Annotated in this window: 54 protein-coding genes (1 of these 54 running past the window's edge); 26 read left to right on the top strand and 28 right to left on the bottom strand. The window is 38.5% G+C overall.

Features of this window, described 5'->3' with window-relative positions; translation table 11 throughout:
- From F564_RS0108490 to mraZ, 10 genes are all read right to left on the bottom strand, one after another.
- Positions 1-225, bottom strand: partial view of a hypothetical protein gene (locus F564_RS0108490; protein WP_154656831.1) — the start only. It extends 246 nt beyond the left edge of the window; only the first 225 of its 471 coding nucleotides appear in the window; the start codon lies at positions 223-225; its stop codon lies off the left edge, out of view.
- A 9-nt stretch (positions 226-234) separates the two neighbouring features.
- Complete coding sequence (gene murG, locus F564_RS0108485) at positions 235-1,344, bottom strand: undecaprenyldiphospho-muramoylpentapeptide beta-N-acetylglucosaminyltransferase (protein ID WP_028122263.1); 1,110 nt, start codon at positions 1,342-1,344, stop codon at positions 235-237.
- A complete protein-coding gene (locus F564_RS0108480) occupies positions 1,345-2,577 on the bottom strand; it encodes an FtsW/RodA/SpoVE family cell cycle protein (protein ID WP_028122262.1) in 1,233 nt (410 codons plus the stop codon).
- Between the two features lie 10 nt (positions 2,578-2,587).
- The gene (gene murD, locus F564_RS0108475; protein WP_028122261.1) at positions 2,588-3,937 is read right to left on the bottom strand and encodes a UDP-N-acetylmuramoyl-L-alanine--D-glutamate ligase; all 1,350 of its coding nucleotides are present in this window, start codon (positions 3,935-3,937) and stop codon (positions 2,588-2,590) included.
- 81 nt (positions 3,938-4,018) lie between these two features.
- A complete protein-coding gene (gene mraY / locus F564_RS0108470; RefSeq protein ID WP_028122260.1) occupies positions 4,019-5,260 on the bottom strand; it encodes a phospho-N-acetylmuramoyl-pentapeptide-transferase in 1,242 nt (413 codons plus the stop codon).
- A 6-nt stretch (positions 5,261-5,266) separates the two neighbouring features.
- On the bottom strand, positions 5,267-6,727 hold the full coding sequence (locus F564_RS0108465; RefSeq protein ID WP_028122259.1) for a UDP-N-acetylmuramoyl-L-alanyl-D-glutamate--2,6-diaminopimelate ligase: 1,461 nt from the start codon (positions 6,725-6,727) through the stop codon (positions 5,267-5,269).
- 27 nt (positions 6,728-6,754) lie between these two features.
- Positions 6,755-8,749 carry a penicillin-binding transpeptidase domain-containing protein gene (locus F564_RS0108460; protein WP_028122258.1) on the bottom strand — a complete coding sequence of 665 codons (1,995 nt, stop codon included), beginning with the start codon at positions 8,747-8,749 and terminating at the stop codon, positions 6,755-6,757.
- Positions 8,733-9,095 carry an FtsL-like putative cell division protein gene (locus tag F564_RS0108455; RefSeq protein WP_028122257.1) on the bottom strand — a complete coding sequence of 121 codons (363 nt, stop codon included), beginning with the start codon at positions 9,093-9,095 and terminating at the stop codon, positions 8,733-8,735. Before F564_RS0108455 ends, F564_RS0108460 begins: the two co-directional genes overlap by 17 nt.
- A gap of 78 nt (positions 9,096-9,173) precedes the next feature.
- A complete protein-coding gene (gene rsmH / locus F564_RS0108450; protein WP_028122256.1) occupies positions 9,174-10,067 on the bottom strand; it encodes a 16S rRNA (cytosine(1402)-N(4))-methyltransferase RsmH in 894 nt (297 codons plus the stop codon).
- A 65-nt stretch (positions 10,068-10,132) separates the two neighbouring features.
- Positions 10,133-10,609, bottom strand: a complete 477-nt coding sequence (gene mraZ, locus F564_RS0108445) for a division/cell wall cluster transcriptional repressor MraZ (RefSeq protein WP_028122255.1) — start codon at positions 10,607-10,609, stop codon at positions 10,133-10,135.
- 331 nt (positions 10,610-10,940) lie between these two features.
- Here mraZ and F564_RS0108440 point away from each other — a divergent pair, with 331 nt between their 5' ends.
- From F564_RS0108440 to F564_RS0108405, 8 genes are all read left to right on the top strand, one after another.
- Positions 10,941-11,567, top strand: coding sequence for an NAD(P)H-dependent oxidoreductase (locus F564_RS0108440; RefSeq protein WP_028122254.1), 627 nt, complete (start codon positions 10,941-10,943; stop codon positions 11,565-11,567).
- Positions 11,568-11,619: 52 nt separating this feature from the next.
- Positions 11,620-13,215: an L-aspartate oxidase gene (nadB, locus tag F564_RS0108435; RefSeq protein WP_028122253.1), complete on the top strand. Its 1,596-nt coding sequence runs from the start codon at positions 11,620-11,622 to the stop codon at positions 13,213-13,215.
- Between the two features lie 7 nt (positions 13,216-13,222).
- Entirely contained in the window at positions 13,223-14,275 is a 1,053-nt protein-coding gene (locus F564_RS18955; RefSeq protein ID WP_228373883.1) for a PDDEXK nuclease domain-containing protein, read from the top strand.
- Positions 14,276-14,364: 89 nt separating this feature from the next.
- Entirely contained in the window at positions 14,365-15,228 is an 864-nt protein-coding gene (gene nadC, locus F564_RS0108425) for a carboxylating nicotinate-nucleotide diphosphorylase (RefSeq protein ID WP_028122252.1), read from the top strand.
- Positions 15,229-15,288: 60 nt separating this feature from the next.
- Positions 15,289-18,015, top strand: a complete 2,727-nt coding sequence (locus F564_RS0108420) for a TonB-dependent receptor (protein ID WP_028122251.1) — start codon at positions 15,289-15,291, stop codon at positions 18,013-18,015.
- Between the two features lie 79 nt (positions 18,016-18,094).
- Positions 18,095-18,526: a hypothetical protein gene (locus tag F564_RS0108415; RefSeq protein WP_028122250.1), complete on the top strand. Its 432-nt coding sequence runs from the start codon at positions 18,095-18,097 to the stop codon at positions 18,524-18,526.
- Positions 18,527-18,604: 78 nt separating this feature from the next.
- A complete protein-coding gene (locus tag F564_RS0108410; protein ID WP_028122249.1) occupies positions 18,605-19,594 on the top strand; it encodes an aspartate-semialdehyde dehydrogenase in 990 nt (329 codons plus the stop codon).
- Positions 19,595-19,646: 52 nt separating this feature from the next.
- Positions 19,647-20,648, top strand: coding sequence for a cation diffusion facilitator family transporter (locus F564_RS0108405; RefSeq protein ID WP_028122248.1), 1,002 nt, complete (start codon positions 19,647-19,649; stop codon positions 20,646-20,648).
- Positions 20,649-20,940: 292 nt separating this feature from the next.
- On the opposite strand, the gene F564_RS0108400 is transcribed toward F564_RS0108405, so the two are convergent.
- Entirely contained in the window at positions 20,941-21,369 is a 429-nt protein-coding gene (locus tag F564_RS0108400; protein ID WP_028122247.1) for an exosortase F system-associated membrane protein, read from the bottom strand.
- 546 nt (positions 21,370-21,915) lie between these two features.
- Positions 21,916-22,455, bottom strand: coding sequence for an exosortase family protein XrtF (gene xrtF / locus F564_RS0108395; protein WP_028122246.1), 540 nt, complete (start codon positions 22,453-22,455; stop codon positions 21,916-21,918).
- Between the two features lie 57 nt (positions 22,456-22,512).
- Here xrtF and F564_RS0108390 point away from each other — a divergent pair, with 57 nt between their 5' ends.
- Positions 22,513-23,529, top strand: coding sequence for an aminoglycoside phosphotransferase family protein (locus F564_RS0108390; RefSeq protein WP_028122245.1), 1,017 nt, complete (start codon positions 22,513-22,515; stop codon positions 23,527-23,529).
- 109 nt (positions 23,530-23,638) lie between these two features.
- Positions 23,639-23,800, top strand: coding sequence for a hypothetical protein (locus F564_RS20945; protein ID WP_154656830.1), 162 nt, complete (start codon positions 23,639-23,641; stop codon positions 23,798-23,800).
- A gap of 61 nt (positions 23,801-23,861) precedes the next feature.
- On the opposite strand, the gene F564_RS0108380 is transcribed toward F564_RS20945, so the two are convergent.
- The 4 genes from F564_RS0108380 to F564_RS0108365 all read right to left on the bottom strand — a co-directional run bounded on the left by F564_RS0108380 (position 23,862) and on the right by F564_RS0108365 (position 29,708).
- Entirely contained in the window at positions 23,862-24,518 is a 657-nt protein-coding gene (locus F564_RS0108380; protein WP_028122243.1) for a C40 family peptidase, read from the bottom strand.
- Between the two features lie 221 nt (positions 24,519-24,739).
- Positions 24,740-26,938, bottom strand: coding sequence for a glutamine synthetase III family protein (locus F564_RS0108375; protein WP_028122242.1), 2,199 nt, complete (start codon positions 26,936-26,938; stop codon positions 24,740-24,742).
- 154 nt (positions 26,939-27,092) lie between these two features.
- Positions 27,093-28,199 (bottom strand): outer membrane beta-barrel protein, encoded by a 1,107-nt coding sequence (locus F564_RS18950; RefSeq protein ID WP_084406796.1) that lies wholly within the window; start codon positions 28,197-28,199, stop codon positions 27,093-27,095.
- 192 nt (positions 28,200-28,391) lie between these two features.
- Positions 28,392-29,708, bottom strand: a complete 1,317-nt coding sequence (locus F564_RS0108365) for an ammonium transporter (protein WP_028122241.1) — start codon at positions 29,706-29,708, stop codon at positions 28,392-28,394.
- 372 nt (positions 29,709-30,080) lie between these two features.
- On the opposite strand from F564_RS0108365, the gene F564_RS0108360 reads away from it, so the two are divergent.
- Entirely contained in the window at positions 30,081-31,748 is a 1,668-nt protein-coding gene (locus F564_RS0108360) for a DUF6909 family protein (protein WP_028122240.1), read from the top strand.
- 93 nt (positions 31,749-31,841) lie between these two features.
- On the opposite strand, the gene F564_RS0108355 is transcribed toward F564_RS0108360, so the two are convergent.
- The gene (locus tag F564_RS0108355) at positions 31,842-33,962 is read right to left on the bottom strand and encodes a carboxy terminal-processing peptidase (protein ID WP_028122239.1); all 2,121 of its coding nucleotides are present in this window, start codon (positions 33,960-33,962) and stop codon (positions 31,842-31,844) included.
- A gap of 327 nt (positions 33,963-34,289) precedes the next feature.
- Here F564_RS0108355 and surE point away from each other — a divergent pair, with 327 nt between their 5' ends.
- The 3 genes from surE to F564_RS0108340 all read left to right on the top strand — a co-directional run bounded on the left by surE (position 34,290) and on the right by F564_RS0108340 (position 36,468).
- Positions 34,290-35,054, top strand: coding sequence for a 5'/3'-nucleotidase SurE (gene surE / locus F564_RS0108350; protein WP_028122238.1), 765 nt, complete (start codon positions 34,290-34,292; stop codon positions 35,052-35,054).
- Positions 35,055-35,063: 9 nt separating this feature from the next.
- Positions 35,064-35,633: a Crp/Fnr family transcriptional regulator gene (locus F564_RS0108345; RefSeq protein WP_028122237.1), complete on the top strand. Its 570-nt coding sequence runs from the start codon at positions 35,064-35,066 to the stop codon at positions 35,631-35,633.
- A 145-nt stretch (positions 35,634-35,778) separates the two neighbouring features.
- Positions 35,779-36,468, top strand: coding sequence for a class I SAM-dependent methyltransferase (locus F564_RS0108340; RefSeq protein WP_034981117.1), 690 nt, complete (start codon positions 35,779-35,781; stop codon positions 36,466-36,468).
- Positions 36,469-36,513: 45 nt separating this feature from the next.
- Here the strand turns inward: F564_RS0108340 and F564_RS0108335 are convergent, their stop codons facing one another.
- The 5 genes from F564_RS0108335 to F564_RS0108310 form a co-directional block, all read right to left on the bottom strand.
- On the bottom strand, positions 36,514-37,020 hold the full coding sequence (locus F564_RS0108335; protein WP_154656829.1) for a hypothetical protein: 507 nt from the start codon (positions 37,018-37,020) through the stop codon (positions 36,514-36,516).
- Positions 37,021-37,080: 60 nt separating this feature from the next.
- Positions 37,081-38,280, bottom strand: a complete 1,200-nt coding sequence (gene lysA / locus F564_RS0108330) for a diaminopimelate decarboxylase (protein ID WP_185094331.1) — start codon at positions 38,278-38,280, stop codon at positions 37,081-37,083.
- A 379-nt stretch (positions 38,281-38,659) separates the two neighbouring features.
- Positions 38,660-39,166: a hypothetical protein gene (locus F564_RS0108320; RefSeq protein ID WP_028122232.1), complete on the bottom strand. Its 507-nt coding sequence runs from the start codon at positions 39,164-39,166 to the stop codon at positions 38,660-38,662.
- Between the two features lie 44 nt (positions 39,167-39,210).
- Positions 39,211-40,440, bottom strand: a complete 1,230-nt coding sequence (locus F564_RS0108315) for a 3'-5' exonuclease (protein ID WP_028122231.1) — start codon at positions 40,438-40,440, stop codon at positions 39,211-39,213.
- Between the two features lie 29 nt (positions 40,441-40,469).
- On the bottom strand, positions 40,470-41,996 hold the full coding sequence (locus F564_RS0108310; protein WP_028122230.1) for a helicase HerA-like domain-containing protein: 1,527 nt from the start codon (positions 41,994-41,996) through the stop codon (positions 40,470-40,472).
- A 126-nt stretch (positions 41,997-42,122) separates the two neighbouring features.
- Between F564_RS0108310 and F564_RS0108305 the strand changes: the two genes are divergently transcribed.
- The 7 genes from F564_RS0108305 to F564_RS0108275 all read left to right on the top strand — a co-directional run bounded on the left by F564_RS0108305 (position 42,123) and on the right by F564_RS0108275 (position 47,932).
- On the top strand, positions 42,123-43,004 hold the full coding sequence (locus F564_RS0108305) for a bestrophin family protein (RefSeq protein ID WP_028122229.1): 882 nt from the start codon (positions 42,123-42,125) through the stop codon (positions 43,002-43,004).
- A gap of 2 nt (positions 43,005-43,006) precedes the next feature.
- Positions 43,007-43,546, top strand: a complete 540-nt coding sequence (locus F564_RS0108300) for an RNA methyltransferase (protein WP_028122228.1) — start codon at positions 43,007-43,009, stop codon at positions 43,544-43,546.
- A gap of 171 nt (positions 43,547-43,717) precedes the next feature.
- Positions 43,718-44,371 carry a CBS domain-containing protein gene (locus tag F564_RS0108295; protein ID WP_028122227.1) on the top strand — a complete coding sequence of 218 codons (654 nt, stop codon included), beginning with the start codon at positions 43,718-43,720 and terminating at the stop codon, positions 44,369-44,371.
- 3 nt (positions 44,372-44,374) lie between these two features.
- On the top strand, positions 44,375-45,247 hold the full coding sequence (locus tag F564_RS0108290; RefSeq protein ID WP_028122226.1) for an NAD kinase: 873 nt from the start codon (positions 44,375-44,377) through the stop codon (positions 45,245-45,247).
- A 105-nt stretch (positions 45,248-45,352) separates the two neighbouring features.
- The gene (gene fbaA / locus F564_RS0108285) at positions 45,353-46,420 is read left to right on the top strand and encodes a class II fructose-bisphosphate aldolase (RefSeq protein WP_028122225.1); all 1,068 of its coding nucleotides are present in this window, start codon (positions 45,353-45,355) and stop codon (positions 46,418-46,420) included.
- Between the two features lie 90 nt (positions 46,421-46,510).
- Positions 46,511-47,368: an acetyl-CoA carboxylase, carboxyltransferase subunit beta gene (gene accD, locus F564_RS0108280; RefSeq protein WP_028122224.1), complete on the top strand. Its 858-nt coding sequence runs from the start codon at positions 46,511-46,513 to the stop codon at positions 47,366-47,368.
- 111 nt (positions 47,369-47,479) lie between these two features.
- A complete protein-coding gene (locus tag F564_RS0108275; protein WP_316928794.1) occupies positions 47,480-47,932 on the top strand; it encodes a DUF6973 domain-containing protein in 453 nt (150 codons plus the stop codon).
- Positions 47,933-48,120: 188 nt separating this feature from the next.
- Here the strand turns inward: F564_RS0108275 and metQ are convergent, their stop codons facing one another.
- Genes metQ through F564_RS0108260 form a run of 3 tightly spaced genes read right to left on the bottom strand, consistent with a single transcriptional unit; the run spans position 48,121 to position 50,602 of the window.
- On the bottom strand, positions 48,121-48,921 hold the full coding sequence (gene metQ / locus F564_RS0108270) for a methionine ABC transporter substrate-binding lipoprotein MetQ (RefSeq protein WP_028122222.1): 801 nt from the start codon (positions 48,919-48,921) through the stop codon (positions 48,121-48,123).
- Between the two features lie 9 nt (positions 48,922-48,930).
- Complete coding sequence (gene metI, locus F564_RS0108265) at positions 48,931-49,584, bottom strand: methionine ABC transporter permease MetI (RefSeq protein WP_028122221.1); 654 nt, start codon at positions 49,582-49,584, stop codon at positions 48,931-48,933.
- Positions 49,574-50,602, bottom strand: a complete 1,029-nt coding sequence (locus F564_RS0108260) for a methionine ABC transporter ATP-binding protein (RefSeq protein WP_028122220.1) — start codon at positions 50,600-50,602, stop codon at positions 49,574-49,576. The genes metI and F564_RS0108260 overlap by 11 nt, the downstream gene beginning before the upstream one ends.
- 459 nt (positions 50,603-51,061) lie before the next feature.
- On the opposite strand from F564_RS0108260, the gene F564_RS0108255 reads away from it, so the two are divergent.
- The 5 genes from F564_RS0108255 to F564_RS0108235 all read left to right on the top strand — a co-directional run bounded on the left by F564_RS0108255 (position 51,062) and on the right by F564_RS0108235 (position 54,858).
- Complete coding sequence (locus F564_RS0108255) at positions 51,062-52,462, top strand: nucleoside recognition domain-containing protein (protein WP_028122219.1); 1,401 nt, start codon at positions 51,062-51,064, stop codon at positions 52,460-52,462.
- A gap of 5 nt (positions 52,463-52,467) precedes the next feature.
- Positions 52,468-52,860, top strand: a complete 393-nt coding sequence (locus tag F564_RS0108250; RefSeq protein WP_028122218.1) for a hypothetical protein — start codon at positions 52,468-52,470, stop codon at positions 52,858-52,860.
- 82 nt (positions 52,861-52,942) lie between these two features.
- Positions 52,943-53,704 (top strand): alpha/beta fold hydrolase, encoded by a 762-nt coding sequence (locus F564_RS0108245; RefSeq protein ID WP_028122217.1) that lies wholly within the window; start codon positions 52,943-52,945, stop codon positions 53,702-53,704.
- A gap of 88 nt (positions 53,705-53,792) precedes the next feature.
- Positions 53,793-54,416, top strand: a complete 624-nt coding sequence (yihA, locus tag F564_RS0108240; protein ID WP_028122216.1) for a ribosome biogenesis GTP-binding protein YihA/YsxC — start codon at positions 53,793-53,795, stop codon at positions 54,414-54,416.
- Entirely contained in the window at positions 54,409-54,858 is a 450-nt protein-coding gene (locus F564_RS0108235; RefSeq protein ID WP_028122215.1) for a GNAT family N-acetyltransferase, read from the top strand. Before yihA ends, F564_RS0108235 begins: the two co-directional genes overlap by 8 nt.
- A gap of 152 nt (positions 54,859-55,010) precedes the next feature.
- Here F564_RS0108235 and F564_RS0108230 read toward each other — a convergent pair whose 3' ends face one another.
- The 3 genes from F564_RS0108230 to F564_RS0108220 form a co-directional block, all read right to left on the bottom strand.
- Positions 55,011-55,673 (bottom strand): response regulator, encoded by a 663-nt coding sequence (locus F564_RS0108230; protein WP_028122214.1) that lies wholly within the window; start codon positions 55,671-55,673, stop codon positions 55,011-55,013.
- Positions 55,663-57,324: a tetratricopeptide repeat-containing sensor histidine kinase gene (locus tag F564_RS18945; RefSeq protein WP_051259612.1), complete on the bottom strand. Its 1,662-nt coding sequence runs from the start codon at positions 57,322-57,324 to the stop codon at positions 55,663-55,665. The genes F564_RS0108230 and F564_RS18945 overlap by 11 nt, the downstream gene beginning before the upstream one ends.
- Positions 57,325-57,417: 93 nt before the next feature.
- Positions 57,418-57,671: transposase (locus F564_RS0108220; protein WP_154656815.1), on the bottom strand; the 254-nt coding region annotated here is incomplete at its 5' end.

Genomic DNA, 57,671 nt, shown 5'->3' with positions numbered 1-57,671 from the left:
CTTCTCTGGCGAAAAATAAAACTTCTTCGTGTTTACATCCATCACAAATCCATTAATTTCAGAATAGTCTTTCTTATTACACTTATCAAAAAAAGAATCGGCAAAAGATTTAGCTTTATCAATTCTTTCTTTTGATGCATTCTTCTTTGGAAGTGGCACAAAATATTTTGGCGCACAACTCCAAAAAAACATTAAAGACATTAACCAGAATAGTTTTTTCATCATCAGTTTGTATTATTTCTTGATCACTTTAAAAATCTCATCTACAATTCCTTCCGCTGCTTTTGGCTTTGCAAAAAACTCAAGATTTGTTGACATTTCTTTTCTTAAATTTTCACTTTCACAGATTTCTGAAAGCGTGTTCCAAAATTTATCTTTCATTTCAGAATCTTTGACCATTCTTGCTGCATTTTTCTCAACCAAGGTCAAAGCATTTTTGGTCTGATGGTCTTCTGCGGCAAACGGAAACGGAACCAGCAACACCGGTTTCTTAGCAACTGCCAATTCTGAAATCGCAATCGCGCCCGCTCGGGAAACAATGACATCCGCGGCCGAATAAACCAAAGCCATATCGGAGATGAATTCCTTCAACATAATTGATGATTGATCATTGATAATTGATTCATTATCCTTCAAATCATTATAATCCAACTTTCCAGTTTGCCAGATTAACTGATAACCTTTTTCTTTTAATTGATCTAAATTATCTTTCCAGCCGTTGTTCAAAGTTCTGGAACCGAGTGAACCACCGACGGAGAGAATCGTTAATTTATTTTTATCTAAGCCTAATTTTTCCTTAGCCAAATCTTTATCAATCAAATCTGTGATGATATTCTGACGGATTGGATTCCCTAAGAAATAAGTTTTTGTTCCTGGGAAAAACTGCTCCATATCAGGATAAGCCGTAAAAACTGCTTTTGCCTTTTTCGCATTGAAGACGTTGGTCTTCCCCGGCAAAGAGTTCTGTTCCTGAATAAAAGTTGGGATTCCCATTTTCGCAGCGATGTACAATGCTGGTCCACTTGCAAAACCACCCGTTCCAACAGCAAAATCCGGTTTGAAATTTTTGATGATTCTTTTAGCTTTTATCAAACTGGAAATGATTTTGAAAGGAAGTCCAATATTCTTCAGAAGACTACCTCTGTCAAATCCGGCGATGTTCAATCCTTCGATTTTGAAGCCGGCTTGAGGTACTTTTTCCATTTCCATTTTTCCGTTGGCACCAATGAACAAAAACGCTGCGTCAGGACATCTTTTTTGGATCTCCTGAGCAATCGCAACTGCCGGAAAGATGTGTCCACCTGTTCCGCCGCCGCTCAATAATATTTTCAGTTTTTGGCTCATTTACGCGATATCATTTATTTCTTCTAAACTTTGTCTTTTTCCTAAACCTTCTTCGTCATATACCTGAATTCTGGAACTGACATTCAAAATAATTCCCAACTGAATGTAGGTCACCAACATCGATGTTCCTCCATAACTAATCAGTGGTAAAGGCTGACCAGTAACCGGAATCAGGTTGACTGCCACTGCAATATTGACCGTTAACTGAATAAATATCATCAATCCAATCGCCAACACGAGCAGCGATCCGAAGAACGCCGGCATTTTACTGGCAATCATGACGATACGTATGATCATTATCATATAAAGGCTAATCAAAACAAAAGCACCCATCCAGCCATATTCTTCAACAATAATGGCGAAAATAAAATCCGAAACCGACTGTGGTAAAGTCTGCTTCAAAGCACTTTTACCAGGGCCAATCCCGTTAAACCCACCGTGAACAATAGCCGCTTTGGCTTGCATCACCTGATAATTTTTGGCCTTGATGCTCTCGTCCTCCACATCTGCATTTTTCTTGGAACTGGTAAAGGTTTCGATACGGCTCATCCAAGTGTGAACACGGTTCCCACCAATCATATTGGTGTTGAGCGCGACCAACAAAAACATCACCACAAAAACTACTGACAAGGAGATAAATCCGGCTACATACTGCCAAGCCAACTGGCCAACAATCAAGATGGCGATGGAAACCATCAGAATCATCAAAGCTGTAGATCCGTTATCCTTTGCTACCAATCCGAAGACAATCAAAATAGGTCCGAAGATGTACAGGATGTTCTCAATAGGTAATCTTTCTCTTTTGATCTTCTTGGTCAAATATCTGCAGAGATAAATCATCAGCATCAAATAAGCGAATGACGAAGGCTGAAAAGAGATCGGTGTTCCAGGGATCTTGAGCCAACGTGATGCACTGGCGCCTTCTATCTTTTGTCCCGTGAACATCGTGATCAGCAATAGACCTATCGTGATCAAAAGCAAAATAGAACTCAGTTTTCCGATGTATTCGTACTTCACTGTGCCTACAAATCGCATAATTCCCAAACCAATAAATACGAAAATAATATGCTTTAAAACGTGGCCTGTTGTAGTCCCGTTGTTCACAATATATTCCAGATTCGAACTTGCGGAATAAACCGGAAATACCGAAAGCAGGGAGATCAAAATGATCACCGACCAAAGGACTTTGTCACCTTTCAGCAGTTCGAATTTGTTATCTGTAGTTTGTTCCATTTTATTTCAATTAGCTAATTGCCATTGGCTGTTCGCTTTTTAATACTTCATTTTTGAATTGATTTCCACGGTCTTCATAACCATTGAAGAGATCAAAACTTGCGCAACAAGGCGACAACAAAACGACATCTCCTTTTTCTGCAACCGATTTGGAAATTTCTACTGCCTGTTGCATACTGGAAGTGTCATAAATCTGGGTTTTTTTTCCTTTGAAAAAATCAATAATTTTCTGGTTATCAATACCCAGGCAAACAATTGCTTTTACTTTTTTCTTGACAAGATCCTCGATCTCGGTGTAATCATTTCCTTTGTCTTTTCCGCCAACAATCCAAACGACAGGTTGTTTCATACTTTCCAAAGCGAAATAAGTGGCGTTCACGTTGGTTGCTTTGCTGTCATTAATAAATTTTACCCCATTGATTTCAGCAACTGATTCCAATCTGTGTTCTACAGCCTGGAAGGTCATCAATGAATTCCTAATGCTTTGATTGCTGATTTCCAATAATTTACCTGCGATACTTGCGGCTAAGCTGTTGGCTACATTATGTTTTCCAAGCAAAGACAGTTCATCCATATTCATGGTGAAGCCACCATTGATGTTTACGACAAAATTCTCATCGATGGAATAAGCCCCTATTTCCACTTTTTCTGATAAAGAGAAAGGTACTTTGGTGACTTTCAGGTCCAATTTTCCTAGTAGCGACTTGCTCATCTCATCGTCTTTATTATAGATGAAAAAGTTGTTTGCTTCCTGATTCTCAGCAATTCTGAATTTCGCCAAAGCATATTCTTTATAATTATAATTGTACTGATCCAGATGATCTTTAGACAAATTCAGCAACAAAGAAATATGTGGTCTGAAATTCTGAATATCATCCAATTGGAAACTGCTGACTTCCAAAACATAGTAGTCAAATTTCTCTTCAGCCACCTGCTTAGCAAAGCTCTTTCCGATGTTCCCTCCCAATCCGACATTGAAACCGTCTTCTTTAAGAATATAATAAATCAAAGACGTGGTAGTGGTTTTACCGTTGCTACCAGTGATGGCAATGATTTTTGCATCTGTAAACTCAGAAGCAAATTCGATCTCAGAAGACAATCTGATTCCTTTTTCCTGAATCTTCAAAATCATTTCGGCTTTTTTCGGAATTCCGGGGCTTTTGATGATCCAGTCGGCATTCAGGATTTTTTCTTCAGAATGTCGTCCGTCCTCATAATCGATTCCAAGTTCGTCCAGCTCTTTTTTGTAATTCTCACGGATCGTTCCCATATCAGAAAGGAACACGTCAAAACCTTTGGCCTTTGCCAAATATGCTGCGCCTACACCGCTTTCTCCGCCACCAAGTATTACTACTCTCATTTGTAATTGATTAAGAGATTTAAAGATTAAAAGATTTTGTAATTTCTTAATTCCTTAATTTCTCAATTGTTTAATTTATAGTTATCTAGTTTTTAAAGTGATTAAGCAAATAATGGCCAGCATAACACCTAAAATGATCATTCGGTTTACGATTTTACTTTCGTGGAAACCTTCTTTCTGATAATGGTGATGTAGCGGTGACATCTTGAATAATCTATTGTTCTGGGCGTATTCCAACCCATATTTTTTCTTTCTGTATTTGAAGACCCAAACCTGTAGAATGACAGATAAAAGTTCTATCAGAAAAACGCCGCACAAAACGGGGATCAATAATTCTTTTCTCAGGATAATTGCCAAAACCGCAATCACACCTCCCAACATCAGACTTCCTGTATCGCCCATAAAAACCTGCGCCGGATAAGTGTTGTACCAGAAAAACCCAATCACAGCACCCACCAAAGCGAGGGCAAAAATAGTCGTCTCGCCCATATGGGGTAGGAACATAATGTTGAGATAATCAGCGAAAATAATATTCCCAGAGACGTAGGCAAAAAATGCCAAAGTCAATAATATCACAACACTGGTTCCGGCTGCCAGACCATCGATGCCGTCAGCGATATTGGCGCCGTTTGAAACTGCTGTCACAATGAAAATGACTATCGGAATGAAAACAACCCAAGCCCACTCGTGCGCTTTTGCATCGTCCATCCAAAAAAGAATTCCGCTGTAATCGAACTCGTTATTTTTGGTGAAAGGCACTGTAGAAACTGGTATTTTTTCTTCATTCATAAAGTTCTGCTCCACATTGTTTCTGTTCACAACGGTTGAGTCTGCATACTTTCGCTTCACCTCAATATCCGGGTGAAAATACATTGTAACGCCGACAATTAAGCCTAAACCAACTTGCCCAATGACTTTGAATTTTCCACTAAGTCCGTCTTTATTTTTTTTAACTTTCTTCAAATAATCATCAAGAAAACCAATCGCGCCCATCCATAAAACCGAAATAATCAAAAGAACGATGTAAACGTTGGTGATCCTTGTAAACAGCAAAACCGGAATGATGGTCGCCAGAATGATAATCAAACCTCCCATTGTTGGCGTTCCTTCTTTCTGCTTTTGTCCTTCCAGACCAAGGTCTCTCACCAATTCTCCCATTTGTTTTTTTCTGAGGTAATTGATGATCTTTTTCCCGTAAGCCATCGCAATGATCAGCGAAAACAAAACTGCCATCGCCGCGCGGAACGAAATGTACTTGAACAAGTTCATCCCTGGAACGTGGATCCCGTGAGCGGTTAAATATTCGTATAGATAATATAGCATATTTTTCTATTTTCCCATTAATTGTAATAGTTCTCTAATCGTCTCTTTGTCATCAAAATGATGTTTCACCCCACCTATTTCTTGATACGTTTCGTGCCCTTTTCCAGCAACCACGACGATATCTTTTGGCTCAGCAAACTTGATGGCCATTTTTATCGCTTCTCTTCTGTCGGGAATTGAAGTGTATTTGCTGAAATTCTGAGGCTGGATTCCCGCTTCTATTTCTTTAATAATCTGAGCCGGATCTTCCGTTCTTGGATTGTCCGAAGTGATGATTGCCAAAGTCGATTTCTTAGTCGCAATGTCACCCATTTCCGGACGTTTGGTTTTGTCTCTGTCGCCGCCACAACCGAAAACACAGATCAGTCTTTCGTTTTTGGTTCTGATTTCATTGATGCTGTCCAGCACATTTTCCAAAGCATCTGGCGTGTGAGAATAATCAACAACGAAGAAAATTCCACCACTTGATTTTATCGTTTCGAAACGTCCATTCACGCGTTGAAGAACAGAAATCGCCTGCAAAACCTCATCTTCCTTCATTCCTAATTCCAGAGCGATTCCGTACGCTAAAAGTAGATTCGAAGCGTTGAATTTCCCTGTCAAAGTTGTCCAGAATTCTTTATTATTAAAATTCAACAACATGCCGTTGAAGTCCACTTCCAGCACTTTCCCGTGGAAATCTGCCATTGTTTTCAAAGCAAAAGTTTTCTTTTTAGCTTTGGTATTTTGGAGCATTACCGAGCCGTTTTTGTCATCAGCATTGGTGATGGCAATCGCAGAATCTTCCAGCTCATCGAAGAATCTTTTCTTTGCGTAGATATAATTCTGGAAAGTCTTGTGATAATCCAAATGGTCGTGCGTGATATTCGTAAAACCAGCCACTTTGAAGTGCAATCCTTCAATTCTATCCTGATAAATCCCGTGAGAACTGACTTCCATAAAAGCGTATTCACAACCGATTTGTACCGCTTTTGCCAACATTTGATTAAGACGAATGACATCCGGCGTTGTATGCGTTGAAGGGATAATTTCGTCTCCAATTCTGTATTCAACAGTCGAAATCAAAGCCGATTGATAGCCCAACGTTTTGAAAATATCAAACAGCAAAGTCGTTACCGTTGTTTTTCCGTTGGTTCCTGTAACGCCGATCAGTTTCAATTTCTTTGAAGGATTTCCGTAAAAATTAGAAGCCAAATGCCCTAATGCTTTTGAAGAATTCTCCACTTTAATATAAGTCACCTCATCATTAATGTCTGATGGCCAATCTTCACAAACAATCACTTTCGCACCTTTTTCGATGGAGGAAGTGATGTAAGAATGTCCGTCTGAAACAGTTCCTTTCAACGCCACATACAAAGAATCTTCAACAACTTTTCTGCTGTCAAAAACCAATTCGGACACTTCGACTTCAAGAGTTCCGACTGTTTCCAAAACTTGGATTCTTTGTAATAATTCTTTTAAAATCATATCTCAATAAGCTTTCGCTCTCATTATTTAATTCTGAAGTTCCAGATATATTCTCTGATTCTTGCCAATGTAAGCACCTTGCGCAGGAAACTGCCCTTTGATTTTACCCACACCTTTGTAATCTACTCTGTAACCCATATTTTCCAATTGCGGAATAATATTTTTACCAATCATCCCTACCACATTTGGCATCGAGTCTTTCCTGACATTCAGCTTCACATTCGGTTCCACCATTTTGTTGAGGTTGACTTTGTGCTCCACCAGCATTTCTTTTTCGACATTCAACGGTGTTTTCAGGAACGTTTTTCCCGCAATCTCTTTGAAAACCGGTGCTGAAACCGAACCTCCATAAAATCCCTTTGACGTGTCTGGCTGATTTACCACAACGAAGCACGTGTATTTCGGATTATCTGCAGGATAGAATCCTGCGAAAGAAGCCTGATAGCGCATTGGTCCTGGCAGCCAGTATAAAATTCTTGCTGTTCCTGTTTTTCCTGCTATTTTCAGATTCGGTGTATAGATACTTTTTGCTGTTCCTTTCTCAACCGCTTTGGTCAAGGCGCTGGTCATCATTTGTATCGCTTTGTCAGACGCCATTTTTTTCACCATTACGTCCGGTTTTGCCTCATACAAGACGTTCCCGTCTTTCATTATTTTATCAATGAAAAGAGGTTTTACCATTTTACCTTTGTTGGCAATGCCGTTATAAAAAGTCACCAGCTGCAACAATGGAAAACTAGAAGAATAGCCATAAGACAGCGATGCCAAGGTAGCTTTGTTCCATCTTTTACTTTGTGGTGTCTGGATGGATGGTTTTGCAATGCCTGGTAATTCTATCTGCATCTTATCAAACATTTTCCACCTTTTCAAATGATCGATAAAAACTTCCGGTTTGTCGGCGTAATGTGTTGTTACTAATTTAGCCGCACCTACGTTACTTGATTTTGCCAAAACATCACTTACATCATAAGTTCCGCCGCCGTGACCATCTGTGATCCTTTGTCCTGCGTAATTCCAGACGCCGTTGCCAATGTTGACTTTTGTATTTTCATCAATAAAGCCATCATCCATTGCCGCTAAAAGCGAAACCGTTTTGAAGGTTGATCCTGGTTCCTGGGCATCTTTTACGGTGTAGTTGTAAGCATCTGCATAAATTCCTGGTTCTGTTCTTCTGAGGTTGACCATCGCTTTTACCTTTCCGGTAGCAACTTCCATCACTACGACACTTCCGTGGTCTGCATCAAATTTGATCAGCTGATTTTCCAAAGCGGTGTGTGCGATATCCTGAATTCTAAGATCCAAAGTCGTGTAAACATCCTGACCATCAACAGGTTCTTGAACTTTCCAGTAATCAATGGGTTTCCATTGAGATGAATTGATTCTTTGCTCCAATCTTTTCCCATCAATTCCTGTTAAGAATTTGCTGAAAGCGCCTTCCAGTCCGGATTTTGACTCGCCGTTATCTGCGCCGATGGTTCCCGCACCAATCTGTACTGTTGCAAGTTCTCTGTGGAAATTTCTTTCTACGATGAAACCGCCCTTATTCTTACCTTTAATAAAAATCGGAAAGTTTCTGATCCTGTCATATTCATCAAAGTCGAGCCCTTTTGCCAAAAGGTAATATTGATTATTTTTTTTATTCTGAGCGTCCAACTTTGCGCGGAAATAGCTTCTCGGCTTGTCAAACATTTTACTGAGAGAATCCGTTAATGCTGTGACATTATTAGAATAAATGGTGTCTCTCATTGATTTGAAATCCAGATAAACGTCATAACGCATCACCGTCGTCGCCAAGATAGAGCCGTCTGACGCATACAGATTTCCGCGGGCAGCTTTCAAAGTCGCTTCACGGTAGTTCTTACTGATATAATTGTCCTCAAACTCCTGAACATTGGTGTTTTGAAGAATTAAAATTCTCGTTAAAAAGATCACAAACAAAACAAAGGCACCCAACACAAAAAGGTAGCCCCACTTGAGTGCGTTGGACCGTTTCTTTTCGTAATCGTTATTCTGACTTCTCATTTGTACTGTCTAGTTTTATCAATAATTTGAGTGGATGACTGTCCAAACTGACCAGAGAATCCTGAACCATTTCTTTCCCCAACTCGGACTCCATTCTTATTTTTATCAGTCTGCTTTGTGCGTAAGCATTTCTGGATTTGTACTCTTCTGTTTCTTCTTTCAGCTTGTTGACCGTTTCTATCTTGGTATTTACGTGGTGATTGGTATAAATCATTACCAACAGCAATCCGAAGATGAAGAGGAAATATTTGTAATGTGCTCTTACCTCATCACGGTTAAGAAAATTCCCCTTTATGATGTCCATAAAAGTGAGTCTCTTCTGCTTGTTTTGAGTTAATTTTGCCACAATATTATAATTGATAAATGATGATTGACAAATGATAATGGGATGACTTTTAATCGCTCATCAATTATCATTTATCATTTATATCTTCGTTCCTATTCTCATTTTTGCGCTTCTGGCGCGTGAGTTTTCTTCTATTTCTTTGTCATCCGGGATGATCGCTTTCGTCTTTAATAATTCAAAGGTTTTTTTGTAATTCCCGTAAATATCTCTCGGCGGTTCACCTTCAAACATTCCGTTTTTCAAAAATCTTTTTACCAATCTGTCTTCCAGAGAATGGTAAGAAATCACTACCAATCTGCCTTCGGGTTTCAAAACTTTGTAAGACTGCACTAATAATTCTTTCAAAACCTCCAATTCCTGATTCACCTCAATTCTGATTGCCTGAAAAATCTGCGCAAAGAATTTATTCTGTTTGAAAGCCGGGATATAACTGAAAAGCGCTTTCAGCTCATCTGTTGTATTGATCTTTTTGATCTTTCTGTGATGAACAATCTCTCTAGCCAACTTTCTGGACTCTCTCAGCTCTCCGTAATTGTACAATACATTGGCGAGATCTTCCTCCTCATATTCATTGATGACTTTCTTGGCATCAAGACCTTGCATCACATTCATTCTCATATCAAGCGGTGCATTGCTTCTGATAGAAAAACCACGTTCTGCCTCATCAAACTGATGAGAAGAAACGCCTAAATCTGCCAAAACCCCATCTACTCCAGTCACGCCGTAAGCAAGCAATGAATTCTCTAAAAACCTAAAATTCTGGTTGATCAAAGTAAATCTTGGATCGTCAATCGTATTCTTCAAGGCATCAAGATCCTGATCGAAAGCATACAACTTTCCTTTCTCAGAAAGTCTGCTCAGGATTTCTTTGGAATGTCCTCCACCCCCGAAAGTGCAGTCCACATAGATTCCGTCCGGATCGGTTACCAGACCATCTACACTTTGTTTCAGCAAGACAGGATTATGATACATATTTTTTTTTAAATTGATAAATAATGAGTGATAAATGATATTTTGACGGCTCTTATTTTGGTTCTTTATTCTTGGTTTTTAGAACCCTCAGATTCCAAATTCCCCATGACGTCTTCTGCAAGGTTTGCAAAATCAATTTCACTTACCGCAATGACCTGTTCATAAGATTCTTTGTCCCAAATCTCAAACAATTCGCCAGCACTTGTGATAACGATTTCTTTGTTGAGATTAGCAAATTGCGTTAGATCTTTGCTGATCTGCAAACGGCCGACACTATCCATCTCCACGGTTTTCACTCCCGCAGTAAACATCCTGATGAAATCCGCATTTTTCTTCACAAAACGGTTGAGTGCATTGATTTTTGCCATCAATCTGTCCCACGGTGCCATTGGATAAACCTCCAGACACTTTTGGAACACCGAACGCTTGATGATAAATGGCTGATCTGCAAAATGTTCCATCTGCTTCGTAAGCGAAGCAGGCAGTTTGATGCGCCCTTTGTCATCTATTCTGCACTCGTATGTTCCAATGAAGTTTTTCATTTGGAGCAAATTTATATAAATTTCTACCACATTTTACCACTTTCTCCCACAATTGTACTTAATGTTTATAACTTTTTGGTTTCAAAGCATTCTTGGCTAATGATTTGATTTGAAATCAATTAAATAGAATTATTAAAAAATCCTTTACCATAAGGGCTTTTCTTTGAGAGGTTTAAAAAAATACGTTTCAAAACCTTGATTATTTAAAATCATTCTAAAGCAAAATTCAATTTCTTATATTTGTTATAGGAAATCATGGTACTTTAAAAACGAAAATACCGTTGGATATAAAGTCATCGCGTATGACTATTAAAAACATTAATTTCTACCTATGACTTATTTGAAAGCTCTTAACTGGCGGTATTCTGTAAAAAAATTTGATGGGAAAAAAATCCCTTCAGAAAAACTCCACCCTATACTGGAAGCTGGACGGCTATCTGTAAGCGCTTTGGGACTACAGCCTTATCATCTTTTGGTGGTCGAAAATCCGGAAACGATTCAGAAACTAGTCCCAGGATTCTATAATTCTTCGCAAATATCCACTTGTTCGCATCTGATTGCGTTGGTTTCTAAGACTCATATAAATAAGGAATATGTTGATAATTATTTCAGTCATATCATTAATGAACGCGGCGTCACTCTGGAACAGCTTTCTTCTTTTCGGAATAATATCAATTCGCTTCTGGAAACTCAAACCCAGAAAGAGCTGGAAAGTTGGTCAGAAAAACAGAGCTACATTGTTCTTGGTTCCTTAATAATGGCTGCCGCCCAGGAAAATATTGACACTTGCCCAATGGAAGGCTTTAGACCAGAAATCATTGAAGACGTTTTGCAAATAGATAAAGCCAGTGAAAAAATTGCCGTAGTTTTGGCCTTGGGCTACAGAGCGGAAGATGATCGTTTTCAGAATTTCAAAAAAGTGAGAAAACCTGCGGATAAGTTCATCAAATTCTTTTAACTTTATTCTTTTGAATTTCCTCAATTACACCGAGGATTATTAATTCTTATTTATGATAAAAACAGACGTTCTCGTCATCGGTTCCGGAATCTCAGGGCTTTCCTATGCCATCAAAATCTCTGAACAGTTGCCAGAAACAAAGATCATTATCGTCACCAAAGGAAACGAGGACGAAAGCAATACCAAATATGCGCAAGGCGGATTGGCCGTTGTCACGGATTTTTCCAAAGATAATTTTCAAAAACATATAGACGACACTTTGAGGGCCGGCGATTACATCAATGACCCAGAAATCGTGAGAACGGTTGTGGAAGAAGCGCCACTTAGATTCAATGAAATTGTGGAATGGGGTGCAAAATTCGATCAGGAAAAAGGCCAGTATTCACTTGGCAGAGAAGGTGGACACACAGAAAACCGAATCGTGCATCACAAAGACATCACTGGTTTCGAAATTGAAAGAGCACTACTGGAAACCGTCAACAACTCCCCGAATATCGAAATGTTGGCGCATCATTACGTCATCGATTTGATTACGCAACACCACGTGCCAGAGAAAAAATTCGATAAAGAAAACCTGGACTGTTACGGCGCTTACGTTCTTGACGAAAAAAATAAAAAAATAAAAAAAATCACTGCAAAAATCACTTTGGTTGCAACCGGAGGCGCGGGCCACGTTTATAAAAACACGACCAATCCAATCATTGCAACCGGCGACGGAATTGCCTTTGTTCACAGAGCACACGGCAAGGTTTCCAATATGCAGTATTATCAATTTCATCCAACAGCGATGTACTCCAAACGTGACGGAATGTTGTTTTTGATTTCCGAAGCCGTTCGTGGCGACGGTGCAAAATTGAGAACGAAATCCGGAAAACCTTTTATGCAAAAATATGATGAACGAGAGGAATTGGCTTCCCGCGACATCGTTGCAAGAGGAATTGACAATGAATTGAAAATATCTGGAGACGATTACGTTGGTTTGGATTGCCGAGCGATGGATAAAGAAAAATTCATTCACCATTTTCCAAATATCTACCAAAAATGTTTGGATGAAGGCATTGATCCAATGAAAGAATTGATTCCCGTGGTTCCGGCTTGTCATTACCTAATGGGCGGAATTGATACTGATAAAGAAGGACAATCATCTATCAAAAATCTTTTTGCGGTGGGAGAATGCACCAATTCCGGACTTCATGGCGCGAATCGTTTGGCATCCAATTCCTTATTAGAAGGTTTGGTTTTCGGTCACAACGCGGCGATGAAAACGGTGGAACTTTTGAAAGAAAATGATTTCAATTTTGATGATTTGAAAGCAGTTCCGGAATGGAATGAAGAGGGAATGAAAATGATGGACGAAATGGTTCTCGTAACATACCTCAGAAAGCAACTTCAGGAGATGATGAGCGATTTGGTTGCCATCGTAAGAAGCAATGCAAGATTAGAATTGGCCAAGAAAAAACAGCGCGAAATCTACGAAGCTGTGACAGAACTTTACAATTACTCCATCCTTTCGCCACAACTTTCGGAATTAAGGAATCTTGTGAATGTGTCTTATTTGATTATCAAGCAATCTTTGGAAATGAAAGAGAATAAAGGTGCGTTTTATAATAAGGACTTGGCTACGAAACCGCTTTTGATTAATGAGTAATTGAAATATGCTTAGAGAGAACAATGAACAATACTTCCGTTGGATTTCAGATTTGAAACAGAAAATCCAGCAGAGTCAAATCAAAGCGGCCATTCAGGTGAATTCTGCTTTGATAGAGATGTATTGGGATTTGGGAAAGGAAATCTCTGAAAGGAGTTTTGAGAATACTTACGGTTCGGGATTCCTGAAACAATTAAGTAATGACCTGCTGACTGAATTCCCTGAGATAAAAGGCTTTTCATTATCCAATATAAAATATATAAAATCATTCTATTTATTTTATAATCAAAACATTACAAAAAGCCAACAACTTGTTGGCGAATTCAAAATTGATGATAACTCAAATCTCCACCAAGTTGGTGGAGGATTAGAAAAAATCGAAAATAACACAAATCGACACCAAGTTGGTAACGAATTCCCTCAGAAACTTTTTTTAATTCCTCGGGGTCATCATATTCAGATTTTCACAAAATGTAAAAATGTCTCAGAAGCGTTATTTTACATTAATAAAACCATAGAAAACGGTTGGAGCAGAGCGGTTCTTTTGAATATGATTTCTAGAAACCTCTACCAATCCCAAGGAAAAGCAATTACCAATTTTTCTAAAACCCTTCCTGACTACGATAGCGAACTCGTAAAACAAACTTTGAAAGACCCTTATATTTTTGATTTTCTTAATATAAGTGAAAACTTCAAAGAGCGGGAACTGGAAAATGCTTTGATTGATCATATTCAGAAATTCTTAATTGAGCTGGGAAATGGTTTTGTATTCGTTGGAAAACAGGTAGAAATGAAAGTCGGGAACCAAAGTTTTTTCTTAGATTTACTTTTCTATCATATTAAATTAAAAAGATACGTTGTCATCGAACTGAAATCGGGAGAGTTCGAACCAGAACACGCAGGAAAACTCAATTTTTACGTAACCTCTGTTGATAAGCAATTGCGTGACGAAAATGACAATGCTACAGTTGGATTGATTATTTGTAAAACGAAAGATGACATCATTGCAGAATATTCTTTGACAGATTTGCACAAACCTTTGGGAATCTCTTCCTATTAATTAAGAAAAATTTTACCCGATAACTATAAATTTTCCCTGCCAAGCATCGAAGAAATTGAAAATGAACTTAATAAAAATAGCAACACAAAATGAAAAGACCAAAATACGCAAGCGATAAAATCCTGAAAGAATTCATACAAACTGCTTTGGAAGAAGATATCCAAGGTGGCGACCATTCTACACTTTCCACAATCCCGAAAGATCTGGAGCAGAAAGCACATTTATTAGTTAAAGAAAATTGCATCCTTGCGGGAGTGGAATTGGCGGAAATCATCTTCAAAACTTTTGATAAGAATCTTACGGTTGAAACTTTCATTAAAGATGGAGAATCTGCAAAAAAAGGAGACATCGCCTTTATCGTTACCGGAAAAGCAAGATCTATTTTATCAACAGAAAGATTAGTTCTTAATTGCATGCAGCGAATGAGCGGCATTGCCACGATGACTCACGATTGGGACTCGCGATTACTAGGAACCAAAACAAAACTTCTCGACACCCGAAAAACCACGCCTAATTTCCGGGTTTGCGAAAAATGGGCTGTTGCAATTGGCGGCGGAACCAATCACAGATACGGACTTTATGATATGATCATGCTAAAGGACAACCATGTAGATTATAATGGAAGCATCACTACTGCCGTAAAAATGGCAAAAGATTATGTCAAAAAAAACAAACTGAAACTTAAGATAGAAGTCGAAACCAGAAATCTGGAAGAAGTAAAGGAAGCCGTAAAATCCGGTGCTGACAGAATCATGTTTGATAATATGCCAGTGGAAATGATGACCGAAGCCGTAAAACTCGTCAATGGAACATCAGAAACAGAAGCTTCTGGCGGAATCACCCGTGATATGTTAAATTCGGTGGCAAAAACCGGTGTAGATTTTATCTCAGCAGGCGCATTAACCCACTCTTCGAGCAATATCGACCTGAGTCTCAAGGCTTTAAAAATTTAACACTATATTAACAGAACCTATTGATTTTTTTAAGACTTTTGCGGCATAAATCTTAAAGAAATGAAAATGTTATCGAAAAAACCGGCATTAGTCCTTATGCTGACGATGAGTACAGCAAGTTTTTACTTCGCACAATCTACTCAAGATACACTTAGCAAAGACACAAATATCGATGAAGTCGTTTTGACCGGCGTTGCTGACATCGCAAAAGACAGAAAAACGCCTGTTGCAGTTTCTACGATCAAAGAAGCACAGATTCAAGAAAGACTTGGGAATCAAGAATTCCCTGAGATCCTTAATACAACACCTTCAGTTTATGCCACAAAAGCAGGTGGTGGTTTTGGAGATTCAAAAATGAAAATCCGTGGTTTTGAACAGGAAAACATCGCTGTAATGGTGAATGGTATGCCTGTAAACGATATGGAGAACGGTGCTGTTTATTGGAGTAACTGGCTTGGACTTTCTGACGTCACTTCTTCTATGCAGGTACAAAGAGGTTTGGGTTCTTCCAAGCTTGCCATTGCATCTGTAGGAGGCACGGTTAATATTCTGACAAGAGCTGCCGACAAAAAACAAGGCGCTGTAGTATCTGTGGGTGTTGGTAATGATGACTACCACAAATCTCTTTTTGCTTACAATAGTGGCAAATCTGAAAAAGGATGGGCATCTTCATTCTTACTCAGCAGAACTGCCGGATCTATGTATGCGAATGGAACTGAATTCGAAGGATACAACTACTATTTTGCATTAGGTTATCAAAAACCAGGCGGTAAGCACGATTTCCAATTTACCATTACTGGGGCACCACAATGGCACAACCAGAGATCAAGTTATATTTCAATTGCAAATTCTGTTTTAAACAATACTGATAAAGACGGAACACCTAACATCAAATATAATTCTGATTGGGGTTATAGAAATGGAGAGGAATTTTCGAACAGGGTTAACTATTACCACAAGCCAGTAATGTCCTTAAACTGGGATTGGAAAATGAGTGAAAAATCTAAGTTGAACTCTGTGTTCTATGCATCTTTTGGTAGAGGTGGTGGTACAGGAGACCTAGGCACTGTAAAAGTGGGTAATACGACTTATAGCAATCTTAATGCTTTCCCAAGAACAGCAGATGGCCTCATCAATTTTGACGGTCTGTTTGCAGCTAATGCAGGAATAAACGCAAACACGGCTGGAGCAAGAAACACATTGGTAAGAAGATCTTCCATCAACTCACACAACTGGTTTGGAACAATCATTAGTTTTAATCATAAGATTAATGATCATTTGAACTTTACCATTGGTACAGATGACCGTTACTATTACGGCTATCACTATCAGGTTGTTTCTGATTTCTATGGTGCAAATGGCTACAAAGATATAACCAACCAAAATTTTAACACGACTTCTGCAACAAACGTTTTCACACCTTCGCCAAGGGTGATCACCAATTCGTTTGATCCAAAACCAAACTGGAACCCTTTCGGTGGAAAATTAAATAACGAAAGTGACATGGTTGCTTATAACAACGATGGCGAAGTATTGTGGTATGGCGGTTTTGGACAATTAGAATATTCTAATGACAAACTATCCGCTTATGTACAGGGTGCCATTTCGAACCAAAGTTTCCAGAGAATAGATCATTTTATCTTAGATGGCAGAACATTATTAAATGGGCAAATTGCAGGAACCAACTATACTGTAAACAATACAGTGATTACGGCTCAGCCTACAGCGTCCAACCCAGCACTTAATACCAAAACAGGATTCAAAGATATTTTCGGATACAATGTTAAAGGTGGGATCAATTACAACATCGATGATCAGCACAACGTATTTGTAAACAGTGGATACTACTCCAAACAACCATTCTTAAATGCAGTTTATCCTAATAACAAAAACTACTTAAATCCAAATCTAACCAACGAGAAAATATTTGGTCTGGAAGCTGGATACGGTTTTAGAGCTTCTTTCTTGACAGCCAATGTTAACATTTACAGAACATCTTGGAAAGATCGATTTATCAGAAGAGGTGGTTTACAGATTGATTTAGATGGTAACCCAGCAACGACAAATGACATCATCACCAATGCATATGCTAACATCCAAGGTGTAGAAGAAATCCACCAAGGTATCGAATTAGAAGCAATGGCAACTGTCAATAAGTATTTGTCATTTACAGCAATGGCTTCTTTAGGAGACTATTTCTACAAAGGAAATGCTACAAGTAATACATTTGACGAGAGCAACCAGCCTATTAATACACCAGGTGCGGCAAGCGCCAACACAACATTGTACCTGGACAAAGTAAAAGTAGGAGGATCAGCACACAGAACATTGGCCGGAGGTATTGTTATCAAACCTACAGATTGGATCTCTTTTGATGGAACATACAGAGCTGTGAGCAGATTGTACGCAAACATCAATCCTATTAACTTCCAAACGGAAGCGGCCCAGAAATTAGGTTCATTGGAACTGCCTACTTTCGGATTAGTAGATCTTGGTTTAACTTTTAAAATCAAATTGAATAACCCTAAACAGTTCTTTACGCTAAGAGGTAACGTTTACAACATTTTGAACAAAGTGTATATTGCGGAATCTAATACCAATAACCACGTAAAACAATTGACTGATTTTACAACTACAACGGCAGGAGGTGTTACCACAACAGCGCAGCAAAAATATGATGCGTACATCAATAATTCTTCTAATTTTTATAAAGGATTGGATACTTCCAACCAAGTCTACTTCGGATACGGTAGAACATGGGCGGCCACATTATCTTTCAACTTCTAAAAACATTTAGATTTTATAAACCACAAAATCCCGGCTATCTGTCGGGATTTTTTTATCTTTGTCATTCAAAAATCTGAATATGGAAGTTTACAACATTCTTTTGAACGCTCACAAAGGTTTCGCTTATCTGGAACTAGCTTTGGTAGCTGCATTTTTAATCCTTTTGCTGGTAACAATGTTTACCTACAGCGGTAACATTACAAAGGCTTTACGTAAAGTCACATTGTTTACAATGATCTTCTTTCACGTTCAGTTTTTGATAGGCATCACAATGTTGATCACCAACATTACAAAAGGTCTGGATATGGCCTCAGTGATGAAAAATGCAGATCTTAGGTTTACCTATGTAGAGCACCCTTTCTCTATGCTGATCGCAGCAGTGCTCATGACCATCGTCAACAAGAAGTTAAAAACCGATGACAAATTAACAATACGCCTAATGTCTTTAGGATTGGTAGCAATCGCTCTTTTCGTGTTCGCTTTCCCTTGGGCAAGAGTTTTCGGCGCTTAAGTCATTAAAATCGAAAATATTTGATTTAATAAAACACAAACTTATCGATTATCATTAATCATTAATCAATTATAAAAAATGAAAGTAGCTGTAGTAGGCGCAACCGGAATGGTTGGACAAGTTATGCTGAGAGTTCTGGAAGAGAGAAATCTTCCGATTACCGAATTAATTCCCGTGGCATCAGAGAGATCTGTTGGCAACAAGGTCAAGTTTAAGGACAAGGAATTCACTATCGTTAGCATGGACGACGCTATTGCAGCCAAACCCGAGATCGCCATCTTTTCTGCTGGTGGCGATACTTCATTGGAATTTGCCCCTAAATTTGCTGAGGTCGGAACAGTTGTTATCGACAATTCTTCAGCCTGGAGAATGGATCCTACTAAGAAATTAGTCGTTCCAGAAATCAATGCCAATATTTTGACTAAGGAAGACAAAATCATCGCCAATCCCAATTGTTCAACAATTCAATTGGTAATGGTTCTTCACCCTTTGAATATTAAATACGACATCAAAAGAGTGGTCGTTTCTACTTATCAATCCGTAACCGGAACCGGTAAAGCAGCTGTAGATCAATTAAATTCTGAAATCAAAGGCGAAAGTCCTGAGAAAGTTTATCCTTATCAAATCTTCAAAAATGCTTTGCCGCATTGTGATGTTTTCTCGGATGATGATTACACAAAGGAGGAAATCAAATTGATGAAAGAGCCTAAGAAAATTATGGGCGATGACACTTTCAATCTGACAGCAACAGCTGTAAGAGTTCCCGTACAAGGTGGACATAGTGAAAGCGTGAATATCGAATTCGAAAATGAATTTGATCTGGATGAAGTCAGAAAAATTCTTTCCGAAACACCTGGCGTAACACTTCAGGACGATGTAAAAAACAACCACTACCCAATGCCTTTGCACTCCGAAGGGAAAGACGACGTGTTTGTAGGAAGAATCAGACGAGATCTCTCCCAACCGAAAACGCTCAACCTCTGGATCGTGGCAGACAATCTGCGAAAGGGCGCTGCTACCAATGCAGTTCAGATCGCAGAATATCTGGTAGCAAACAACTTAGTATAAACTAACAAAAATCAAAGAATCTTCGAAAACCTCGAAGATTCTTTTTTTAGCAATGGAAAAAAGCAAAGAACAAAACGCCAATATTACCTTTCAAAAATGGATCGCCGCGGTAGGCATCGTCCTTTTTGTCGGAAAAATCGTAGCGTGGAAATTGACCAATTCAGATTCGGTTTTTTCAGATGCGATGGAAAGCATCGTGAATGTCATCAGCGCATTTATGGGACTTTACGCCTTATATCTAGCTGCGAAACCGCGAGACGAAAATCATCCTTACGGTCACGGAAAAGTAGAATTTGTAACCTCGGCCATAGAAGGCTCTTTGATCTGCATCGCCGGGATTATGATCATCTATGAAGGCTGCAACAGTTTGATCACCGGAAAGGTCATCAGCAAAGTGGATTGGGGAATTTGGATCGTGGCAGCAACAGCCATTGCGAATTATGTTTTGGGATACATTTCCATTCAGAAAGGGAAAAGGCAGAATTCTGTGGTTTTGATTTCTTCAGGAAAACATTTGCAGTCGGATACATTTACGACTTTGGGTGTTGTCATCAGTTTAATATTGGTTTATTTCACAAAGATCGTTTGGATAGATTCTGTAGTGGCTTTGATCTTTGGCGTTTACATCATCACGGTTGGTTACAAGATCGTCCGCCATTCTCTCAGTGGGATTATGGATGAGGCAGATCCGAAAATGCTGGGAAATCTTGCCACATTTCTTAACAGCAACAGAAAACCAGAATGGATAGACATCCACAACATGAAGATCCAGCAATTTGGAAGCCGCCTTCACATCGACGCGCACATCACTTTACCTTGGTATTTCGAGTTGAGAACCGCTCACGAAGAGATGGAGCAAGTGATCAAATTGATCGCTGGCAACACCGATAGATCTGTAGAATTCAATTTCCATATGGATGACTGCAAACCGATATCCTGCGCTATTTGTCAGATCAAGAACTGCCCTGTCCGCCAATACCAATTTGTTAAAAAAGTAGAATGGATCGGCAACAATATTGCCCAGCCGGACAAACACACCGTGGAAAATACTTAAGCGTTTCTGATTGTCCGCAAAATGTGTCATCCTCGAAAACGCTTTGCATTATTTGCTAAGAGTTGTAATCTTCTCCAAAAACTGAAACATTTAAAAATATAGTTTTTAAATTTGGAATACAATGAAAAACACAAAATTTTCAGAAGTTCAGATCATTAAGATCTTATCTTAACAAAATCAAGGAAAAACAATCGCTGAAAAGCCGCCCAGCAAGGTGCGACTTAAAAAAAATAAATAGTTAGGTTCTTCTACACCTTTAAAGGTAGAATAGATTAATAGGTGCCTAAAATATTCAAAGCTCCATCTTTTTTCTATAATAAAAAACAGGAATGATCAACAACAACGGCAAAGGTTGTATCACAAATCTTCTGATATAAAAAGAGAACAGATACCCAAACTCAAGCTTGTCATAGATACAGAACAGGTAGATCGGAAAAACGATGACAAAGATCAAAGCCATCAGTACAAACGCCTGCTTACTCCAGTTGCTATTCTGGAACAAAAAATGAATAATCCAAACTGAAAAAAAAGTATTGAGCCCAAACCTGAAAACATACGAAACCACCAGCTTGCCCCACTGAAAATTGGGAAATACAGCACTGTGATCTGCAGACTTGAAGAACATTATAAAAGGATCGTAAAAAACCGTATCTTCTACTACACGGATCCCTACTAATCCTAAAATGCCTAACAAAACAAAAAAATACCTAAGCATTTTCAGAATTATTTGTGCATTGCAAAATTGATATAAAAACCACCATTTTTACAGAAATTAAAGTAATTGATGATAAAAACTACGCTATGCCGATTTAACTGTTATAAGGTTAAAAACACAGGGTCAAATTTTATCCGAAAAGGGTGATTTTTTTTACGAAAGGAATTGTGAAATTCTCGATTGTGAATGGTTCATAAAGAATATATGGAAAAGAACCAATAAGTGCTTAAATTTGTTTTTCATTGTGTGCGTGTGTGTTCGGGATAAAATTACAAAATAAAAAACAACTGGTAATCTATTTTTTTCTAAAAAAATTATTTTTTTCACAAAACAACAAAAGACAGAACCAAGTGATTCTGTCTTTCGTTGTTTTACGGTCAGTTAAAGTTATATCAAAATGATTTGTATGACCCTACAGGGCGCAATTTTGACAAAATTTTCAAAGCATTTTTCTGCCTTTTTAGGGTTAGGGAAAAGAAAAATGTCTTGAAAAATTTATCTTTTAACCAATTTTAAACGAACTCTTATTTTAAAATTTAAAGCTAATCCAACCTATAATCGGCTACATATTTCAACTTTTCGTAAAGCAAAAAACCGAATCCACACCAGCCAAAGACCAATGACGCCCCCATAGATGATTGCCGGAAAAAGATAATCATGACCGATTCTTTCGTATTGCGGATATTTGAGGAAAATAATATTCAGAAGGGCAATTCTGGAAACGTTCAGGATGTGAAGGATCAACAAGCCTGCGAAAATATACAGAAAGGTTTTGGTGCCTTTATAAAAAGCAAGTATAAAAGCAACAAAAAGAATGGCAACCGATATGACATTGCAACCTTCTACCATCCTCGTCGTGAATTTGCCATCCGTCTTGAAAAGCACACTGTGAACTTTCAGATGATCTACCAAAACCGTTGGAAAACCCACAAAATTCTGAAGAATAGCAACCTGCCCAGCAACCCATCTTGTGAAAGGGTCTACCACATCATTCTCATAATTATTGAGGTAAAACTGGTAAAGCAGTACAAAAACAATGTAGACGATTACAAACCGTAATAAAATCTTCAGAACCGGTAGAAAATCTTTCATCGTGTAAAATTACGCTTTTTCGTGGTTTCAAATTCTATTATTAATTAACTTTGTCTTATGCAGAATCATCAGGAATTTTTCGAAGATTTTTTAGGTAAAAGAGCCAGTTCATTTGTCGCACTTCCGCAAAGTGGATCAGCAAGGATCAATTATATAGCCTCTTCTGAAACCCAGAAATATGTGGTTACCTACAACGAGAACACCCTTGAGAATGAGGCGTTTTTTTACTTTTCGGAGGTATTTGCTGGTTTGAATCTTAACACACCGAAGGTGTTGCTAATCGATCAAGAAAGAGATCTGTATGTTCAGGAATTCTTAGGCGATCGGACGTTATCAGAAGTTATTTCGCAAGAAGGCGAATCTGAACGCGTCAAAGATTTGGTCAAGAAAAGTCTGAAAGCTCTTTTTGAACTTCAAAACAAGACGTTGGGAAAAGTGGATTACAGCAATAGTTTTGAATACGAGAGCTACGATGATCTGCCCATCACGCACGATTTGTACTATTTTAAAAACTTTATGCTTGATGTGTTGGAAATCGAATACCATAAGTCCACTTTATTAAAAGAATTCAAACAAATATCGGAGGTGATCCAGAAGCTGGAGCCAAAAACCTTGATGATCCGGGATTTCCAGTCCAGGAATATTTTGGTAAACGAAGAGGACAAGGTCTATTTTATTGATTACCAGTCAGCCATGGAAGGTCCGGCTGGTTATGACGTGATCTCTTTTCTGTATCAGGCGAAAGCAAAATTTTCAAAGAATTTCAAAGAAGAAATGTTGGAATATTATTTGGCTTTCTGGGAAAATGCATCTAAAAGAGAAGCTTTGAAAACATCTTTCGAATGGCTGCAAATGATGCGTTTTCTGCAGGTTCTAGGCGCGTACGGATTCCGAGGTCTGATCCAGAGGAAGTCGCACTTTTTAGCCAGTCTTTTCCAGGGAATTGATAACATCTATGAATTGAATCAAAGCTGGAATGTGATCTCTCAAAATTTTCCGGAGTTGTATTTTGTCATTTTAAGATTGAAGAGTCCAGAAGTACAATCCAAAATTGAGGATTTGATCATTGGCTAGATGTTGGATTCAGCCGGAAGTATGCTGCATTTTAGGAATACCGACCGTTAGCTGGACGTTGTCACACCACTACATGGGGCTTCCTACGGCATGACAAAACTGACTTTTTATGGATTTGGGTGGATTGATCTTGAAAGGCCTAGCCCCGATTGCAGCGGCATCCTTTTTTGGTATTGCTTTCCCAACGGCAATCTATGTCCTAAGGTCGTCCGCAATGGCAAAAAAGATAGAGCGGAAAGCGGGATTAAGCTCCTCAAAAATGGAGCTTTGACTAACGCCCAAAAAAAAACTCAGAAATGAATTCTGAGGTTTTTCTGAATATATTCAGTTATCTAATTATTTAATATACTTAATTGATTTTGTTTTATCACTCTTTTTGCAAACCTGAACTTCGGCCCCCAATAGTTATCGTCCAGTGAGGAAACCATGACCCCTTTGGAAGTGGCTGCGTGGATAAATTTGATTTGTCCTTCGGCGGTCACTTCTTCTACGATACCGACGTGTGAGATTCTTCTTCCGCCGTGTGAAAAGAAAACCAAGTCACCTTTCTGTAATTCGGTTCTTTCTACAGAATCCCCTTCCTGAGATTGTTCTGCTGCGACTCTTGGAAGCTCCATGCCTGCTGCTGCTCCAAATACAGATAGTACAAATGCTGAACAATCTATTCCGCTTCTGGAAGTTCCTCCGTATCTGTAAGGTGTTCCAAGGTAACTTTCGGCTTCGGATAAGATGTTGTCTATGGTGTTGCTGTGGATGATCGCATTTTCTATGGCTGATCTTTTGATTACTTCATTCGTATTAGCGATAGAAGCCAAGACTTTTTGGCCTTGATTATCAGAATTTTTTGAAATCGCTTTTACCTCGAGAGAAGCAAACTTGGCATTGGTTTTGTATGATTGGTTGTTAGAAACCACGTAGTTGGAAACGCAAGATTGCAGTGAAAAAAATGTGGCTACAAATAAGAAATAAACTAGAACTCTTTTCTTCATATATATTTAATTATCTGTTAAACTTGAGTGGTTTTTTTGTGATTGCATAGCAAATTTAGCCATTACTCTTGGAAGGGTCTCCCAAATCAAACTGGTAGCTCTTTAGTTTAACATATTTTAACAGTCTCACGTAGAATGTTAAAAAAAAACAACCGCAAAGCCTTTATTTAGACTTTGCGGTTTTGTTTTTAGTTAAGATTCTTTAACGTTTTAGAATTTGTCTATCTCGTAAATAATAATTCTCTATACTTGGTCATTGGCCAAAGCTCGTCATCTACCATCATTTCCAGAGCGTCAGATGCGTCTCTAATGTTATCAAACAGAGGCTTCACCTTGTTGCAATACTCTTCAGCCTGTTTTTGGCTTCCGGCCGTATTTTTAGCATTTTCTTTTGCGGTCAACAAAGCATCAACGCCTAATTTGATAACCGAAACATTGCCTGAGATATCAGAAATAAGGCTCAATTGTTCTTTTGCCAAGGTCTTGAATTCTTTTTCACTGAAGATCTCTTTCAAACCTTTCACATTCTCTATCAATCTGTTTTGGTAGTTAAGTGCCGCAGGGATGATGTGGTTTCTGGCAATGTCTGCCAAAACTCTAGCTTCGATGTCGATTACCGTAGAATACTTCTCTAGTTTGATCTCATTTCTGGCTTCAAACTCTCTGTGAGAATAGATTCCCAATTCTTCGTAAAGATCTACGAATTTTTTGTCCAATTCTCTCTTAAGCGCTTCTGGCGTCGTTTTAAGATTGTTCAAACCTCTTTTCTTCGCTTCTTTTGCCCAATCATCGGAATAGCCATCTCCCTCGAACATAATATTCTTTGAATGCTTGATATATTCTCTCAGGATATTGAAAATTGCCTCATCTTTTTTAAGACCTTTCTCTATCAAACCATCCACTTCTATTTTAAAAGCTTTTAGCTGTTTTGCGGCAATCACATTCATCACCGTCATGACCTCTGCACAGTTTGCAGAAGAACCAACGGCTCTGATTTCAAATTTATTTCCTGTAAATGCAAACGGAGATGTTCTGTTTCTATCAGTGTTATCCAAAAGGATCTCAGGGATTTTCCCAACAACGTTCAGTTTCAAATCTGTTTTTTCTTCAGGTGACAATTTCCCGTCCGTTACTTTTTCCAACTCTTCCAGCACGCGGAATAACTGACTTCCGATAAATGCTGAAATAATCGCTGGTGGTGCTTCGTTAGCTCCTAATCTGTGATCATTGCTTGCGGAGGCAATAGAGGCTCTCAACAAATCCGCATAATCGTGTACCGCTTTCAAAGTATTCACGAAGAATGTCAGGAACTGAAGATTTTTTTTAGGATTTTTTCCTGGACTCAAAAGATTTTCACCTGTGTCTGTTCCCAGAGACCAGTTGTTATGCTTTCCACTACCGTTGACTCCGGCGAATGGTTTTTCGTGAAATAAAATATGGAAGTGGTGCTTATGTGCAATTCTCGCCATAATATCCATTAATAATGAATTGTGATCCACCGCAACATTCGCTTCTTCAAACATTGGTGCCAACTCAAATTGATTGGGAGCCACCTCGTTGTGTCTTGTTGTTACAGGAATCCCCAACTTCATACATTCGATTTCCAATTCCTTCATAAAGTTCATCACTCTTGTAGGGATGGATCCGAAATAATGATCATCCAACTGCTGACCTTTTGCAGGAGAATGACCTAGCAAAGTTTTACCCGTCAAAACAAGATCCGGACGTGACTGAAACAACGCCGTATCTACCAGAAAGTATTCTTGCTCCCACCCAAGCGTTGGAGAAACTTTGGTCACGTTTTTATCGAAATAGGACTTCATGACATCTGTAGCCGCTTCATCTACAGCATTGAGTGCCCTCAAAAGAGGTGTTTTATAATCTAAGGTCTCGCCTGTGTAAGAAATAAAGATAGAAGGAATACAAAGTGTAGTTCCCATAATAAAAGCCGGAGAAGTAGGATCCCAAGCGGTATAACCTCTTGCTTCAAAAGTATTTCTGATACCGCCATTAGGAAAAGAAGAAGCATCTGGCTCTTGTTGGATCAACATTCCACCACTGAATCTCTCAATTGCTCTTCCGCCTTCTATAGGCGTGAAGAAAGAATCGTGCTTCTCAGCAGTTGCTCCTGTCAAAGGCTGAAACCAGTGTGTGTAATGCGTTACACCTTTTGATAATGCCCAATCTTTCATAGCAACAGCCACCTGATCAGCAATATGTCTTTGGATCTTTGTCCCTTTCTTAGAAGCTTCCATTAACAGTTGGAAAGCATCTTTGGTAAGATATTCTCTCATTGTTTCTTCAGAGAATACGTTTTGACAAAACAGCTCTGATAGTTTTGCAGGAACTTCTACGAAATTATCTCTTCTGTAATTTCTGAAAGGAAGCTCGGCTAAGGCTTTAAATCTTAATGTTGACATAAAATTTTTGGATTAATTTTGTACAAATATAAAAAAAAGTATAACTGATATCATTTTTTTATGGGCTAAGTTGAAAAAAAACGACACAAGATCATACGAGTCTATTAAAAAAACACCCCATCTACGGGTGTTTTCTATTTTTCAAAGATTTTTTTTAAAACTTATACATGGCTGCGATTAAAAAGTTTCCGGCAGATTCTGTAGCCACTTCTTTCTTTTTTATGAAAATAGGCTCTGTTGCTTTCTCGAATCTGATCTCTGGCTTCAACTGAAAATTACCATAGGACAAAGTTCCTGAAATGGTATTGGCAAAAATGTTTTGACCAACTGTTCCTGAACCAATTGCCAGCGCATTTTCTTTATTATTAAGCAATTCTGCCCTGTAGTTCAAAGCGAGATGTTCTGTAAGTCCATATTTAAGATACCCAACAATGGATGACCATCTTTTTTTGAAGTCGTCCAGATCATCTTTGGACTCAAACGTAGTAGCATTAAGCCCCAATTTTAATTTGTCCGTCACCTTACAGGCCGCGGTGATATCAAATTGAGATATGTTTGAACTCTGTGGATTGTAGCTGCCTTGCTGACCATTCAAATAAACATTGAAACTGTCCGCCGCGTAACCAATTTGCCAGATGAAAAATTTATTTCTGTAGCTCTCGGTCATGACATCGCCACTCACCTCTACCACTTCAACTTTCTGGAAAGAAGACCGCAAGTCTGTCGGGTTTGCAATCCCTGCCATAAAATTGAATTTATCGAGAACATAATTAGCCTTCAGTCCTGTGTGAAAAAAAGGGCCGTAAGAAAACGCATAAGACATACTGTAAATATCATTATCAGGCGCATCTAAAAGTTCGTAACCGATATGCGTTGTCCAGGAACCCGCCGTAATCGTAAGCTTGTCTGTTGCAGCATAATCTATAAATAACTGCTTGATGATTAGGCCCGTATTGGATTGGGTATAGTTGAATTGTTCTACACGATTCCCCACCCCAACGTCCGCTGTAAGACCGAATTTACCGGTTTTATGGGTCATTTTCAGGGACAACATGCCCAATTCAAATGAATTATTAGGTATTGTAAAACTTGTTCTTGTATTGAAATCGACATTTGCAAAATCATACTTATAGAAAATATCAGCAGAACCACTAAAGTGAAAGCTCTTCAAACGATCTTCTTCCTGGGCAAAAGCCAAAGAACCAGAAACCCCCAACATCAGCAACATTATATTTTTTGATAGAACGGAAAATAATTTCATAATTATATTTTTAAGATTAGTATTAAATCACTCCTGACTTTTGGGCAAAATCCACCCATACGCCTCGCGAAACAAAGTGTAAATAATTGATTTATAGAATTTTAAATTTTAACCAGAACTCAAAACATAGAATCTCTAAAAACCCAAGAAATCTATTTTTAAAAGTTATAGAAAAAGATTTTGTCAAGCCCTTTATAAAGACTCTCCGTGCTGTGATCTGTCCAGACCTTGTATTTCGTATTCTTGATTGACACGAAGCGGTGAAATCAGATTGGTAATATAAAGAAGGACAAAAGACCCTCCAAAAGCGAAAACAGAAACTCCAACCAAAGCAACCAAATGCTTAATGAACAGACTGGTTTCTCCATAGAACAGGCCCTGCTCTACAACCGCAGGATTAACAGATGACGTTGCAAAAACACCCGTCAAAACCATTCCCACCATACCACCTACACCGTGACAAGGGAAAACATCCAACGTATCATCTACATCCGTTTTGCTTCTAAGATTAACAACAAAACCACTCACAGCCACAGCTATTAATCCTATCAAAATCGAATGAGGAACCGTCACGAATCCAGCAGCAGGCGTAATGGCAACCAAACCAACCACAGCCCCTATACAGACACCCATGGCAGAAAGTTTTTTCCCTCTTATTTTTTCGATAACACCCCAACCAATCGCTGCCGCAGCAGAGGCCGCTGTTGTATTAGCAAAAGCCTGTACAGCTAATGTTCCAGATGATAATGCAGATCCGGCATTGAAGCCAAACCAACCAAACCAAAGTAACGCAGTTCCTAAAATCACGTAAGTAATTCTGCTGGGATTATGCTCCGGCTCATTTCTTTTTTTCAAGAACAGAGCAGCAGCCAGCGCAGCCCATCCTGCACTCATATGCACAACGGTTCCACCTGCAAAATCCAAAACACCATATTTAAATAAGATCCCTTCCGGATGCCAAACAGCATGAGCCAAAGGAGAATAAATCAAAACTGAAAACAAAATCATAAATAGCAAATACGACCAAAACCTAACCCTTTCTGCAAAAGCACCTGTAATGAGTGCCGGTGTGATGATCGCAAACTTCATCTGAAAAATAGCAAAAAGCAAAATAGGTATTGTTGGAGCCAGTGACCAGGCGGTTTTAGTTCCCACATTATTAAAGAAAAGATATTGGGTTGGATTTCCAAAAAGTCCACCTACAGTATCGCCAAAAGCCAACCCAAATCCAATAACCACCCAAACGACCGTAATAACACCCATTGCAATAAAACTTTGCAAAATCGTGCTGATCACATTTTTCTTCGTCACCATGCCGCCGTAGAAAAACCCCAGTCCCGGCGTCATTATCAATACCAAGGCTGTTGACACCAACATCCACGAGATATCCGCAGCACTAAACTTAGGAATATCCTTCTCAGCAATAGGCGTCTCCATAAAGATACTGCCCGAATACAGGCACAAAACCGCTAAAATAAGCAGTGTCATTAGTAAAATCCATTTTCTCATAGTTTAATTATTTTAAATTGTAAATCTAATTTATGGATATTATCACAAATAACCCTAATTAATTGGGGCTTTCTCAATAAAACAACATTAATTTTAATTAACACCCCTATAAAATAACAATATTAATACTTATATAATAAAACTATAGAGAGTACACCCCTATTTTTAGACACCTTCGTTTTTTTTAATGCGAACCTAACTCCAGAGTGAATAAAATTTATTCTTGAGACTATTTCCCAATTCCGGAAGAAAGATTAATTTTAAAACCAGTTACCAAAAATTCCAAACAAAGCCCAAACGACTGACAAACAGATAGTTAATTATTTAATTTAATTTTTGTAACTTTGTAGACTTTTATAAAAATTTTAATATATGGCAAATTCAAGAGCAAGAGAAACCACAGAGGCTATCGAAAGATTATACGTGTCTATGAGACATTTATTCTACAGGGGATTTTTCAAACCTTCAGGTGTTTCGGGCGAGTCATTAAGAAAACTCTTAATGGTCATCAATCCCGAAATCTACGGAAGTATGAGCGTTCCCAATAAGATAGAACTGGATGGTCTGCTTTATGTTCTTGACCGTCTTCCGGAAGGCATTGAAGAGTGTTCTTTCATCCACCTAACTTCGGACGAAGGTTTCGACAAAGGAAGTTTCGAGCCCATTGTTCCTAAGAAAAGACGTAGAAACTGCTATAGAATAGATGAACACCAGATGAACATCGAAGTTCTATTGGGACGTTCTGAAATTTATGACATCCTAACGCACCTTACGTTTCTCTATCTGGAAGCTGACAAAATCAGAAATATTGGATTCGATATGAGCCAGGACGGCAGACCTAGACGCATCTGGAAAATCATAGAAGAAGTCGCAAAAGGCGAGAAAAAACACAGCCGAAAAGAAAAAGAAGTAGCGTTGATCCATCTTTCCTCTTTCCTGGGAAGGACTTTTGATGAAACCCTGAACGCTTATAACGGTTTTGGCGATGACAACAACCCAGACCGTCTGTTCAAAATCATTTATTGGTTAGGACAGGTAAGTTTGACAGACTGGAAAGAAGTGAGCGAACGCGAAATCTATTTCTCATCGATCCTACAGGAAAGAGTTGGGCACCACCTTTTTGGGGAGAAATGGGCCAACAAAATCAAACAGGTTTTGGTAGAGAACAATCTGCATATGAGACCGCTTCACATCATCAGTGCGAATATGCACTCTGTGAAAAACATGCTCTTCGCCAATGATGCACTTCATAAAAAAGGAACAAAAGAGGTAGATTATAAATTATTCGCTGATATCAGCAATAAGAAGGATTTACAAACCAAGATTTTGGACCACGCCCTAAAAGAAGGCATGATCTACATAGAGGATCACAGCGGCAGTAATATTGACGTTCAGATCATAGACCTTTCTAAAACCGAACTGAAGAACTCTGTTTTTGCTACTCAGAAATACAATGGAGACGATATTATTTTGGTTTTCGATTATGCTTTTGGAGAGCAGGCTTTTGAAGTGATGGACGAGTTGCTAAGACCTTACGAGGTGAAGGGCGAAGTCTATATGATGAAGGTAAAATCAGTTTCCATTATGGGAAAAGCAGGCATCTTAACGGGCGGAAAAGGTGACATTATGATCCCAACCGCTCACATCTTTGAAGGTACTGCGGATAATTACACTTTCGAAAATGCCTTGAATCTGGAAGATTTTGTAGATGATGAGGTCAAAGCTTATGAAGGACCGATGGTGACCGTTTTGGGAACATCGCTTCAAAACAAAGACATCCTATCTTACTTTATGACGACTTCTTGGAAAGCCATCGGTCTGGAAATGGAAGGTGCACATTACCAAAAAGCAATTCAGGTAGCGAGCAAGATCCGTCATCATATTTCTCCAGATCTATTTGTGATGTATGCTTACTATGCGTCGGATAATCCATTGGAGACGGGAAGTACATTGTCTTCCGGCGGACTTGGACTCACAGGCGTGAAACCAACTTATATGATCACACATAAAATAATCGAGAAAATTCTTGAGCAGAAATAAAAGAAAAAAACCTCCAGACTACATAGACCGGAGGTTTTTTTTGGAATGATAAGCAAAAGCGTCCTGAAAATCTCGGGACGCTTTTTGATATATTTATTTGATCTTCGACAATGCATCTACCGTTTCTTCCAGATAGAAATCTCTTTCGAGATTTTTTCTCCAGTTTTCGGTTTTTTTGGCAAATGCTTCGTCTTTTTTGATTCTTAATAATTCGTCCGGATGAAGGGTAAATTTTAATCCGTTATTGAATTTGTCCAGACCTTTGAATTTCTCGATCTGCGCTTTGCGCGTTTTCATCAGTTCATTGAACTTGGTTTGGTTGAGCGTAATGGTTTCTTCCTTGTCCAACGCTTCTTTCCATTCTGCAGATTCCTGCAGTAGTTTGTAATTGCTATTAGCCGCAATCTTTTTGTCAATTTCTGCCTGCAATTGCGGTACATTAAGCGTCGTCAATTTTTTATAACTGGCGGTTTCTATCTTGTCCCAAGGCAAAGCAAACTGATCAAAACGCTCACCCACTTCTGAGTACGAGAAGAAGTCTTTCATCTTGATATCAGACTCAACTCCTTTTCTTTGGGTAGATTCACCAGATATTCTGTAGAATTTCTGGATCGTGAGCTTCAAAGAACCAAAATCTTCATTGCTATTAAGGAATCGATTAAGGTCAACAAAAGTCTGTACGGTTCCTTTCCCGAATGAACTCGGCGAACCAATAATAGCAGCTCTTCCATAATCCTGCATTGCTCCTGCAAGGATTTCTGATGCAGAGGCAGATAATTCGTTCTGCATAATGACCAGCGGACCTGTCCAGATAGGTTCATTGGATTTATTAGATAAAACCTGAACTTTTCCACGACTGTCTTTCACCTGCACGTAAGGACCTGCGTTCATAAATAATCCCATGATATCGCCGACTTCTGTCAAAGATCCTCCACCATTGCTTCTTAGATCTAGGATAATGCCTTGTACATTTTCTTTCTTAAGTTTGATCAATTCTGCTTTGATGTCGTCAGAAGCATTTCTCCCTTTCGGATCTTCAAAGTCCACATTGAAACTCGGCAAATAGATAAATCCATATTTTTTGCCATTGGAAGCATTTACAGCAATACTTCTTGCAAAGGTATCTTCTATCGCCACTTCTTCACGGATCATCGTCACTTCTTTGATCGTCTTATCTTTTTTCTCAACGGTCATTGTGACAGGTGTTCCCTTTTCGCCACGGATCAGTCTTACCGCTTCATCAGATAACATTCCTACAACATTTACCGGTTCTTCTCCTGGTTTTGATTTGACTTTCAGGATCTTGTCGCCTTCGGACAATTGTTTCGATTTCCAGGCCGGCGCTCCTATCGTCAGCGCTCCCAAATAAAGATAGCCTCTTTTTTCCTGAATGATGGCACCTATGCCGATGACTTTTCCAGTGAAATTCATATCAAATTCCTCTTTGCTTTTTGGCGAGAAATAGTTGGTATGCGGATCAAAAACCTCCGTATAAGTATTCATATAAACAGAGAACCAGTCCATTTTCTTTCTTTTCTTGAATCTCCTGAAAGAGTCTGTAATCAAGTCTTTTACCTCCAAAGTTGCTTTTTCACGCTTCTTTTCCATAGAAAGTGGTGCGTATTTTATGGTATCTGGCAGTTTGTTGTTGATCACAGAATCTTTTTTCTTTTTCTGAGATTCTTCTTTGCTGTTCAAGGTTTCAATTTCCTGAAGGATGTTATACTTGATGTATTTTTTCCATTCGTTGTACTGTTGCTTGGCATCAGCAGGATACATTCTTTTTTTTGGCTCGAGGATCAATTCATCGTTTTCTTCCAGATTGATCGGTTTTGCAAGAATGTCCTGCGTCATTTTATCGATCTCATCTACACGCTGGTAAAGCCGGTCAATCGTGAGTTTATAGAAAACAAGATTCCCGTTATTCAGGTAGTCATCCAGTTTCGTATAATGCTTTTTGAACTCGTCTATATCGGACTTCAGAAAGTATCGTTTAGATGCATCTACATCTTCTATGTATTGATCAAAAACATCTTGCGAATAGGCATCGTTAATAGGTTTCGGGCTGTAATGAAGGTAGGAAAGCGTATTTTTGACGCTTACCATAATGGTCTGCATTTTCTCATCGTCATTCTGAGGGGAATTGAAACAGAACATCAGCGTCATCAGTGGCGCAAACATCAGCAGTTTCTTGAACTTGATTTTTTTGAACATAAATTTTTAAAGTGGCTTTATAATCTATTAAATTAGATTTTTTAATATTATTATCTTGCTGATTAAGCTAATTTCGCAGATTTAAACTTTAATACTTATCTGCTAGATCCATAAAATCTGCGAAGTCAATCCCAAGATTAGATAAAATTATGAAAAGTTGTTTAATCTTTGGTTTTGATTAGTCAAAATTTTCTTTTGAATGTTACGTTGGTATTCAAAAACGAAACCAAATTTAACACCTTATTTTATTTTACTCATTATAAATTGGTTATTTTTGAGATAATTTTGAAAATCTCGCAAAAAGCGAAAAAATATAAAATAAATTTTATGAGCAAACCATTGATACTGGTAACCAATGATGATGGAATCACAGCACCTGGCATTAGAAAATTAATTAGCATTGTCAACGAGATTGGCGACGTGATCGTAGTCGCGCCCAATTCTCCTCAAAGTGGCAAAGGACACGCCATCACGATCAACTCCACCTTAAGCTTCGAAGAACTGCATCTTGAAGGTCCTCAAAAAGATTTTTCCTGCTCAGGAACACCGGTAGACTGTGTGAAAATGGCTTTGGACAAGATCCTTCCAAGAAGACCGGACATCGTCGTCTCAGGCATCAATCACGGTTCCAACTCTTCCATTAATGTGATCTATTCCGGAACGATGTCTGCCGCTGTAGAAGCTGGTGTAGAAGGTTTGCCGGCCATTGGATTTTCTCTTTCCGATCTCAAATGGGAAGCCGATTTTGACCAGGCAGAACATTTTATTAAAGATATCATTCTGAAAACCCTGGAAAAACCAATGCCAAAAGGCATTGTTCTGAATGTCAACATTCCTCATCTTAAAAAAGAAGAGATCAAGGGCATCAAAGTCTGCAAACAGGCCAATGCCAAATGGGAAGAAAGTTTTGACGAAAGAACCAATCCGCACGGCAAAAAATATTACTGGCTCACCGGGTATTTCAACAATATGGATGAATCAGAGGATGCAGACGAAACAGCTCTGGCAAACGGATTTATCAGTATTGTTCCTGTAAAATTTGATTTAACTGCTTATGAGTATATGCAGGAACTCAATTCTATTTACCAATAAATAGCGTGAATGGAGTTCATGAAACAATTCCTTCGTTCTAAAAATATTCCAATTTCTGATGAAAACTGGGACATTTTTGCGAGCAGAAATATCAGGAAAGAATACAAGAAAAAAGAAATCATTCTCAAGGAAGGCGACATAGATCATTATCTCACCGTTGTTGAAGAAGGAGCAGCCCGACTTTTTTTTATAAACCAAAATAAAGAAATTACCACAAGATTTGTTTTTAAACACCAATACCTCACATCGTACGATTCTTTTCTGCAAAGATCACCATCCAAGTGTAATGTGGAAGCACTGACGGATATGGTGCTGTGGCAAATTCATTATGATGATCTACAGGAAGTTTACCGTACTTCTCCTGTCGGCAATCTTTTAGGAAGGCTTACCGTAGAAAGTATATATGTTGAGAAATTGAAAAAAGAATTTTCTTACCTCAGCGAGTCTGCAGAAGAACGCTATCTGAAACTGATGAAAGAGCATCCCGATCTTTTTCAGATGATCCCTCTGAAGCATATTGCCACCTATATGGGAATCACGCCTCAGGCACTTAGCAGAATAAGAAGACGAATTTCTTAACCGAGGTTCATTTTATATGTAAGAAATAACAACTACCTTTGTAGAGATCAATTCAGATCCCAAGATCCGAATGACGAAGAAAAGTGTTCAGGGAAATCTGGATGCTTTTTTTATTGTTTTATCTTTGCGGTAAGTTTTTATTAATATGATCGATCTTCCCGGTATTGCCATCAAAAATTTTTACGAGAAAACCAGCAGAGGAAAACTCTATGTTCACGACACTTTTGGGCCGAGAGTAGAAATGCCGATCTCTGTCTATTTCCGAACCGAAAAGCAAATGCCACTTCTCGAGAAAAAAGCATTGGATCTTTGCAAAGGAAAAGTGTTGGATATTGGCGCAGGCGCCGGCAGTCACGCCCTAATTCTTCAACATAAAAAGTTTGACGTCGTTGGACTAGAAATTTCTCCCGCAGCCTGTGAAGTAATGAAAGACCGAGGACTGACAAATGTAGTCTGCGCAGATATTTTCAAATTTGATGATGAAAAATTCGATACGCTTTTGTTATTGATGAACGGCATTGGCCTTTGTGGAGATTTGCCTGGTTTCAGAAAATTTCTAAGGAAAGCAGATCGTTTGCTTAATGAAAACGGCATTTTGATCTTCGACTCTTCGGATATCAGTTATATGTACGAGGAAGATGTGCTTCCTACGGAGCAGTATTATGGTGAAGCTACCTGCCTTTACGAATATCAAAAACAAGCTACAGAATGGTTCAAATGGCTTTATCTGGACCGTGAAACCCTAGAAAAAATCGCTTCTGAAGAAGGCTGGAAAACCGAACTGATTTATCAGGATGAGAATGACCAATATCTCGTACAATTATCCAAAGAATAAAAAAACCGCCTTTAATTGGCGGTTATCAATATGGTGTTTTTCTGATCAGTTAAAAGCATTATCATAAGTCATCGATGAAAAATCGATTTTCAAAATCGCTTTGGAATCTACCGGATTGCCGCTGCATTTGGCAGGTGTCCAAGTTTTATTGACTTTTTTAACAGCTTCTTTGAGGTCATTCAGGAAAGGTTCACTTTTATCCACTTTAGGTCCGGCTTCCAGTTTTGACAAGACACCATCTTTCGTGATATCCATTTTCACAAAAAATAAGCCGTTTACCACATAACTGTTCCAATTGACGTTCTGCTGAAACTTCTCTTTCAGTTCTCTGATATAAGCATCGGACCCGCCTGGATATCTCACACTTTTGAAACTGGCAGGATCGCAAGTATGATCTTTGATTTGATAAATACCCCTTACGCTGTATCCAACGGCGCTAGATGTAGCATCCACCATTGGGATATCCATGTTCAGTGATTCTTCAACATCGTTGTTCTGAGCTAAATTAAGAGTGCTTACTAATAGGCTTAACGAAAGTAATAGTGTTTTCATAGCGTTTGATTTATCAGGATGAAAGAAAATGTGTGCCAAACAATCCTGATTCAGAATTATTTACAAAACTTCGATCTGGTTTTTCAATAGATCTTCAAACTCGTCTCTTTTTCTGATGAGATGCGCTTTTCCGTCCAGAAACATCACTTCCGCAGGTTTCAGTCTGGAGTTGAAATTAGAACTCATTTCAAAACCGTAAGCGCCCGCATTTCTGAACACGATGATGTCCCCTTCTCGCACTTCATTTATTTTTCTATCCCAAGCAAAAGTATCTGTCTCACAGATATTTCCAACAACGGTATAGATTCTTTCAGGTCCTTTTGGATTGGAAAGATTTTCAATAATATGGTAAGAATCGTAGAACATCGGACGGATCAAATGATTGAAACCAGAGTTCACGCCTACAAAAACTGTCGCAGTAGTTTGCTTGATGACATTTGATTTTACCAGAAAATGGCCGCTGTCGCTCACCAAAAACTTCCCTGGCTCAAACCAAAGCTGGAACTTTTTCCCAGATTCTTCCTCATATTTTTTAATCGAAGCGTTTACTTTTTTACCCAGAGATTTCACGTCTGTTTCGATATCGCCATCCTGATAAGGCACTTTGAAACCACTTCCCATATCCAGATATTTCAAATTCGGGAAATGCTCCGCCAATTCAAACATAATTTCAAGACCTTGGATGAAAACGTCTGGATCTTTGATTTCGCTTCCTGTGTGCATATGAAGACCTTCAACATTGAGGTTTGTCGATTTCATCACCCGTTCGATATGACGCATTTGGTGAATTGAAATTCCGAATTTGGAATCAATATGTCCAGTCGAAATTTTATGATTTCCGCCAGCATAAATGTGCGGATTGATTCTCACAAAAATTGGATAGGTGCTCCCGAATTTATTTCCAAATTGCTCAAGAATCGAAATATTATCGATGTTAATATGAACTTTATGAGACATTGCTTCCTCGATTTCAGCAAGGTCAACGCAATTTGGCGTGAATAGAATTCTGTCGTTGGAGAAACCAGCTTTCAAGCCCAATTTCACCTCATTGATAGAAACGCAATCCAAAGATGCGCCCAATTTTTCTACGTACTTCAGGATATTGATGTTGGTCAAAGCCTTGGCAGCGTAGAAAAAACGCGTGGTCTTCGAGAAAGAAGACGTCAGCTTTTTATACTGCTCGCTGATAGAATTAACGTCATAAACATACACGGGTGTCCCGAATTCTTTTGCTATACTTAGCAAGTCCTGATTGGTCATAATCGTAGATTTTTAAAAATAAAAAGGCAGATTCTTATATAAAGAGTCTGCCGCAATAGATATCTTATGCACGCAACTCCTTAGACATTCCAAACCTTAGAGAACCTTACAGCTCCCTTTTTTCCGATTTTGCTTTGTTTAAAATATTGCATTGCTTGTTGTTAATAAAATTTTGGCAAAATTAGAGTTTATCTGTAAATCTCGCAATTTTTGGATTGATTTTTATTTTGGGCAGCTTTATCCGCCTGTAGTTTATCCTGAGCGAAGTCGAAGGGTTCCCAATCTTTTTGCCCACACTTTTCCAGCCACAAAAAAGGATTTCCACTCAAGTCGGGCTGTGATGATTCTACATAAATCTAATATTTTCCAACAACTGAAATTAGATATGTAATTTGATAATGCTTTCGTAAAGTTCATTTTTCCATTCAAATAAACTTTTATGTAATTTCAAAAAGCATTTTTCTTCATTACTTATAAAAAGAGTTTCATCGGTCCAGTAAGAACTCATATTTATCGAATGATTTTTCCCGTTATGGTTAATTTGATAAGAATCTTCTGAAAGTCCTTCAGGCGAATACTTTTCAGTTTTTGAAGTATAAAAATTTTTAATTTTTAGTGTTTCTAACGCATTCAATTCTCTTAATATTTCAAATATATTTTCGGGAATGAGGTTGCTTTTATAACTTGAGAATAGTCTTTTTTTTAATGGAAATTTATACCAAAACAACTTCTTTTCAAATGAAAAATCTTGATAAATAATTAAGGTTTGATCTCTTGGAATCTCTTGCCAATTAGGATGAGAATGATATAGAATAAAACATTTTTCTTTTAATGTTTTATCTTCGTTTAAATAATTTGATTCATCAAAATATTCTTCAATGTCCATAATGAAATTTTCACTTTTTTAAATTAGCTGACAATTACGATAAATCAAGCTTTCGGTAACTCCAAAACCTCAAACTCATTCCGCAAAAGCGCCAACTGCAAATCATTCTGCAGATCCTGAGAGAATCTGGAAACGGGCAGCAGCAGTTTTTTAATCTTTTCCAAAGATTGGATTTGATGATACAAATCGTAAAACCCAAAACCTGTCAGTTTTCCGTTTTCTAAAATGAGAAAAGACTTTTCGCCCAAAGTTCTTCCGGATGAGGTCCAAATCTCATTTCTTTTTTTAAGATGGATTTTCTGTGTGAACTCCTCAAAATTATCTTTCAGCTCGGGTTTGGATTTGATGTAATTGATGGCTTTCAAACCTTGCGTAAAACTTTTGAATCTCAGATAAGGTTTCTCCTCCTGTTCTTTTTTGATTTTCTCAAGAATGTATTTATTCTTTCTGTAAAACAATCCGAAAGGCAAAGGTTGTGTTTTGCTAATGCCTTTATTCTTCATCATCAGTTTGGCAATAAGGTCGGTTCCCGTTAATTCATAAGAAGTCAGAGCTGCATCTTCCTGAATGTTTTTATACTTTCTCGAATCTGATTCGAGGATTTTTTTGGCCGATTTGTAGAGATCTTCTACCACATCGGAATAAATAATTGTTCCTTCAGAATTTTGAAAATAGAGAATCCCACGCTCATTCGGAAGATCTTCTGTTAATAATTGGATTTTATTGAGATAACTTTTTGCGTGATTCTCTTCGTGTTGAGATTGGATGATTTCATTGGATTTATCTTTAATCATCAATAACTTAAACAGATCCAAAGTCGCTCTCGCATCGCCACTCGCCCGGTGCGCTTCGGTCAAAGGAATTCCGATGGATTTGCAAAGCTTGCTTAGCGAATAACTTTTCTCTTCCGGAATCAGTTTTTTGGCTAATGGAATTGTATCTAAAGTATTGATTTTGAAATCGTAACCAAGGCGTTTGAACGATTGGCGAAGCATTCTGTAATCGAAATCAATATTGTGACCAACTAAGGTTGAATCCTGCGTGATCTCTACCACACGTTTGGCGATCTCATGAAATTTTGGAGCAGTGAGAACCATTTTGGATGTGATGCCTGTCAACTTCTGAACAAAAGAAGAAATCTCGTCTTCGGGATTTACGAGTGAGATAAACTGGTCTGTAATCTCGTGGCCATCAAAACGATAGACCGCAATTTCTATAATGCTTTCCTTCCGGAAAGGAGCGCCGTTACTTTCTATATCTATTACTGAATACATCTGCATTTATGCGATCTGCACTTATTTAATTATCTTTTTTTACTGAACATTCCCAAAATAAACTTAGCGCCTTCTCTTGCTAAAGTATTCAGAAATGTTTTTCCGGCCCGGCTTTCGATGACTTGTTCGAACATTCCTGCCTCTTGTTTTGGCTGTGCAGATCTTCCTCTTGTTGGTGTTGGGATTTCGGTTTGTGCAGAATCCTGAATCCTTTTATTGAGGATTTCGTAAGCACTTTCTTTATCTACAGTTTGTTCGTATTTTCTAACTAATGCCGAGTTGCTTGTCAATTCATCAATTTCTGAAGAAGTCAAAATATCCATTCTGCTTTCCGGCGAGATCAAATAAGTTTGAACCAATGGTGTCGGAATGCCTTTTTCGTCAAGAGCGGTTACAAATGCTTCGCCGATTCCGAGATTTTGAATCAGTTCGCTGGCGTTATAGAATTCTGTTGTTGGATAATTCTCCACCGCTTTATCAATTTCTTTTTTGTCTTTTCCTGTAAAACCTCGCAAAGCGTGCTGAATTTTCAAACCCAATTGACTTAATATATTCTCAGGAACATCACCAGGGATTTGTGTAATGAAGTAAATTCCGATTCCTTTTGAACGGATCAATTTTACCATTGTTTCAATCTGTGAAAGAAGTGTTTTTGAAGCTTCATTGAAAAGCAAATGCGCTTCATCTATGAATAAAACCAACTTCGGTTTTCCGCTGTCACCTTCTTCCGGAAACGTCATATAAATCTCGGCAAACAGTGATAAAATAAAGGTTGAAAAGAGATTCGGTTTGCTTTGAATATCATCTACACGGAAAATATTCACGACGCCTTTTCCGTCTCTGGTTTGCACAAGATCTTCAACATCAAAACTTGGCTCCCCGAAGAAAGTAGCTGCACCTTGCTGTTCCATTGCAACAATCGAACGAAGGATGGCGCCCAAAGATGCCGGCGCAATCGAGCCGTAATTATCAGCCAGTTCCTTTTTACCAATCGGATGATCCGTCACATACTGCAGTACTTTTTTCAGGTCACTCAAATCAACTAATGGCAATGCCTTGTCATCAGAATATTTGAAAACGATGGACATAATACTTTGCTGAGTATCATTGAGACCAAGGATTTTGCTTAATAAAATCGGCCCGAATTCCAAAACCGTCGCTCTCAGTTTCACGCCTTTTGCGCCGGAAATAGTCATCAGTTCTACGGGGAAACTCTGTGGAGAATAGGGCAAACCTGTTTTTGCGTAACGTTCCTTAATATGATCGTTTTCAACGCCAGATTCTGCAATTCCGGAAAGATCACCTTTGATATCCATGACCAAAGTCGGAACTCCGGCGTGAGACAACTGCTCAACAAAAACCTGAAGTGTTTTGGTTTTCCCGGTTCCGGTTGCTCCCGCGATAAGGCCGTGCCTGTTCACTGTTTTCAGGGGAATAGAAACATTGACTTCTGTTACGATTTCTCCATCCAGCATTCCTTTTCCAAGGATGATGTGGTCGCCTTTTGGGTTGTATTTTGAATTGAGATCGGTTATGAATTTTTCTTTATCAGCCATCGTTTGGTTTTTCAATCCTTAAATTTAAAAATAATTTTCAGAAACGGTTTTAAAACTTCAACTTATTACATAGCAATCCAAAGTTTTTATTCGATATAAATTATCTTTGCAATCAAATGCCATTCTATGCGCGCTTACAACACAAAGAATTTTCTGAAGATCCTCATCAGTCTTCATAAGACAGATACACTCAAAATCCTGTTTCCCACCATGCTTCTCGTAGGGCTCTATTCTTACGGGATGTATTACTTAGAAGTAGAATACCTGCACCTTACAGAAAAATCCACGGTTAGCCATATCGGAATGCTGCATTCCTTGCTTGGTTTCGTTTTGTCTTTGCTATTGGTTTTCCGCACCAACACGGCTTATGACCGCTGGTGGGAAGGGCGAAAACTATGGGGGAAACTGGTGAATGACAGCCGCAATTTCATGATCAAGATCTGTGGCATTCTGGATGAAAAAGACATTAAAACCAAAACTCAGATTGCTAGATACATTAAATTTTTTCCGCATTTTCTCTCCAGTCATCTATCAAAAGATTCTACCAGGTTGGTCTTGGACAAGGATTTTGCAGATCTTGCCAAAGAACTGAAGCACCATCCACCTGCAGAACTGGTTTTCCTATTGACGAGAAAACTGTTTCATCTCAAAAAAGAAGGCAAAATATCCGATACAGAAATGCTGTTTCTGGATGCCCAGTTATCCGGGTTTTTGGATGTTTGCGGTGGTTGCGAACGAATTAAAAACACACCAATTCCTTATTCTTACTCATCATTCATCAAAAAATTTGTGGTTTTTTATGTCTTGGCTTTACCCGTTGCAAACGTGGTGGATCTCGGCTTCTTTATGATTCCGATTACCATGTTCGTTTATTACGTTCTGATGAGTCTGGAGCTGATTGCTGAGGAGATAGAAGACCCTTTTAACAATGATGAAAATGATATTCCGCTGGCGTCTATCGCGCAAAACATCGAAAGAAATATTGATTTAATTTTAAATAAAGCCTAACCGTGACGAAGAAACTGAAACTAGAAGAACTTGGAAGAATAGATGTGGAAACCTTCAAAAATACACAGAAGATTCCTTTAGTCATTATTCTGGACAGCGTTAGAAGTATGCACAATGTGGGAGCGATCTTCCGCACGGGTGATGCTTTTCTGATCGAGAAAGTGGTGCTTTGCGGCATCACACCGCGGCCGCCTCACAGAGAAATCCATAAGGCAGCTCTTGGCGCAACAGAAAGCGTGGATTGGATCTATGAGCAGGACATTAATACGGCCATTGAAAACCTTAAGAAAGAAAATTTCAACATCATCGGAATAGAACAAACTTCTGACAGCCAGTTGATTTCTGATTTTGAAATTAAAGCTGACGCCAAGTACGCTCTGATTCTTGGGAATGAAGTGGACGGAATCAGCGATGAGGCCTTGCCAAATATTGATGCATTTTTGGAAATCCCACAATTGGGAACCAAGCACTCTCTGAACGTAAGCGTTTGCGGCGGAATCGTGATTTGGGAGTTTGCGAAAAACCTTGCCGCTGGAAAATAAAAAAACTGCAGACACCATAAAGTGTTGCAGTTTGAAATAAATCTAATAAAAAGTAAAAATGAAAGGCGACAAAGATATACTTTTTACTTAACACAAAGCAATATTTTTTTTAAAATTCCACAAAAAAATTTTAAATCTTTTGTGGCTGAGGATTTTTTGTAAATTAGCATCATGTTTATAAAAGACTACATTTCCAAAGATTACCCCGCATTCAGCAGAAAAGATTCTATAGAAGAAGCTTCTGAGGTCGCTAAAGATTTTGGGTATTCTCATGTTTTCATCGTGAGCAACGGTGTTTTTCTAGGCGGACTCAGCCAGTCTTTTCTGGAAGACAGTCCTGAGGGAAAACTGGATAGTCTTAATATTCATTATGAGCGTTTTGCCATCATAGAAGACAGCAGTATTCTAGATAGCATCAAGCTGTTCCACACTTTCAATGCGAATGTGATCCCTGTGATTTCTAAGGAAGAAAAATACCTGGGCTACATATCGTGTGACGACATCTTCAATGAGTTTTCAAAATACCCATTGTTTTCTGAAAACGGTGCAATCCTGACTATTCAGACCAACGGTTTGCATTATTCTATGACAGAGATTTCTCAGATTGTGGAAAGCAACAATGCGAAAATCTATGGCACTTTTATCAGTACAATCAAAGAAGACAGCATAGAAATCACATTGAAGATCAGCAATGAAAACCTGAGTTCAATTGATGAGACTTTCGAACGATATGGCTATACTGTGGTTACTAAACATTATGATGATGAGAAAGAAGAGCTGTTGAAAGACCGTTTCGGATTTTTTCAGAAATTTTTGGAGATATAAAATATGAAGGCAGCTATCTATTCTCAAAAAAAAGACCTTGATACGTTTCTGTATCTCAACAAGTTCATTTCCGAATTGGCACTCCGAGATGTTTCCGTAGTTCTTCACGCAGAAATGGCTCATCGATTGAATTTCTCAAAGGAATTCGACACTTTTTCGTGTAAAGAAGAATTGCAGAATAAACATGTCAATATCGTTTTCAGTTTTGGAGGCGATGGAACCATTCTTAACGCACTGACTTTTATCCAGGATCTGGAGATTCCAATCATCGGCGTAAACACAGGCCGTTTAGGGTTTTTAGCCAATTTCAGAAAAGATCAGATCTTCGATGAGCTGGACTCTATCATTCTCGAAAAAAATTACAATATCAGCGAAAGATCGGTTATCAAGATCTCAACAAACAGAGAAAACAATATAGATTTTCCTTTTGCATTGAATGATGTCAGTCTTTCCAGAAAAGAAACAACATCAATGATTACTGTAGAATCTTACATTAATGATGATTTCCTGAATGTCTTTTGGGGCGACGGATTGATTGTTTCAACACCAACAGGATCGACAGCTTATTCTTTAAGTTGTGGCGGTCCCATTATTTCGCCGGCTAATGACAACTTTGTCATCACGCCAATTGCGCCTCACAATCTTAATGTTCGTCCTTTGATCGTGAAAGATGATGCGAAGATTAGATTAATTGTAGAAAGTCGTGTGGAAGAATATACACTGGCTTTGGATTCAAGGCTTTACCATATGGAAATTGGCAGTGAAATTACCATTGAGAAAGCAGGTTTTTCGCTTTTCCTTATCAAGCCGAAAAACTTTAGTTTCTATGAAACCATCCGTCAAAAATTGCTTTGGGGGAATGATAAGCGGAATTAAAAAATAAAATATTGGTCTTTGCATAAGACCGAAAATTTGCAATTTTAAATTGTTAATAATTTTGTAACTTTACCGTTCAAAAAAAATCTTAAAAAAATAATCAAAATGAGCAGAAAATTTCCGGCAGGAGTTGCCACTGGTTCTTTAGTAACAGAAATATTCGATTATGCAAAAGAGAAGCAATTCGCACTTCCGGCAGCTAACGTAATAGGGTCTAGTAATATCAATGCAACTTTAGAAACTGCTGCGAAACTGAATGCACCTGTAATCATCCAGTTCTCAAACGGAGGATCTGTCTTCAACGCCGGAAAAGGCTTGAGTAACGAAAATCAAAAAGCGGCAGTTCTCGGAGCTGTTGCAGGCGCAAAACACATCCACACTCTAGCTGAGGCTTATGGCGCTACAGTGATCCTTCACACAGACCATTGCGCTAAAAAATTATTACCGTGGGTAGACGGTCTTTTGGATGCAAGTGAAGCGTTCTACAAACAAAACGGAAAGTCTCTTTATTCTTCCCATATGTTGGATTTCTCAGAGGAACCTATTGAAGAAAACCTAGAGGTTTCTGCAAAATACTTCGAAAGAATGAACAAGATGGGAATGACACTTGAGATCGAATTGGGTGTTACTGGAGGAGAAGAAGATGGTGTTGATAACTCAGATGTTGACAGCTCAAAACTATACACGCAACCAGAAGAAGTAGCACACGCTTACGAAGTTCTGAAAGCCGTTTCTGATAACTTCACCATTGCAGCAGCTTTTGGAAACGTACACGGTGTTTACAAGCCAGGAAACGTGAAATTGACTCCAAAAATTCTTGACAATTCTCAGAAATATGTTCAGGAGAAATTCAAAACCGCAGACAAACCGGTGAACTTCGTATTCCACGGTGGATCCGGATCTACTTTGGAAGAAATCAGAGAAGCAATCGGCTATGGTGTTGTGAAAATGAACATCGATACAGATTTGCAATTCGGTTACACAGAAGGAATCAGAGATTATATGACAGATCAGATTGAATACCTGCGTCATCAGATCGGAAACCCGACTGGAGCCGATGCGCCGAACAAGAAATTCTACGATCCAAGAGTTTGGGTAAGAAAAGGAGAAGAAACTTATATTAAAAGATTGACTCAGGCTTTCGAAGATCTGAACAATATTAATACACTTTAAATTTATAAATGGTAATTGATGAGCGAGAAACGATTGTTCTAAATTGTTTTTTCATCAATTATCAATTATCATTCATCAATTATAGATTATATGGCATTTGATTGGTTTAAAAGGAAAGGGCAGAACATTACCACTTCTACAGAAGACAAAAAGGACGTTCCAAAAGGACTTTGGCACAAAACGCCAACTGGCAAAATCATAGAATTTGAAGAATTAAAATCTAATAATTTTGTGTCTCCGGAAGATGGTTTCCACGTAAGGATCGGGAGTAGAGAATACTTTGATATGCTTTTTGATGATCAGAAATTCAAGGAATTGGATGCTGATGTGGAAAGTGTAGATATTCTGAAATTCAAGGATACCAAATCCTACACAGACCGTCTGAAAGAAGTAAAGGCCAAAACCAAACTAACAGATTCTATCCGTAACGCGACAGGAAAAGTAAACGGTGTGGAAATGGTGATTTCTTGTATGGATTTTGCTTTCATTGGGGGATCTTTAGGGTCTGTAATGGGTGAAAAAATCAGAAGAGCAATTGACTATTGTATCAAAAATAAATTACCATACATGATCATCTGCCAATCTGGTGGCGCAAGAATGCAGGAAGCAGCTTACTCACTGATGCAGTTGGCAAAAGTTCAGGCAAAATTGGTTCAGCTTTCTGACGCTGGCTTGCCTTACATCGCCTATTTGACGGATCCAACTTTTGGTGGAATTACCGCTTCATTCGCAATGACTGCCGATTTAATCATTGCAGAACCAAGTGCTTTGATTGGCTTTGCAGGACCAAGAGTTATTCGTGAAACTATCGGTAAGGATTTGCCGGAAGGTTTCCAGACCTCTGAGTTTTTGCAGGAAAAAGGCTTTGTCGATTTCATTGTGAAAAGAACTGATATCAAACATTCGGTTTCCAGAGCTGTGAAGCTTTTGACGCACGAATATCATTAATCAAGTTATTAAACTAAAAATAGACTCTCTCAAATCTGGGAGAGTTTTTTATTGATGAGATTTACAGGCCTATTTTTCAGAGCTTTAAGATCCTTAACCTTTAATAAATTATTGAAGGTTTTTTCCATTGGAATCATCCATCCGCTTTTTGCTTTTTTATACACTTACGCCAGTTTAAAAGCTTTTCAGAAAGCAAAAGAATTATATCCTGAATGCAATTCTAACAGCGGAATAGGAAACGCTTTCCGTCACGCTTACTGGTGCTGTATCATCATGATGTATTTCTGCAAAGTGTCATCACCGGAAAAATCACTGAAATGGTGCAAAAAGCTTACGGATATGCACGAAGATCTTTTTCCCAACAAACCTTTGGAAACCAAAATGGATCTTCATAATAATCAGCTGGGGATGGATTATTTTATGAGCCTTTTACCTGGTGTTCACCGTCAGTTTTTTGAAAGCAGTTTTTTTATTGAGGAGCTTCAGAAAAAAACAAAAAATGCGGCGTTAATCACCTCTGTGGATGAAGAAGTGGATAAAGATACCCTCATCTATTTGGAATAAAAAAAAGAGGCATTCTGGCGTGTTCTTTTCTATTATTGATCCGAAAAAACCTGCGTTCACATTTATATTTTTGAATCATTTTTAAACAAACCGAAAAGTTTCTAAATTAATAAGAGATCCCGTCACAACAAAGATTGGCGATCCTGAGGAACCGCCAACTTAAAAAACCCAGATACCATACAGAAGTTTTACCACGCCTTAACAGCGCCTCCTTTGAAGGCCTTCCTGGCTACGGCTTCTACTTCTGGAGATTGATAAGCTTTAACAAATTTTTTGATCTTTTCATCATTTTTATTGTCTTCTCTGGAAACGATCAGATTGGCATAAGGCGAATCCTTATCTTCTGTGAACAGCCCTTGTTTTTCAGGATCCAGTCCGGCCTGTGCTGCAAAATTATTATTGATGATTGCCAAAGCGACCTCTTTGTCTTCCAAAACCCGTGGAATCTGTGGTGCCTCCAATTCCAGAATTCTAAAATTCTTTGGATTTTCCGTGATGTCCGCTACTTTTGGCAACAGCCCAATGCCTTCTTTTAATTTGATCAAGCCTTGTTTCTGAAGCAACAATAATGACCTTCCCCCATTGGTTGGGTCATTTGGGATCACGATCGTTTGTCCCGGTTTCAGTTCTGAAATTGATTGTATCTTTTTAGAATAAGCAACAATAGGGTAAACAAATGTCTTCCCAACAACCGCCAGTTTGTATCCTCTTTGTCTGGATTGTTCTTCCAAATAGGGCAAGTGCTGAAATGCATTAGCGTCTACATCACCTTGACTAAGTGCCTCATTCGGCACCACATAATCATTGAAGCTTACCAACTCTACTTCCAAACCGTATTTTTCCTTAGCCACTTTTTTGGCTTCTTCTGCCAAGCTTTGTTCTGGTCCGGAAGCAATCCCTACTTTTAAAACATTGGGGTTGGATTCTTTTTTATTACAAGCCACTAATGATATGATTGCAAAAGCAAATACTATTTTTTTAAAGTTCATTTTAAATTTTTATCTGTGGTTACATTTTTTCGAAAGAAAATCGCCGGCCATCTGAATGATGAATACCAGTACAATTAACAAGACCAATACCGCGTTCATCACCGCAAAGTCATACCCGATATAGCCATATTGGTAGCCAACCTGTCCCAACCCGCCAGCGCCTACCGCACCTCCCATTGCAGAATAGCCAACGAGGGTGATCAAGGTAATGCTGATATTATTAATAAGAGAAGGCAGCGCTTCCGGCAAAAGCACTTTGCTAATAATCTGCAAAGGTTTTGCGCCCATCGATCTTGCAGCTTCTATCAATCCGGATGGGATTTCCAGTAAACTGTTTTCCACCAATCGTGCAATGAACGGAGCAGAACCAACACTTAGAGGAACCAAAGCCGCCGCTACACCAATGGACGTTCCGACAATCGTTCTCGTGAACGGGATCATCCAAACGATCAAAATAATGAATGGAATAGAACGGAAAATATTCACGATGACAGAGACGATCTGATGAGAAACTTTATTTTCCAGAAGTTGCCCTTTTCTAGTCAGAAACAGAAAAATCCCTGTCGGTAATCCCAACAAAAATCCGAAAAAACCAGAAACCAAGGTCATCACAATCGTTTCTATCGTACCTTGAAATAACAAATTGACAATACTATCTGACATAACCTAAAATTTCTGTGTTAGAATATTCATTTTCCAAAAAAGCCAAAGCCTCCTTGATATTAGTGCCTTGCAATTCCACGATCAAAACGCCAAAACTCAGCTGGCCAACGTACTCTAGCTGAGCGCTGATCACCTTTGCTTTGATCTGGAATTTCTCATACAAATGACTGATGACAAAACTCTGATCACTATTTCCATTCAGCATCAATTTTACCAGCGGATTATTATCCTCGGGATCGGTATTTATAAGTGCATTTTGGTAAACCAAAGGCAATTCTATATTAAGAGAAGCCTGGATAAAACCTTGGGTGATTTCCTTCTCAGGATTAGTAAAAATCTGCTCTATATTTCCCTGTTCCACCAATTTCCCGTGATCTATCACCGCCACTTTATCACAAATTGTTTTAATGACCTCCATCTCGTGTGTGATCAGAAGGATCGTCAGATTTAGTTTTTGATTAATAGATTTCAAAAGTTTTAAAATCGATTTTGTAGTTGCAGGATCCAAAGCACTCGTCGCCTCATCACAAAGCAAAACCTTCGGATCATTGGCCAAAGCTCTGGCAATCGCTACTCTTTGTTTTTGTCCGCCGGAAAGATTGGCAGGATAATCTTTTGCTTTATCATTTAACCCAACAAGTTCAAGAAGACTATTTACCTTTTCTGTGATTTCAGATTTCGATTTTCCCTCTAGTTCCAGAGGAAACGCAATGTTATCAAAAACGGTTCTGGAAGACAATAAGTTGAAATGCTGAAAGATCATCGCAATCTTCCTTCGTTCCAAAGTCAATTGAGAATCAGAGAGTTTTGTCAGTTCTACCTGGTCTACAATGACTTTTCCGGCATTCGGTTTTTCGAGCAGGTTAACGCAGCGGATCAGCGTACTTTTTCCGGCGCCAGAAGTTCCTATAACACCAAAAATCTCGCCTTTTTCCACCTTCAATGAAACGTCTGCCAGAGCTTGGATCGTTTTATTCTTGGTTTTAAAACTTTTGGTAAGGTTTAAAAGTTCAATCATTTTTATCAATTAATTAAAATAAAAAACCTTTCAAATGAGATTATGAAAGGTTTTTGAAATAAACACATTATCCTCTGCATCATCATATATCTCTGAAATAGATGATTGCAACAAACAAAATTACAACACAGATAATGTATAAAAAAAAGCCTGCGCAAAGGTAAAATTTCAATTCATACCAAACAAGTATAAATTCAATAAAATGACAAATGTCAGTTTTGAGTTTTAATGATTTGGGCAGCAAATCCGTCTTCCACTCCCAAACCTAACGAAGTGGTTCGACGAAGTCAATCTTTTTTGCAGACGATTCAGTTTAATTAGAACTAGAGAATAAGCAAAAAAGGATTTCCGTTCAAGCCGGGCTGCGGGATTTGTCTTCGATTAATATTTTAATTTCTAAATCCAACTTTCTAAAATCTATCACCTTTTTTCATACATTTACTGAAATTAATTTCCAGAATGATTCTAAGCAGGATTTGGTCAGCCTTCATCATCATTGCAATTGCAGTTGCATCCGTCAAATATTTCACTTCGGAGAACTACAGTCAGATCTTCAACGATATGGTAGTGGGGAAAGGCGGCGATACGATCCAGATCTCTCAAAAACCATTGGCTCAGTTTTCTCCAGATATGCAGAAAACTTTGCAGACCACTCCTGATTTTGAAGACCGTCGCATCTATTACAAAATGGACTCACTCCAGAATGTGAAAACTTATCGAGTGGCAGAGACAGACGGCGTCATAGGAACCAGTCAAAACGCAGTCGAAATCTGCTTAAAACTGATTGGTATAATGGCCCTTTTTATGGGATTTATGAGCATTGCTGAAAAAGCAGGCGGCATCCATTTCCTAAGTCGACTCATCCAGCCATTTTTCTCAAAATTATTTCCAGACATCCCGAGAAACCACCCATCTTTCGGTCATATGATGCTTAATTTCAGTGCCAATCTATTAGGCCTTGACAATGCGGCTACACCTTTCGGACTCAAAGCCATGGAAAGCCTCCAAACTTTGAATCCTGATAAAGACAAAGCCAGCAATGCCCAGATTATGTTTCTTTGCCTGCACGCCAGCGGACTCACACTGATTCCGGTTTCCATCATCGCAATCCGTTCATCAATGGGTTCTGTGACGCCTACGGATATCTTTCTGCCTTGTATGATTGCCACATTTTGTGCAACTCTGGCAGCAATGACGATTGTTTCTATCAGACAGAAGATTAATCTGTTTCAACCGATTGTTTTGGCTTACGTTGGTGGGATTTCTGCCATTATAGCCTTGCTTGTAATTTATCTGGTGCAGCTAAGCAAAGACGAGTTGGATTCTTTCAGCAAAGTGATGAGCAACGGCATTATATTGTTGATATTTCTCGCCATTGTTCTGGGCGCAGTTTATAAAAAGATCAATATCTTCGACGCCTTTATTGATGGCGCCAAAGAAGGTTTTACGGTGTGTATCAAGATCATTCCCTATTTGGTAGGCATGTTGATCGCCATCTCTTTGCTTAGGACAAGTGGCGTTTTTGATGTGATCATTGACGGAATGAAATGGATCGCAAGCGCCTCTCATCTTGACACGAGATTTGTAGATGGATTACCAACCGCTTTGATAAAACCCCTGTCCGGTTCCGGAGCACGCGGAATGATGGTGGACACGATGAAAACCTTCGGCGCAGACAGTTTCGCTGGGAAGTTATCAGCCATTTTACAGGGAAGTTCTGATACGACTTTTTACGTGATTGCTGTTTATTTTGGTTCCGTTGGGATCAAGAATACACGATATACAGTGGGATCTATGCTTTTGGCAGATCTTGTTGGTGTGACGGTTTCAATCATATTGGCTTATTTGTTTTTCGGATAGAAATTATGATTCAGGATAAAGATTTTACACTTAGATTAATAAGACAACTGACGCAGGCTTTGGAACAATTACTTCTGGGGAAACCGGAGAAAAGTCTGATGCAGAAAGAACTGGATTTCGATTCTTTGATGAAGGACATTTTCAAAATGGATTTTACGGAACTTTCATCAAAATCAAAAGAGGAAATCACAGATATAGTCCACCTACGGGAATCGAAAGACCAAGTAGATTATTACGAAATGCTGGGCAATGTGTTTATGTTGCACTACAGAACGGAAAACAAAAAAGATTTTGCAGACAAAGCGAAAACGTTTTACGAACTTTATCTGACCAAGAGCGGGATTTTTGCACTACCTATCATCAACCGCATCCATGAATTGAAAACAGTGTTAAAATAAATTAAATTTGACCATTTAAGTAGGATTAAAATAAAAAATTATTCTTTTATTTGTATTTTTGGCGGGTTATCGAGATAGCATTATGATTTTTAAAACTAAGAAAGACACGAAATATACTTATGTGGAAGCGGGTGAAGGTCATCCTATGGTGCTTCTGCATGGTTTGATGGGAGGCTTGAGCAACTTCGATAAGATGATAAACTTTTTCGCGGACAAAGGTTATAGGGTGATTGTTCCGCAGTTGCCTATTTACGATTTACCCATTCTGAATACCAATTTGACTTCAATTTCAAAATTTGTAGCGAGATTTATTACAGATGTGATCGGAAAACCGGTGACGATTGTTGGCAACTCTATGGGTGGACACATTGGTCTGATCCTTACCATTTCCCGTCCAGAGCTGGTTCAGAATTTAGTTTTGACCGGAAGTTCCGGCCTGTACGAAAGAACTTTTGGAGACAGTTTCCCAAGAAAAAGTGATAAAGATTATATCAAGAAAAAAACGCAAGAGGTTTTTTATGATCCTGCAGTGGCGACAGATGAATTGGTAGATGAGGTTTTTGCCGTTGTGAATGACAGGATGAAAGGCATCAAAACCGTCATGCTGGCAAGAAGCGCCATCAAACATAATATGCTGAACGATCTGCCGAAGATCAATTGCCCTACATGTATCATCTGGGGAAGACAGGATAACGTCACACCACCTGAAGTTGCAGAAGATATGCACAAATTCATCCCGCAGTCTTCACTGTTTTGGATAGAAGAATGTGGCCATGCAGCCATGATGGAGAAGCCAGACAAGTTCAATGAGATCCTACACGATTGGCTGAAAGGCGTCATTTAAACAATTTATTAATACATTAAAACCATTAAGACATTGAGTTTTTCGCAGAATAATTTGATCTCTTAATGGTTTTTTATATCCTATAAAAATGGTAATCAAAACCGCAGAATTTGTAAAAAGCAGTCAGAAATGGCAGGATTGTCCCGAACCTACGATGGCAGAATATGCTTTCATCGGACGTTCCAACGTGGGAAAATCATCTCTCATCAATGCGATGATGAATCACAAAGATTTGGCTAAAACGTCCCAAACCCCTGGAAAAACACAGTTGATCAATCATTTTTTGGTCAATGAAAATTGGTTTCTTACAGATCTACCGGGCTATGGCTATGCAAAAGTGTCGAAAAGCCTTAGAAAGGATTTTGAAAAACTCATCACCAATTATATCCTGAACAGACAAAATCTGGTCAATCTTTTTGTTTTGATAGATTCTCGTCTTGCACCTCAGAAAATCGATCTTGAGTTTATGCAATGGTGTGGCGAAAGCAACGTTCCTTTCTCGATCGTTTTTACAAAAGTAGACAAATTGAAACCTGGCGCCGCCGACAGAAACGTAGAAGCTTACAAAACAGAACTCCTGAAAACTTGGGAAGAATTGCCAGAAATCTATGTGACCTCTGCTGAGAAGAAAACGGGGACAGATCATATTTTAAAATTCATCTCAGAAACCAACCAGTTTTTGATCAAAAACAAAGTGCGATTCGATGATTAATGCAGAGTGGAAAATCAAAACATTTCCCGAACTTACCACCACAGAACTTTACGAAATTATAAAAGCCAGAGTCAATGTTTTTGTAGTGGAACAGGATTGTCCTTATCCTGATCTGGACGATAATGACCAAAAGGCAATCCATCTTTGGGCAGAAGATAACGGCGAAGTATTAGCCTATTGCAGGATTTTTGACAAAGGCATCAGATATCCGGAAACATCGATTGGTCGTGTTATCACGACGGAAAATGGAAGAGGAACCGGTCTTGGCCGGCAACTCATCTCTTATGCTCTGGACATCATAGAAAATAGATTGCGAACCCGTGAAGTAAGAATCTCTGCGCAGGATTATCTGCTGAAGTTCTATTCGGATTTTGGATTTCTGAATACTGGAAAAAAATACCTGGAAGATAACATTCCGCATACAGAAATGCTTAGAAAATAAAATAGCCTCAAGAAAAATCTTCAGACTATTTTGGAAATCAATACTTTGTGTTTTTTTTGTTCTTACGGTTATTAATCTGAAGCAAAATTAGAGACATAATTTTGCATTTCCTTACGGGAAACCGTAAAATGAAAAAATAATTGAAATTAATTTCAAATGATTCCTAAATCTTTGCAGTAAGCAATCAATTGTTCGTTGTTCTTCACCATTAATGCAAGCTTCATCGCATTCATTCTTTTTTCTACACTGCTGAGACTATTCGGATAAATAGCTTTTTGCTGCAAGACATGAGGAATGTTTTTCTGCAAAACACCTTCGGCCAGCAACTGAAGAAGGATGATGTCATAGTTACTGAATTCCAGCGTATTCATACTTCTCACAGGAAGTTTCAGGTCGTGAGAGATATAGATTTGATTATGATAAACAGAGTCGATTGCTTTTTTTAATTCCCTAGAATCAGAACGTGCTTTTCGTACAAATGCATTGATGTTTAATTCCTGGAAAAGCAGATCAATCACACCGCATCTGTGCTCTGCTGAGAAAACAATGATTTTTAATTCCGGAGAGAGTTCCCTGCAAAGTTTTATCAGTTCGCGGCCATTATTAATCAGTGTCTTTCTATGGTCTTCTTCAAAAGAAAGATCGGTGATCAGCACTTCATAAGCTTGAGATTCCAAAGATTTTTTGAGGTAAGAGAAGGCATCATCACAGTAATAGACGTGATCTACCTTGGCGATCCTCAGTTCTTCCAACACTTTTTGGACAGCAAAATTACTGCTCTCATGATCTTCTGCGATTAATATTTTACTGAACATTTTCTGTAGTTTTGATTGATAGTTTCAAGCCAGAATGACGTTCTTCTATTTCCAGATCTGCATTGATCAACGCGAGTCGGGCTCTCATATTTAAGAGTCCATTCTTTTCCACAAAATTTTCCGGCAAGCCTACGCCGTTATCTATGTATTTGATCTCTTGATTATTAAGATTTGCAATAAACCTCAAAATGACTTGGGTTGCGTGGCTGTGCTTTTTCATATTGACTAGCAATTCTCTTATGATATGGAAGAATTCTTCTTTGTTATGCGGATGGCCTGCATCCCAAAAAATGGGATCATTTCCAATCATAATAATTTGAGTGCTTTCACTATCAAAAGAAACGATCAAACCCGTCATCCTCTCACTGAAATCATTGGAACGATTTTTCTCATAGGAAAGATCACGGGATTTGTGGTACATCAGTTCCAGTTTGTCCAGTAGTTTTTCTTTTGGAAGATCGTTTTGATTTTCGATCGTCGTCATCACTTCGTAGATCCCGTTAGCAACTACATCGTGCACTTTTTTAGAAAAATCCAGCCGCTGCGCCTGCAGTTTTGTATTAGCTTCGAAGATCAATTTTTGCCGTCGTCTTCTAATCCAGAAAAAAGAAACAATGACTGCGATGAAAAAGGACAATAGAAGAATTCCAATGGTCAGTTTCTGTATTTCTACCTGATGCTCGTGATCTGCGTGCTCTTTTTGCAGCTTTAGATTTTCTGCTTTAGATTTTTCAGTTTCGTAGCGGATGAGTGCAAATTGGTTTTTAGCTTTATTTTGACTGTTTTTCAAACTATCCTGAATTTTCGAATATTGTTCAAAATAGCTTTGCGCCTGAGAGCCATCGGATATCTTGATCAGATTCTGCAAGGCCTCCAACTGGTCTTCGGGATATCGCAATTTGGTTGCGAGGAACAGCATTTTACTAGCATAATACCGTACAGAATCGACATTTTTGCTAAGATAATAGGCGGACAAATATGCATATGCCGCATCTTTTGTCCAGTCATCATCAAAATTATGACTTAGGCTTTCTGCCAGCAGATAATTTTTGACAGGCTTGTAATGGCGGTCAGCAAACCATTTGGACCTGGAAAAGTTCAGCAGTAGCCTGGGATAAAACTCACTTTTTGCCCCCACACTATCCAGTAGTTTTGTATAAATGTCAACGGCTTTTGCGTAGTTTTTTTCATTATGATAGACCACTGCAATATTATTCGCCAGCATCAGCTTATCCACAGGGTCTTTGGTAAACAAAATGGCTTTGTCGTAGAAGCCTTTGGCGTCTTTATAATTTTTAAGATTATTAGAAGAAACGCCCAAATTATTATAGTTAGAAAAAATGGAAGAATGTTGGGAAGTATCATTTTCTTTCAAAAATTTCGAAGCAAGTAAACTGGTTTCTATGCTTCCAAAGTTGTCACCGGCATTCTCCTGTATCACTGCCATGTTTACAAAGCTCTTGCCCAATCCGTAGCTGTCTTTTCTTTTCTGGAAAAGCTCTTTTCCTTTGTTTAGAAAATAGAAAGCACTGTCGGGATCTTTGTCCATAAAGGCAACGGCTTTCTCATAAAAGGGATTGATCTGTTTTTTTGCAGAATGAAACCCTTGTGTAGATTCCTTTTTCGAACAAGCAGCCAAAATGAGTAACAAAAAACAAAAAAGAGAATGACGCAAAATTTACATTTATCCCGAAATTTAAGAAAAAGTGAATACTTTTACAATAATGTAACTCGTAGTGCATTATCAAACTAATGCAATTTTAATATTATTCATTTTTCTATTAAATACAAAAACATTTACAAATTGAATGAAAGTTAATGCTGTTATTTTGCTCAATATCCTTGTTTTAAAACCTTCAAATGATTTTGCGTAGTTGTTTCTGATTTTAAATTGGTCACAAAGCTGAGAGAATAATGTCTCTATTCTTTTTCTCGATTTTCTGAAAATATATTTTTGTTTTTGATAATTTTTTTGGTTGTTTCTCATGGGTGTATCCA

Origin of the sequence: Epilithonimonas tenax DSM 16811, from assembly GCF_000428485.1 — a bacterium.
Lineage (GTDB): Bacteria > Bacteroidota > Bacteroidia > Flavobacteriales > Weeksellaceae > Epilithonimonas > Epilithonimonas tenax.
This window is presented reverse-complemented; position numbering and strand designations above follow the sequence as displayed.

Bases quoted from the DNA above. Each gene is read 5' to 3' on its own strand.
- murG (WP_028122263.1), bottom strand. From the start codon at position 1,344: ATGAGCCAAAAACTGAAAATATTATTGAGCGGCGGCGGAACAGGTGGA.
- F564_RS0108480 (WP_028122262.1), bottom strand. From the start codon at position 2,577: ATGGAACAAACTACAGATAACAAATTCGAACTGCTGAAAGGTGACAAA.
- murD (WP_028122261.1), bottom strand. From the start codon at position 3,937: ATGAGAGTAGTAATACTTGGTGGCGGAGAAAGCGGTGTAGGCGCAGCA.
- mraY (WP_028122260.1), bottom strand. From the start codon at position 5,260: ATGCTATATTATCTATACGAATATTTAACCGCTCACGGGATCCACGTT.
- F564_RS0108465 (WP_028122259.1), bottom strand. From the start codon at position 6,727: ATGATTTTAAAAGAATTATTACAAAGAATCCAAGTTTTGGAAACAGTC.
- F564_RS0108460 (WP_028122258.1), bottom strand. From the start codon at position 8,749: ATGAGAAGTCAGAATAACGATTACGAAAAGAAACGGTCCAACGCACTC.
- rsmH (WP_028122256.1), bottom strand. From the start codon at position 10,067: ATGTATCATAATCCTGTCTTGCTGAAACAAAGTGTAGATGGTCTGGTA.
- mraZ (WP_028122255.1), bottom strand. From the start codon at position 10,609: ATGAAAAACTTCATTGGAACATACGAGTGCAGAATAGATGACAAAGGG.
- F564_RS0108440 (WP_028122254.1), top strand. From the start codon at position 10,941: ATGACTTATTTGAAAGCTCTTAACTGGCGGTATTCTGTAAAAAAATTT.
- nadB (WP_028122253.1), top strand. From the start codon at position 11,620: ATGATAAAAACAGACGTTCTCGTCATCGGTTCCGGAATCTCAGGGCTT.
- F564_RS18955 (WP_228373883.1), top strand. From the start codon at position 13,223: ATGCTTAGAGAGAACAATGAACAATACTTCCGTTGGATTTCAGATTTG.
- nadC (WP_028122252.1), top strand. From the start codon at position 14,365: ATGAAAAGACCAAAATACGCAAGCGATAAAATCCTGAAAGAATTCATA.
- F564_RS0108420 (WP_028122251.1), top strand. From the start codon at position 15,289: ATGAAAATGTTATCGAAAAAACCGGCATTAGTCCTTATGCTGACGATG.
- F564_RS0108415 (WP_028122250.1), top strand. From the start codon at position 18,095: ATGGAAGTTTACAACATTCTTTTGAACGCTCACAAAGGTTTCGCTTAT.
- F564_RS0108410 (WP_028122249.1), top strand. From the start codon at position 18,605: ATGAAAGTAGCTGTAGTAGGCGCAACCGGAATGGTTGGACAAGTTATG.
- F564_RS0108405 (WP_028122248.1), top strand. From the start codon at position 19,647: ATGGAAAAAAGCAAAGAACAAAACGCCAATATTACCTTTCAAAAATGG.
- xrtF (WP_028122246.1), bottom strand. From the start codon at position 22,455: ATGAAAGATTTTCTACCGGTTCTGAAGATTTTATTACGGTTTGTAATC.
- F564_RS0108390 (WP_028122245.1), top strand. From the start codon at position 22,513: ATGCAGAATCATCAGGAATTTTTCGAAGATTTTTTAGGTAAAAGAGCC.
- F564_RS20945 (WP_154656830.1), top strand. From the start codon at position 23,639: ATGGATTTGGGTGGATTGATCTTGAAAGGCCTAGCCCCGATTGCAGCG.
- F564_RS0108380 (WP_028122243.1), bottom strand. From the start codon at position 24,518: ATGAAGAAAAGAGTTCTAGTTTATTTCTTATTTGTAGCCACATTTTTT.
- F564_RS0108375 (WP_028122242.1), bottom strand. From the start codon at position 26,938: ATGTCAACATTAAGATTTAAAGCCTTAGCCGAGCTTCCTTTCAGAAAT.
- F564_RS18950 (WP_084406796.1), bottom strand. From the start codon at position 28,199: ATGAAATTATTTTCCGTTCTATCAAAAAATATAATGTTGCTGATGTTG.
- F564_RS0108365 (WP_028122241.1), bottom strand. From the start codon at position 29,708: ATGAGAAAATGGATTTTACTAATGACACTGCTTATTTTAGCGGTTTTG.
- F564_RS0108360 (WP_028122240.1), top strand. From the start codon at position 30,081: ATGGCAAATTCAAGAGCAAGAGAAACCACAGAGGCTATCGAAAGATTA.
- F564_RS0108355 (WP_028122239.1), bottom strand. From the start codon at position 33,962: ATGTTCAAAAAAATCAAGTTCAAGAAACTGCTGATGTTTGCGCCACTG.
- surE (WP_028122238.1), top strand. From the start codon at position 34,290: ATGAGCAAACCATTGATACTGGTAACCAATGATGATGGAATCACAGCA.
- F564_RS0108345 (WP_028122237.1), top strand. From the start codon at position 35,064: ATGGAGTTCATGAAACAATTCCTTCGTTCTAAAAATATTCCAATTTCT.
- F564_RS0108340 (WP_034981117.1), top strand. From the start codon at position 35,779: ATGATCGATCTTCCCGGTATTGCCATCAAAAATTTTTACGAGAAAACC.
- F564_RS0108335 (WP_154656829.1), bottom strand. From the start codon at position 37,020: ATGAAAACACTATTACTTTCGTTAAGCCTATTAGTAAGCACTCTTAAT.
- lysA (WP_185094331.1), bottom strand. From the start codon at position 38,280: ATGACCAATCAGGACTTGCTAAGTATAGCAAAAGAATTCGGGACACCC.
- F564_RS0108320 (WP_028122232.1), bottom strand. From the start codon at position 39,166: ATGGACATTGAAGAATATTTTGATGAATCAAATTATTTAAACGAAGAT.
- F564_RS0108315 (WP_028122231.1), bottom strand. From the start codon at position 40,440: ATGTATTCAGTAATAGATATAGAAAGTAACGGCGCTCCTTTCCGGAAG.
- F564_RS0108310 (WP_028122230.1), bottom strand. From the start codon at position 41,996: ATGGCTGATAAAGAAAAATTCATAACCGATCTCAATTCAAAATACAAC.
- F564_RS0108305 (WP_028122229.1), top strand. From the start codon at position 42,123: ATGCGCGCTTACAACACAAAGAATTTTCTGAAGATCCTCATCAGTCTT.
- F564_RS0108295 (WP_028122227.1), top strand. From the start codon at position 43,718: ATGTTTATAAAAGACTACATTTCCAAAGATTACCCCGCATTCAGCAGA.
- F564_RS0108290 (WP_028122226.1), top strand. From the start codon at position 44,375: ATGAAGGCAGCTATCTATTCTCAAAAAAAAGACCTTGATACGTTTCTG.
- fbaA (WP_028122225.1), top strand. From the start codon at position 45,353: ATGAGCAGAAAATTTCCGGCAGGAGTTGCCACTGGTTCTTTAGTAACA.
- accD (WP_028122224.1), top strand. From the start codon at position 46,511: ATGGCATTTGATTGGTTTAAAAGGAAAGGGCAGAACATTACCACTTCT.
- metQ (WP_028122222.1), bottom strand. From the start codon at position 48,921: ATGAACTTTAAAAAAATAGTATTTGCTTTTGCAATCATATCATTAGTG.
- metI (WP_028122221.1), bottom strand. From the start codon at position 49,584: ATGTCAGATAGTATTGTCAATTTGTTATTTCAAGGTACGATAGAAACG.
- F564_RS0108260 (WP_028122220.1), bottom strand. From the start codon at position 50,602: ATGATTGAACTTTTAAACCTTACCAAAAGTTTTAAAACCAAGAATAAA.
- F564_RS0108255 (WP_028122219.1), top strand. From the start codon at position 51,062: ATGATTCTAAGCAGGATTTGGTCAGCCTTCATCATCATTGCAATTGCA.
- F564_RS0108250 (WP_028122218.1), top strand. From the start codon at position 52,468: ATGATTCAGGATAAAGATTTTACACTTAGATTAATAAGACAACTGACG.
- F564_RS0108245 (WP_028122217.1), top strand. From the start codon at position 52,943: ATGATTTTTAAAACTAAGAAAGACACGAAATATACTTATGTGGAAGCG.
- yihA (WP_028122216.1), top strand. From the start codon at position 53,793: ATGGTAATCAAAACCGCAGAATTTGTAAAAAGCAGTCAGAAATGGCAG.
- F564_RS0108235 (WP_028122215.1), top strand. From the start codon at position 54,409: ATGATTAATGCAGAGTGGAAAATCAAAACATTTCCCGAACTTACCACC.
- F564_RS0108230 (WP_028122214.1), bottom strand. From the start codon at position 55,673: ATGTTCAGTAAAATATTAATCGCAGAAGATCATGAGAGCAGTAATTTT.